The following is a 46,561-nucleotide window of genomic DNA, read 5'->3' as shown; positions in this document are numbered from 1 at the left end:
CTGATGGATCTCCGCGGCGTCGCGACGCCCGGCACGCACGCTCGACGCACGGGGTGGCGCACGCCGATCGCACGCACCGAACGCCGCTCCTTCTCCCACGGAGATCCATCAGAAGGGCCCTAGCCGTAGACCGGGCCGGTGTACTTCTCGCCGGGGCCCTGGCCCGGCTCGTCGGGGACGATCGAGGCCTCGCGGAAAGCCAGCTGGAGCGACTTCAGGCCGTCCCGCAGCGGGGCCGCGTGGAAGGAGCTGACCTCGGTCGCGGAGGCGTCGAGCAGTCCGGCCAGCGCGGTGACCAGCTTGCGGGCCTCGTCGAGGTCCTTGTACTTGTCGCCCTCCTCGGTCAGACCGAGCTTCACCGCGGCCGCGCTCATCAGGTTGACGGCGACCGTCACGATCACCTCGACCGCGGGGACCTCGGCGATGTCGCGGGTCATCTCGTCGAAGTCGGGCTGCTCGGCGGAGCCGGGGCCGGAAAGGGGCGTCTCACTCATGCCCCACACGATAGGCGCAGCCACGCACCGCGCTCACCAGGGCCCGCCTCGCCCCAATTGGCCGTCTCTCCGATTGGCTGCTAGCCTGGTGTGACGACCGGCCGGACAGGTATGCCATACGGATAGCTGACCCGGCCCACAAGTGGAGGCTTCGAACTCCCACCCGACCACCCCCAGGGCGGCGGGTCACCGGTCAGACGGTCCCTTCGCCGTTTCACGGCGACGGCGTTCCGTCCGATAGCGCGCCCCGCGATCCTCGCGGCGGTGTCTCCGGTAGTTCGAGGAGTCCCGCCTGTGATCGTCCGGGGCATTTTTTGTGCTTCGGTGCGGTTAGGTCTTACGACACAGACGTTACGCGGCTGTCCGCCAGACCGTCGCGTGGTGCTACCGAGGAGGATCCATCAGCACCGAGCCCCGCATCAACGACCGGATTCGCGTTCCCGAAGTGCGACTTGTCGGTCCCAGCGGCGAGCAGGTCGGGATTGTTCCGCTTGCCAAGGCCCTGGAGCTTGCCCAGGAGTACGACCTCGACCTCGTCGAGGTGGCTGCGAGCGCACGCCCGCCGGTCTGCAAGCTCATGGACTACGGCAAGTTCAAGTACGAGTCGGCCATGAAGGCCCGTGAGGCGCGCAAGAACCAGGCGCACACGGTCATCAAGGAAATGAAGCTCCGGCCGAAGATCGACCCGCACGACTACGACACCAAAAAGGGTCACGTCGTCCGGTTCCTCAAGCAGGGCGACAAGGTCAAGATCACGATCATGTTCCGTGGTCGCGAGCAGTCCCGGCCCGAGCTGGGCTACCGACTGCTCCAGCGGCTCGCGGAGGACGTCCAGGACCTCGGTTTCGTGGAGTCGAACCCGAAGCAGGACGGCCGGAACATGATCATGGTTCTCGGTCCGCACAAGAAGAAGACCGAGGCGATGGCCGAGGCCCGGCAGGCGCAGGAAGCCCGCAAGGCGGATGCGAAGGCCAACCCCGGTCGGTCGCAGAACCCCGCCGAGGCCGAGGCTGAGGCCGACGTCGAGGTCGAGGCGCCCGCCGAGGAGCACGCCGAGGCGTGATCCCGGGGTACACCCGCCCCAGGGCAGCAGCCGGGGGCGAGCGTCCCAGGATGTAACCGATACAAGAGCGACGTTCCACCGTGCCCGGTTTTCGCGACCGGGCACCGGAGCGCCACCGACGAGGAGATAACGGCGCTATGCCGAAGAACAAGACGCACAGCGGTGCCAGCAAGCGCTTCAAGGTCACCGGCTCCGGCAAGGTGCTGCGTGAGCGCGCCGGCAAGCGCCACCTGCTCGAGCACAAGTCGTCCCGCGTGACGCGTCGCCTGACCGGCAACGCCGAGATGGCCCCGGGTGACACCGCGAAGATCAAGAAGCTTCTCGGCAAGTGACACGAGGGCGCCTCGCCGCGCCCTGAGTCAGTACAACCGGGACCCAGTCGTTTCCGGGCCGCGTGAGTCCAACCGCGGCCCCGCTACAAGGAGTTAACAAGTGGCACGCGTCAAGCGGGCAGTCAACGCCCACAAGAAGCGCCGGGCGATCCTCGAGCAGGCCTCCGGCTACCGCGGTCAGCGTTCGCGCCTGTACCGCAAGGCCAAGGAGCAGGTCACCCACTCGCTGGTCTACAACTACAACGACCGCAAGAAGCGCAAGGGCGACTTCCGTCAGCTGTGGATCCAGCGCATCAACGCCGCTGCCCGCGCCAACGGCATCACCTACAACCGCTTCATCCAGGGTCTGAAGGCCGCGAACGTCGAGGTCGACCGCAAGATCCTGGCCGAGCTCGCGGTCAACGACACGAACGCGTTCGCCGCGCTCGTCGAGGTGGCGCAGAAGGCGCTGCCGTCGGACGTCAACGCCCCCAAGGCGGCGTGACGCTGCGCTGGCTTCGGCCGACGTGACTCAAGGACCCGCAGGCTGAAAAGCTTGCGGGTCCTGCTGTTGGCCCACGGCATTCGTCCGGCTGCGGGCTTGTGGGGGCTGGTCGCGCAGTTCCCCGCGCCCCCGAAGGGGCGCTTCTCCGCCGCGTTTCCTTGAAAGTGACCGACACGATGGCCACCCCCGAGCTGATCTCCCCGCGTTCCGCGCGGGTCTCCGCCGCCCGGCGGCTCGCGAAGCGAAACTTCCGCGGGAAGGACCGGCTGTTTCTCGCCGAGGGGCCGCAGGCCGTCCGGGAGGCGGCCGGACACCGGGTCGGGGACGCACCGACGCTCGTGGAGCTGTTCGCGACCGTCGAGGCCGCCGAGCGGTACGCCGACATCGTGGGCAAGGCCAGGACGGTCGGCGCCCGGATCCACCTCGCCTCCGAGGACGTCGTCGCCGACATCTCCACCACCGTGACGCCCCAGGGCCTCGTCGGGATCTGCCGGTTTCTCGACACCCCCTTCGAGGAGGTCCTCGCCGCCCGCCCCCGGCTCGTCGCCGTCCTCGCCCACGTCCGCGACCCGGGCAACGCCGGGACCGTGCTGCGGTGCGCCGACGCGGCCGGTGCCGAGGCCGTCGTCCTCACCGACGCGTCCGTCGACCTCTACAACCCCAAGGCCGTGCGCGCCTCCGTCGGCTCGCACTTCCACCTGCCGGTCGCCGTCGGCGTCCCCGTCGAGCAGGCCGTGGCCGGGCTCAGGGACATCGGGGTGCGGATCCTCGCGGCCGACGGCGCGGGCACCGACGACCTCGACGACGAACTCGACAAGGGGACCATGGGCGGCCCGACCGCGTGGGTCTTCGGCAACGAGGCGTGGGGCCTCCCGGAGGAGACCCGGGCGCTCGCCGACGCCGTCGTGCGCGTCCCGATCCACGGAAAGGCCGAGAGCCTGAACCTCGCCACCGCCGCCGCCGTATGTCTCTACGCATCGGCCCGTGCACAGCGTGCCCCCGGAGGGTGCCGTTCCGTCACCAGGGGCTAGTAGGGTGACCAGCCCAGGGGGCCTGCTGCGCCGTCTGAGAGGTGGAGTGAGGGGATGAGTGTCGGCACCAGCGACGCGCCGGGTGGCCGGGGTACCGGCCGCGGACCCGCACCCCGGCACGGCGACCTCACCGGGCTCGGCATCGACCCCGACGAACTGCCCGACGGCCTGGTGATCGCCGACGAGCACGGCATCGTCGTCTGCTTCAACGCCGCCGCCGCCCGCATCACCGCCACCGCACCCGCCGACGCCCTCGGCCTGGGCCTGGAGAAGGCCCTGCCGTTGGAGGACCTGGAGGGCAGGCGCTGGTGGCAGCTCACCGACCCCTACGGCGGCCTCGCCATCCGGGCCGGCCAGCCCGAGCGCAACCTGCTGCTGCCCGGCGGCCGGGAGGTGATGGTGTCGGCCCGCTACGTGCGCGCCGAGCCGGCCGGCCCCGTGCGCCGGGTCGTCGTCTCGCTGCGGGACACCGAGGCCCGGCGCCGCACCGAACGCAGCCACGCCGAGCTGATCGCCACCGTCGCCCACGAACTGCGCTCGCCGCTCACCTCCGTCAAGGGGTTCACGGCCACCCTGCTCGCCAAATGGGAACGGTTCACCGACGACCAGAAACGGCTGATGCTGGAGACGGTGGACGCGGACGCCGACCGGGTCACCCGCCTCATCGCCGAGCTGCTGGACATCTCGCGGATCGACAGCGGGCGGCTCGAAGTGCGCCGGCAGCCGGTGGACATGGGCGCGGCCGTCGGACGGCACATCCAGGCGTACGTGGCCGCCGGGCAGCCCGCCGACCGGTTCCTGCTGCGGATCGAGCAGCCGTTGCCCGCCCTCTGGGCCGACCCCGACAAGATCGACCAGGTCCTCAGCAACCTCATCGAAAACGCCGTGCGCCACGGCGAGGGAACTGTCACCATCGACATCACGCCCTCGGCGTCCCCGCGTGAAGGGGAGGACGCCGGTACGTCGGTCACGGTGGGCGACGAGGGTCCAGGCATCCCGGAGGAGTCCATGAACCGCGTCTTCACCCGCTTCTGGCGGGGCAGCAAGCGCGGTGGCACCGGCCTGGGCCTGTACATCGTCAAGGGCATCGTGGAAGCCCACGGGGGCACCATCACCGTCGGACGCGCCCCGAGCGGCGGCGCCGAGTTCCGATTTACGTTGCCCGTGAGCGCGCCGGCGTATCTCACCTGAGATCGGCCGGGCGGCCCGCGGGCGCATCCGTACACCTCCACCCCGTTAGACTCGGCCTTTGGCACCTTTGTGTCCTGCACACGGCCACCGACGGTCACGGGGACCATCCGCCAGTAATCGGAAGCACGGGAAGAGATGTCGGCACCGAACAAGTCGTACGACCCTGTAGAGGTCGAGGCGTTGAAACCGGAAGAGATCGAGCGCATGCGGGACGAGGCGCTCGCCGCCTTCGCCGCCGCGGACTCCCTCGACGCGCTCCAGGAGGCCAAGGTCGCCCACACCGGGGGCACCTCCCCGCTGGCCCTCGCCAACCGCGAGATCGGCGCCCTGCCCCCGCACGCCAAGGCCGCCGCCGGCAAGCTGGTCGGCCAGGCCCGTGGCGCGGTGAACAAGGCCCTCGCCGGCCGTCAGGAGGAGCTGGAGGCCGAGCGCGACACCCGGGTGCTCGTCGAGGAGGCGGTGGACGTCACCCTGCCCCACGACCGCGTCCCGGCCGGCGCCCGGCACCCGCTGACCACGCTCTCGGAGCGCATCGAGGACATCTTCGTGGCCATGGGCTACGAGGTCGCCGAGGGCCCCCAGGTCGAGGCCGAGTGGTTCAACTTCGACGCCCTGAACATCGGCCCGGACCACCCGGCGCGCGGCGAGGCCGACACCTTCTTCGTGCGGACCTCGTCCACCGGCGGCTCCGCCGCCGGCTCGGGCGGCACCGAGTCCGGTGTCGTGCTGCGCACCCACACCTCACCGGTGCAGATCCGCTCGCTGCTCGACCGTGAGCTGCCGGTCTACGTGATCTGCCCGGGCCGGGTCTACCGCACCGACGAGCTGGACGCCACCCACACCCCGGTCTTCCACCAGGTCGAGCTGCTCGCCGTGGACGAGGGCCTGACCATGGCGGACCTCAAGGGCACCCTGGACCACATGGTCCAGTCCCTCTTCGGCGAGGGCATGAAGACCCGGCTGCGGCCGAACTTCTTCCCCTTCACCGAGCCGTCCGCCGAGATGGACATGCTCTGCTACGTCTGCAAGGGCGAGTCCGTCGGCAACCCCGACCGCCCCTGCCGTACCTGCTCCTCCGAGGGCTGGATCGAGCTGGGCGGCTGCGGCATGGTCAACCCGCGGGTGCTCACCGCCTGCGGCGTCGACCCGGAGAGGTACAGCGGCTTCGCCTTCGGGTTCGGCATCGAGCGGATGCTGATGTTCCGCCACAACGTCGAGGACATGCGAGACATGGTCGAGGGTGACGTCCGGTTCACCCGGCCGTTCGGGATGGAGATCTGATGCGGGTCCCGCTTTCTTGGCTGCGGGAGTACGTCGACCTGCCGGCGACTCAGACCGGGCGTGACGTCCAGGCCAAGCTCATTTCGGCAGGCCTCGAGGTGGAGACCGTCGAGCAGCTCGGCGACGGCCTCAAGGGCCCCCTGGTCGTCGGCCAGGTGCTGACCATCGAGGAGCTGGAGGGGTTCAAGAAGCCCATCCGCTTCTGCACCGTCGACGTCGGCTCCGCCAACGGCACCGGTGAACCGCAGGAGATCGTCTGCGGCGCCCGCAACTTCGCCGTCGGCGACAAGGTCGTCGTCGTCCTGCCCGGGGCCGTGCTCCCCGGCGGCTTCTCCATCAGCGCCCGCAAGACCTACGGCAGGACCTCCCACGGCATGATCTGCTCCAGCGACGAGCTGGGCATGGGCGACTGGGGGTCCCCCCGGACGGAGTCTGGGGGAGGCGCCCACGGCATCATCGTGCTGCCGCCGGAGACCGAGGTCGGCAAGGACGCCATCGAGCTGCTCGAACTGGTCGACGAGGTCCTGGACATCGCCGTCACCGCCAACCGCGGCGACTGCCTGTCCATCCGCGGCGTGGCCCGCGAGACCGCCATCGCCTACGGTCTGCCGCTGCGCGACCCGGCCCTGCTCGACGTGCCGGGACCGAACGCCTTCGGCTACCCGGTCCAGGTCTCGGACCCGTTCGGCTGCGACCGCTTCACCGCGCGCACCGTCAGCGGTCTGAGCCCCGAGGCCCGCTCCCCGATCTGGCTCCAGCGCCGCCTGCAGAAGGTCGGCATGCGCCCGATCTCCCTCGCCGTCGACGTCACCAACTACGTGATGATGGAGCTCGGCCAGCCGCTGCACGCCTACGACCGCAACCTGGTCCAGGGCGCCATCGGCGTCCGCCGCGCGGCCGAGGGCGAGAAGATCGTCACCCTCGACGGTGTGGAGCGGAAGCTGTACGCCGAGGACCTGGTCATCACCGACGACCGCGGGCCCATCGGCCTCGCGGGCGTCATGGGCGGCGCCGACACCGAGATCGCCGACCACGATGCCGCCGAGAACGGGGCCGACTCCACCACCGACGTGGTGATCGAGGCGGCCCACTTCGACGCGGTCGCGATCGCCCGCACCGCCCGTCGGCACAAGCTGTCCTCCGAGGCCTCCCGCCGCTTCGAGCGCGGTGTCGACCCGCAGGCCGCGGCCGCCGCCGCGCAGCGCACCGTCGACCTGCTGGTGCTGCTCGCCGGCGGCACCGCCGAGGCCGGGGTCACCGAGGTCATCGCGCCGTCGGCGCCGCACACCATCACCCTCGCGGCGGACCACCCCGACAAGGTCGCGGGTGTCGCGTACGGCCGGGAGACCGTCGTCCGCCGTCTCCAGGAGGTCGGCTGCGACGTCTACGGGCAGGACGAGCTGATCGTCACCGTGCCGTCCTGGCGGCCGGACCTGTACGAGCAGAACGACCTGGCCGAAGAGGTCATCCGGCTGGAGGGCTACGAGAACCTGCCCTCCACGCTGCCCAGGCCGTCGTCCGGCCGGGGCCTGACCGCCCGGCAGCGGCTGCACCGCCGGGTGGGCCGCGCGCTCGCCGGGGCCGGCTTCGTCGAGGCACTGAACTACCCGTTCGTCGGCGAGGGCGTCTTCGACCAGCTCGGCCTGGCCGCCGACGACCCGGCCCGCCGCGTCGTCAAGCTCACCAACCCGCTCAACGACGAGGAGCCCGCGCTCCGTACGTCGCTGCTGCCGGGCCTGCTCGGCGCGCTCCGGCGCAACGACGGGCGCGGGGCGCACGACCTGGCGCTGTTCGAGACCGGCCTGGTCTTCCTGCCCCGCGAGGAGCAGGGCGGCGCCGGGCACCTCCCGGTCGACCGCCGTCCGACCGACGCGGAGATCGCCGCGCTGAACGCCGTGCTGCCCGAGCAGCCGCGCCATGTCGCCGTCGTCCTCGCGGGCGCCCGCGAGCAGGCCGGCTGGTGGGGCAAGGGCCGTCCGGCCGACTGGGCCGACGCGGTCGAGGCGGGGCGCGCGGTGGCGCGTGAGGCCGGGGCCGAGCTGATCGTGCGGGCCGGCCAGTACGGGCCGTGGCATCCCGGCCGGTGCGCCGAGCTGGCGGTCGTCGCCGACGGTGCCGAGCGGGTCGTGGGCCACGCCGGTGAGCTGCACCCGCGGGTCGTGAAGGCGCTGGGGCTGCCGGCCCGCACCTGCGCGATGGAGCTGGACCTGGACGCGGTCGAGCAGGCCGGCGACGGCACCCCGCAGGCGCCGAGCATCTCGACGTTCCCGGTGGCCACGCAGGACGTCGCCCTCGTGGTCGACAAGCCGGTACCGGCGGCGGAGGTCGAGGCGGCGCTGCGCGAGGGCGCGGGTGAACTCCTGGAGGCGATCCGGCTGTTCGACGTGTACGTCAACGACGAGCAGCTCGGCGACGGGAAGAAGTCGCTGGCGTACGCGCTGCGCTTCCGGGCGCCCGACCGCACGCTGACCGTGGACGAGGCGTCGGCTGCGCGGGATGCGGCGGTCGCCCTCGCCGGGGAGCGCACCGGGGCGGTGCTGCGCGGCTAGGCCCCGCTGTCTGCATATATGCGGGTCTCCGGTGAGGGCTCACTCATTTGAGTGAGATCCACCTGGGACATGGCCCTTCGTGGGCATGCCGTCGACAGAATCGGACCGGCCTCTCGGGGTCGGTCCGATTCTGTCTGTCAGGGCCTACATGGGGGCCATCGGCATGATCCGCATCAAGGCTGGGGTTCCCCGCAGCAGGCGGCCCCGGACGCACTCACGGCCCAGGCGCCGTGCCCTCGCCCTGGCGTTGCCCACGGCATGGGGTGCCGTCGCGGTCGGCTACCGGTTCGGGTGCCCGCTGGCCGCGCAGACCGCGCTCGGCGCCCGGATCGTCACCAGCGCGGTGTTCTTCGCGGTCGGCACCGGGCTGATACTCCATGTCCGCCGGACCCTCCTCAGGGAGCTGAGGCAGGCCCGCAAGGTCGCCGGTGCCGCGCAGAGCGTGCTGCTGCGGCCGCTGCCACCGCGCCTCGCCGGGCTGCACGTGGCCGCCGCCCAGCTCTCCGCCGACCGCGGCGCGAGCATCGGCGGCGATCTCTACGAGGCCGTCGCCACCGAACACGGCGTACGGGTCGTGATGGGCGACGTCCGCGGACACGGACTGGCCGCCGTCGCCACGGCCGCGGCCGTCCTCGGCAGCTTCCGCGAGGCCGCCCACGACGAACCCGAACTGGGCCGGGTCCTGGGCCGCCTGGACCGCGCCCTCGCCAGGCACCTGCGCGAACGGGCCAGGACGGAACACCCCTCCAGCGGCCTCGACCCGGACCACCCGGTCGCCGAGGAGTTCGTCACCCTGCTGCTCCTGGAGATCGCGGGAGACGGCGAGGTACGGGCGATCAACTGCGGTCATCCGTGGCCGTACGTGCTGAGCGGCACGCGCGTGGCGCCCGTGTCGTCGGCCGATCCGCTCCCGCCGCTCGGTCCCTTCCCGCTCCCGGCGGACCTGACCGCCCCGTCCTGCGGTCGTCTGCTCCCCGACGAGTCCCTGGTCCTGTACACGGACGGCGCGGAGGACGCGCGCGACGCGAGGGGCCGTTTCTTCTCCCTGCCGGAGGCACTCGCGAAAGCGGTACGGGACCACCCGGTCTCCCCCCAAGCCGTCCTGCGCACGGTCTTCACGGCCGTGCTGCACCACACGAACGGCCGCCCGACCGACGACATCGCCCTCCTGGTGCTCCGCAACGGACGCACGCAGCACCGCGCACCTTCAGGGGCGCGGGGCGATGACTGCCTTCAGCGGCCCCTTCGCTAGGGCCCTTCTGATGGATTTCCGCGGCGTCGCGACGCCCCGCACGCCGATCGCACGCACCGAACGCCGCTCCTTCTCCCACGGAGATCCATCAGAAGGGCCCTGTTCGTCGCCCGAGCCGACGGCCGGGCCACCGCGTTGTTCGAGGGGGAGCCGGTGGCCGGGCCGGCCTCTTGCGAGGCAGTCCAGTCAACCGGACCGACACTCTCCGCGACAGCGCGCGCACGCTGCGGATGCGCGCACTCGGTTCACACCCCGTGTGAACCCGCACCCACTACGCTGACGGCACCAGGCCACCCGGGGGGCATCCATGCAGCCCAACTCACTGCTCGACGCGATCCTGGACGAGGCGGGGATCTCGCACGCCGGTCTCGCCGCCCACGTCAACCAGGCGGGCCGGGCCCGTGGACTCTCGCTACGCTACGAACACACCGCCGTCGCCCGATGGCTGAAGGGGCAGCGGCCCAGGGGGCAGGTGCCCGACCTGATCTGCGAGGTGCTCGCCGGCCGCCTGCACCGCCCGGTCACCCTCGACGACATCGGCCTCGGCGTCTCCGGGGAACCCAGCGCCCCGCACGCCACCTCGCTCTCCGGCTTCGTCGAACGGGCCACCGCCCTGTGGCGCTCCGACGAGCAGCAGCGCCCGCACATACTCGGCGCCCCCGCGGTCACCGGCACACCCGCCGTGATGCCGGTGTGGGAGTGGGAGAACCCCCCGGAGGACGTGGACGTCTCGCGCGGCGGACGGCACCGGGTGACCCACGCGGACCTGGAGATGCTGCGCGCGGCCCGCGCCCACTACGAGCAGATGTACCGCAAGGCCGGCGGAATGGCGACCCGCACCCGGATCGTCGGTTTCCTCAACGCCGAGGCGGCCCCGCTGCTGCGCGGCAGCTACACGGACGCCACCGGACGCCAACTGCACCGGGCGACCGGCGGGTTGGTGGCCATCGCCGGTATCTGCGCGTACGACTCCGACGCCCACGGTCTCGCCCAGCGCTACTTCCACCAGGCCCTGCGCCTGGCCAAGGCCAGTGGAGACCGGGGGCTCGGCGCGTACGTCATCGCGCTGCTCGTCAACCAGTCCCTGTTCATGCGGGAGTTCCGGCAGGCCGTCGCCTTCGCGGAGGCCGCGCTGCGCGCCGCGGGCAAGCACATCACCCCCGCCCTCGCCTCCGACCTCTACGCGATGCAGGCCAAGGCGTACGCCCACCTCGGCGACGGCACGAGCGCGCTGTCCTGCATCCGGCTGGCCGAGACGGCCGCCGATCGCATCCGGCGGGGCCACGAACCCGACGAGACCGGCTATGTCCAGCCGGGCCTGGTCAACGTACAGGTGGCCGAGGCGCTGCTCAGCCTCGGCGAACTCGCCGCCGCCCGGGAGCACGCGGCGGCCGCCGTCGACAACCCGGCCCACGACCGGGGGCGGGTGCACCGGCTCGCCATGCTGAGCACCATCGAACTGCGCCAGGGAAACGCCGACAACGCGGTGGCCACGGCCGTGCTGATGGCCGAGCAGGCCCGCGGGATGGAGTCCCAGAGGCTGCGCGACAGACTGCGCGCGGTACGCGAGCACCTGGTGCGCAGCGGCGGCGCCGGAACCGCCGAGGCCGCCGAACTCATCGACGGCGCACTGCGCGTACCGCTCTAGACGTGCTGTAGGCCGGAGGAGCCCCTGCTGCGATATTGCCACTTACTCGGCGGAAGGTGGCAGAACCATGCAGTGGGCGAAACAGAACGAACAAACTGTGTATGAAAACCGCTGGTTCAGCGTCAATCTCGCAGATGTCGAGCTGCCGGACGGCCGGCACCTCGACCACTTCCTGATACGGCTGCGGCCGGTGGCCGTGGCGACGGTGATCAACGAGGCGGGCGAGGTCCTGCTCCTGTGGCGCCACCGCTTCATCACCGACAGCTGGGGCTGGGAACTCGCGGCGGGAGTCGTGGAGGACGGCGAGGACATCGCCGTCGCGGCCGCCAGGGAACTGGAGGAGGAGACCGGCTGGCGGCCGGGAACCCTGCACCACCTCATGACCGTGGAGCCGTCCAACGGCCTCACCGACGCCCGGCACCACATCTACTGGTCCGACGAGGGCGAGTACGTCGGACACCCCGTGGACGACTTCGAGTCGGACCGCCGGGAGTGGGTCTCCCTCAAGCTCGTCCCGGACCTGATCGCCCGTGGGGAGGTCCCGGCCGCCAACATGGCGGCCGCGTTACTCCTGTTGCATCACATGAGGTTCGCCGACGACCGGTAGGTCAGCGGGCCAGCGCCTGCCAGACCGTGACGACCAGGGCGCCCAGCGCGGTGAGCGCGGCGAGGGAGGGCAACGGCCAGCGGGCGTGTTCCAGCGAGGACAGGCGGGCGTTCAGGTCGTCCAGTTCCTTGGCCGTCTCCTTGGTGCGGTGGCTGAGCAGGTTCAGTCCTCCCTCGACCTGCGCGTAGGCCACATCGAGGCGGCGACGTAACTCTGCGAGTTCTCCTTGGACCACGGGATGCTCTGGTTCGGTGGTCACGGGTCCACTCCCTTGCGTAGTCGAAGTCGTTGTTCCGCATCCCTTTGCATGCGCATGAAGAGTGAACTCGCCTGGTGAGCGCGTGGGGAGAGTGTGCGAAGGGCATATGCGTGCCCGGGGTGCACACGGTGTGTGAAACGCACGGGCCCGGCACCGAAGGAGGTGCCGGGCCCGTGAAGCGTCGCTCGCTGTGACCGACGGGGCGTGCTCAGCCGTACGTGTAGAAGCCCGACCCGGTCTTCCGCCCCAGCCGCCCCGCCTCGACCATGCGCTGGAGCAGCGGGGGAGCGGCGTACAGCGGCTCCTTGTACTCGGCGTACATGCTGTTCGCGATGGACACGATGGTGTCCAGGCCGATCAGGTCGGACAGCCGCAGCGGGCCCATCGGGTGGGCGCAGCCCATCTCCATGCCGTTGTCGATGTCCTCGCGGCCCGCGATGCCGGACTCGAACATCCGGATGGCGGAGAGCAGGTACGGCACCAGCAGCGCGTTGACCACGAACCCGGAGCGGTCCTGGGCGCGGATCGCGTGCTTGCCCAGCACCTTCTCGGCGAACATCTGGGCGCGGCTGAGGGTGCCCTCGGAGGTGGTGAGGGCGGGGATCAGCTCGACCAGCTGCTGCACCGGCGCCGGGTTGAAGAAGTGGATGCCGATCACATGGTCGGGGCGGGAGGTCGCGACCGCCAGCTTGACCAGCGGGATCGAGGAGGTGTTGGAGGCGAGGATCGCGTCCGGGCGGGTCACCACCTGGTCGAGCACCTGGAAGATCTCCGTCTTCACCTGCTCGTTCTCCACGACGGCCTCGATCACCAGGTCACGGTCGGCGAACTCGCCGAGGTCAGTGGTGAAGCTCAGCCGGGCCAGGGTGGCGTCCCGCTCCTCCTCGCTGATCTTGCCGCGCTCGGCGGCCTTGGCCAGGGAGTTGTACAGCCGGGTCCGGCCGATCTCCAGGGCCTCGCCGGTGGTCTCGGCGACCCGCACGTCCAGACCCGCGCGGGCGCACACCTCGGCGATGCCCGCTCCCATCTGGCCGCAGCCCACGACTCCGACCTTCTCGATGTCGGTCACATCGTCCCTTTCGCTGATCTTCGGCCGGCCGGCAGGACCTCCGGATCCGGTGCCTGCTCCGTTCGTGCACGTTACCCGTAAGTATCGATGATCGATCGTCCGGGTGGGGGCATCCTGTGCGCGGAAGCGATCCGTGATCGCGCGGATCCGCAGCGTCGGAAGGTCTCACGATGGCACGAGTGTCCCGCAGGGCGTTCGCGTTGGCGGCGCTGGCCACGCTCACGACGGGGGCACCGGGCGCGGCGGCCGGCGCGGGACGTCCCCGCCGGGCGGCCACCGAGATGCGCGGCATGTGGCTGGCGACCGTCTCCAACCGCGACTGGCCCTCCCGGGCCGGCCTCACGGCCGGGGACCAGCGCCAGGAGCTGACCGCCCTTCTCGACAAGGCGGTCCAGCACCGGCTCAACACCGTGATGGTGCAGGTGAGGCCGACCGCGGACGCCTTCTGGCCCTCGCCGTACGAGCCCTGGTCGCAGTACCTCACCGGCACCCAGGGCAGGGACCCCGGCTGGGACCCGCTGGGTGTGGCCGTCGAGGAGGCGCATGCCCGGGGTCTGCACCTGCACGCCTGGTTCAACCCGTACCGGATCGCCAACCACACCGACCCGGGCAGGCTGGTCCCCTCGCACCCGGCGCGCAAGCACCCGGACTGGGTGGTGCCCTACGGCGGCAAGCTCTACTACAACCCCGGGCTCCCGGCCGTCCGCGCCTTCGTGGAGCAGGCGATCCTGGACGCGGTCGCCAGGTACCCCGTGGACGCGGTCCACTTCGACGACTACTTCTACCCGTACCCGGTGGCCGGCCAGACCTTCGACGACGACGAGGCCTACGACACCCACGGCGGCGACTTCTCCTCCCGGGCGGACTGGCGACGGAACAACATCGACAAGCTGGTGACCGAGACCGCCGCCGGGATCAGGAAGCTGCGACCCGGCACCCGGTTCGGGATCAGCCCGTTCGCGGTGTGGCGCAACGCCGCCACCGACTCCCGCGGCTCGGACACCCGGGCGGGCGTCGAGACGTACGACGACCTGTACGCGGACACCCGGACGTGGGTGCGGAAGAACTGGATCGACTACATCGTCCCGCAGGCGTACTGGCCGATCGGGAACGCCGCAGCCGACTACGCCGAGATCGTCGACTGGTGGGCGGGCGTGGCCGAGGGGTCCGGGACCCGGCTGTACATCGGCGAGGCGCTCTACCAGGCGGGTGCCGCCGGCGCGGCCTCGGCCTGGCAGGACCCGGCCGAGCTGTCCCGGCACCTCACCCTGGCCGACCGGTACCCACAGGTCGGCGGGCACGTGTACTTCGCGGCCCAGGACGTGGCCGCGGACCGGATCGGGGCCCTGTCCCGGGTGGTCGCCGACCACTACCAGCAGCCGGCGAACCCACCGGGCTGACCACCGGACCCCGCGCGGGCCTCGACACCGGCCCCGCACGGGCCTAGAACTAGTGACGGGTCTCCTGGTGCCTGACCTGGCAGTCGGGGCCGGGGGACATGATGGCCTCGTGGCCGTCCTCGAAGCGGACCCGGTAGGGCGGGTTGCCCTCCGGTCCCAGCACCTTGACGACGGTCGAGACCTGGTCGTGCTGTCCGACCACCCTGCCGTGCTGGACAAGCTGGTCGCCCTCGGATGCACGCATCTCCAGGGCCTCCTCACGATCGCGATCGTTGGGTGACGGCGATGCACACGAGCACTGCGGCGGCCGTGAGTGGAGCGGCCACGGTGAGGTGCTCGCCCAGCAGCAGCACCGACCACACCAGTGTGAGCAGGGGCTGGGCCAACTGCAACTGGCTGGCCTTCGGGATCCCGATGGTCGCCATGCCCCGGTACCAGACCATCAGACCGAGGAACTGCGAACCCGCCGCCACCCACAGCACACCGGCGATTGCGTGCACGCTCCAGACGACCGGCTCGTACGACAGCGCGACCGCCGCGGCCGGCACGGTCAGCGGCAGACAGAGCACCAGCGCCCAGCCGATGACCTGCCAGCCCGGCATGACCCGGGCCAGCCGGCCGCCCTCGGTGTAACCGGCCGCGCACACCACCAGCGCCCCGAAGAGGTAACCGTCGGCGGTCGTGAGCGCCCCGCCGCTCTGGGCGACCGTGAACGCCAGCACGGCCGCGGCGCCCGCCAGTGCCGCCGCCCAGAAGGTGCGGGAGGGGCGGACGCCCGTGCGCAGGGCCGAGAAGAGGGCGGTGGTCAGCGGGAGCAGGCCCACCACGACCGCCGCGTGCGAGGTGGTGGAGGTCTCCAGGGCGAGCGTGGTCAGCATCGGGAAGCCCAGCACGACGCCGGCCGCGACCACGGCCAGCCCCGCCCGGTGCCGGCGTTCGGGGAGCCGTACCCGCAGGAACAGCAGGCAGGAGCCCGCCATGACCGCCGCGAGCACGCTGCGCACCGCGACCAGGGCCCAGGGGCCGAAGCCCTCCAGGCCCCAGGCGGTGGCGGGGAAGGTGAGGGAGAAGGCGACGACACCGAGGGCGGCCTGCACGGTGCCCAGCCGGTGGGAGGCGGGAGCGGTGGTCGCGGGACCTGCCGAGGGACCTGCCGAAGGACCGCTGACCGCTATCGAAGTCGGCTCGGTAGCGCTACTCTGTGCTCTCATGCATGAGCGTAGCAGCGTGGTGGAGCTGGCGGAACGGCTCCGACGGGATCTCGACCGCTACTCACCAGGTGGGAAGCTCCCGTCGAGCCGGGCGCTCGTCGAGCGGTTCAGGGTGAGCCCGGTGACCGTCTCGCGGGCGTTGGCCCAGCTGGTCGCGGAGGGGCTGGTCGTCACCCGGCCCGGCGCCGGTGCCTTCAAGGCCCGGCCGCGCGCCACGGCCGAGCCCGTCGGCGACACCTCCTGGCAGGAGGTCGCGCTCAGCGCCGAGGGCGCCCTCGACGTGGTCCCGCGCACGGTGGACGCCTCCGGGGTCACCGTCTGCCTGGCCGCCCCGCCGCCCGGCGTCCTGGAACTCAGCGGCGGCTACCTGCACGCCTCCCTGGAGCCCGAGCGCGCCATGGCGGCGGCCCTCGCCAGGGCCGGCCGACGTCCCGGCGCCTGGGGCCGGCCGCCGCTCGACGGGCTGCCCGAGCTGCGCGAGTGGTTCGCCCGCGACATCGGCGGCGCCGTCACCGCCGCCGAGGTGCTGATCGCGGCCGGCGGTCAGTCCGCGCTCGCCACCGCCCTGCGCGCCCTCGCCCCGCCCGGCGCCCCCGTCCTCGTCGAGTCGCCCACCTACCCCGGCATGCTCGCCATCGCCCGCGCCACCGGCCTGCGCCCGGTCCCCGTCCCGGTCGACCCCGACGGCGTGAAGCCGGAACTGCTCACCGACGCCTTCCGTGCCACCGGCGCCCGGGTCTTCGTCTGCCAGCCCCTCTTCCAGAACCCGACCGGCGCCGTCCTCGCCCCCGACCGCCGCGCCGAGGTGCTGCGCATCGCCCGCGCGGCCGGCGCGTTCGTCGTCGAGGACGACTTCGTACGACGGCTCGTGCACGCGGACGCGGGTCCGCTGCCCCGCCCGCTCGCGGCCGACGACCCGGACGGGGTGGTCGTCCACGTGGGCTCGCTGACGAAGGCGACGTCCCCCAGCTTCCGGGTGGCCGCCCTGGCCGCCCGCGGCCCGGTCCTCGAACGCCTGCGCGCCATCCAGATCGTCGACACCTTCTTCGTGCCCCGGCCGCTCCAGGAGGCCGCCCTCGAACTCGTCGGCTCCCCGGCCTGGCCCCGCCATCTGCGCGCCCTGTCGGCCGAGCTGAAGACCCGCCGGTCCACGCTCACCGGCGCCGTCGCCCAGCACCTCCCCGAACTCGCCCTCCCGCACATCCCGTCCGGCGGCTACCACCTCTGGCTGCGGCTGCCCGAGGGCGTCGACGACACGACCCTGACCGGCGCCGCCCTTCGCGCGGGCGTCGCCATCACCCCCGGCCGCCCCTACTTCAGCGCCGAACCCCCCGCCGCCCACGTCCGGCTGAGCTTCGCGGCGGTCGCCGGGACGGGCGAGCTGACCGAAGGGGTACGGCGGCTGCGCGCCGCCTGCGACGAGGTGCTGCGCCCCGGACCCTGACCGGACCCGGAAATCCGATCGACGCCGCCGCGCCCCAGCCGCGAGGATCCCCGCATGAGTGACGCACCCGGCCTCCCCGAGGGCTACGAGTTCTCCGCCGACACCGACCGGGTGGACGTCGACCGCGTCCACCGCTGGCTGTCCACCGACGCCTACTGGGCGACCGGCCGCCCGCTGGAACAGCAGCGCCGGGCGATGTCGGGGTCCCTCAACTTCGGGGTGTACGACACCGTCACCGGCGAGCAGGTGGCGTACGCGCGCGTGGTGACCGACCACGCGCTGTTCGCCTGGCTCGCCGACGTGTACGTCGACCCGACGGTGCGCGGCAAGGGCGTCGGCACGGCGATGGTCGGGGCGATCCGCGAACACCTGCGGCCGTCCGGGGTGCGCCGGGTGCTGCTGGCCACCCATGACGCCCACGGCGTCTACGCGAAGCTCGGATTCGCCCCGCTCGAACACCCGGACCAGTGGATGGCGTTGTACTACCCGGTACCGGAGTGACATTACGGCCGACTTGTCGGACACCTCCTGACCACTGGGTAACATTTCCCCCACCTCGGCAACCAACCGACCGAACGCTCTTGACCTGCGCACATGGGCGTCACACCATCGCCGCATGTCACTACGGGTCACGTTCGTCGCGGCCGCGCGCAGCTCACCGATGCTCGCCGAGCGTTTCGAGGACGACCGCCCGCTGGACCAGGCGGGCTGGCAGGAGGTGCAGCGCGTCGTCCCCGAGCTGCTGCCGCTGGCGGCGGCCGAGCTGCGCTACTGCTCACCGACCCCACGAAGCCGGGCGACCGGGGAGGGCCTCGGGTACGCCCCGCTGGTCCAGCTCGCCCTGCGCGACTGCGACATGGGCCGCTGGCGCGGGCTGACGCTCGGCGAGGCGATGGCACGGGAGCCGGACCTGGTGGACGCCTGGCTCGCCGACCCGCGTGCCGTCCCGCACGGCGGTGAGTCGCTGCTGGGGTTCATCTCCCGGGTGGGCGGCTGGCTGGACACCCGCCCGGTGGGCGACGGCGGCCGGATCGTCGCCGTCGCCGAACCCTCGGTGATCCGCGCCGCCGTCGTCTACGCCCTCAAGGCCCCGCCCTCGACCTACTGGAACATCGACGTCCGCCCGCTGTCGACGACCACCGTCACGGGCCTCGCCGGCCGCTGGAACCTCCGCTTCGACGCCGTGCCGCCGCAGCCCCCGCGCACGTAGCCCCGCCCGGCGCCGGCGCGCGCGGCCCCGGTCACTCCTCGCGCGTGTAGTCGGTCGTCAGGACCAGGTCCTTCGCGGGACCGCCCACCCGCCACACCGTCCGCCAGCGGTCGGCGTCCCGGACCGTGAACTCGCCCCGGTAGAGGTCGGCCGCGCAGGGGTGGTCGGCGACGTACCGGCCCGACGTCAGGTCCAGGTCGTGGAAGGGCCGCCCGTCGGCGAACCGCACGTCCGCCGTCCCCGGCCGCGCGCCCGGCAGGAACCGCAGCGTCCGCTCGGCGGGCCGCGCCACCCCCTGCCAGGTGAACGTCCCCGACTCCTCGTGCAGCAGCCCGCCCCCGTCCAGCGGCCGGAACACGGTGGTCCCCTCGAACCGCCCCTCGTCCCCGCCCGCCAGGTCCCGCACGGTCCGCTCGACCCGCCACCGCCCGGCCAGATGGGCCAGCACGTCCGGCACCGGCCAGAACCCGTCCACGTCCCTCACCTCCTCGCACCCGGCGAGCACAGCGCACAGCGCACCGCCCCCGCCGTGCCCGCGTCCCTCTCGACCTCGACCCTCTAGAAGGCTGACAGCCTTCTAGGGCCCTAAGCGACGTCGGTGCCGGGCGCGGGCCGCTCCCCGACCGGGAGCAGCCCACGCTCGCCGAACACCTTCTTCGCGACCAGGGTGGCGTTCAGCGCCCGCGGGAAACCGCAGTACCCGGCGGAGTGCAGCAGCGCCTCCACGATCTCCTCCGGGGTGAGGCCCGCGTTGAGGGAGAAGTTGATGTGCACCTCCAGCTGGGGCTCGCAGCCGCCCAGCGCGGTGAGGATGCCCAGCGTCACCAACTGCCGGTCGCGGGGCGGCAGCTGGGGGCGGGAGTAGATCTCCCCGAAGCCCCAGGCGACCACCTGGTGACCCAGCTCGGGACTGGTGTCGGCCAGGGCGTCGAGAACCTGGGGTGCGGCGCCGCCGGCGACCTGGCCCATGACCTCCAGGCCCTGGGCGAAACGCTCTTCACGGGTCGTGCTCTCGCTCATGCCGGTTCTTCCGTTCTCCTCGGCGACGGTCACGACGAGAACGCTAGGAGTTGGAGCGTGCTCCAGGTCAAGCCGGCGCAGCGCTCACCCGGCACCCGCAGCGTGGCGATCCGCCCAGCCCGCGCCCTGGCCCCGGACGGTGTCCGCGGCGGCGAGGAGTTCGCGGAGAACGGTCCGCACCGCCCGGCGCGCCGTGCGTTCGGGGCGGTGGAGGACGTCGATGTGGCGGTGGACCTCGATACCGTCGAGTGCTCTGAGGACGACACCCGGGTGCGGGCGCGACGTCCAGCGGGGCATCAGGGCGATCCCGCCGCCCGCCGCGACCACCTCCGCGACCACCGCGATCTCGTTGACCCGGTGGAGGATCTCGACCCGGCGGCCGGCCGCGGCGGAGATGGCGTCGACGGTCGCCAGGAGCGGGAAACCGTCGTGCACGCTGATCCAGGGCTCGCCGGCGACGTCCTCGGCGGTCAGGGCGGACCGGGCCGCCAGGGGGTGGCCGACGGGCAGGGCGATGTCCAGGGGCTCGCGCAGCAGCGGGGTGACCGTCGCGGTGCGCGGCCAGGGCGGGGCGTGTTCGAGACGGTGGGCGACGACCAGGTCGTGGACGCGGGTCAGGGGCGGGAAGTCGGCCTGCGCCACGTCCTCGTCGTGCAGGGCGAGCCGAGGGGAGTCCGGTGCCCGCAGCCGTCGCAGCAACAGTGGGTAGAAGGCGGCCGCCCCGCTGTGGAAGGCGGCCAGGGACACCGTGCCCGCGGGCTCCTCGACGTACTCCTCGACGGTGTGGCGGGCCCGGGCCAGTGCCGTCTCCACACCGATCGCCGCGTCGGCCAGCGCCTGCCCGGCCGCCGTGAGGACCAGCCGACGCCCCGCGCGCTCGGTGAGCGGGACCGGGATCGAGCGCTGCAACAGGCGCAGCTGCTGCGAGATCGCCGAGGGCGTGACCCGCAGCGCCTCGGCGACCGCCGTGACGCTGCCCAGCTCGCCCAGCTCGCGCAGGACCCGCAACTGCCGCTCGTCCACGACCAGAGTGTAGCCCCGCTAAAAGATTGGTTCACGAACTGGGCATTTACTTCAACATGCAGGTCCGGGGATCGTGAACGGCATGCCGACCAGCCGCCGTACCGATGGGGTGCTGCTGGCCGTCGCCGTCGTCTGGGGCTCCAGCTACCTGACAGCGAAGACGGCCACGGACGCCCTCCCCGTACTGACCGTCCTCCTCCTGCGACATGCCGTCGCCGCGCTCGCCTGCCTCCCCGTGCTGTGCGGACCCGGTTCCCCCAGCCGCGCCGAGAGGTTCTGCGGCGGTCTGCTCGGGCTCACCCAGTCCGCCGTCCTCGTCCTGGAGACCTACGGCGTCGCCCACACCAGCGCCGGGAACGCGGGCCTGATCATCAGCCTCACCCTGGTGCTCACCCCGGTCCTGGATCGCGCGCGGCCGCCGGGGAGGTTCTTCCTCGCCGCCGCTGTCTGCGTAGCCGGGGTCGGGCTGCTCGTGTGCGGCAGCGGGCTGCACGCCCCCGGCGCGGGCGACCTGCTGATGCTGGCGGCGGCGGTGGCCCGGTCGGGGCACGTGGTGCTGGTCGGGCGGGTGACCGCGGGCCGCACCCTGCGTCCGCTGCCGCTGACGGCGGTGCAGAGCGTGGCCGGCGCGGTCCTCTTCCTCGGGCCGGCGGCGTCCGGCCTGCCGGCGCTCGCCAGGACCGGCGCCGTCACCTGGGCGCAGCTCCTCTATCTGGCGCTGGGCTGCGGCCTGTTCGCGTTCCTCGCCCAGACCTGGGCGATCCAGCGCACCTCCGCGACCCGGGCCGGGCTGCTCCTCGGTACCGAGCCGGTGTGGGCCCTGCTGGTCGGCATCGGGTTCGGCGGCGAACGCCTCACCGTGCTCTCCGCGCTGGGAGCCGCACTGATCGTGGTGGGGACGTACTGGGGCAGATCAATCGAACGTGTCCACCGGTCCGCGTCCGCGTACGCGGCTCCCATGAGGGTCGCCGGGGGCCTCTCACGAGGGCGTTAACCTGAAAAACATTTCCCCGAAAGCTTTTGTTTCCTGTGAAGTCGTGAATTCTTTCCCTGTGGCACGTGGTTTCGGAATTGGAGTTGTCATTTCATATGCGAGACACAACCATCACGAACCTCCACCCGTCTAAGTCGGCGAAACAAAGACCAGCGGGGAGTGACGTCCCCGTTATTTCTCTGGGGGCCGCACGGAATGAATCGCACTACCCTGACCGAGCGCGAACAGGGGGTGAAACCGGCAGGAGACATAAAGACGAGGACCGGTCCGGCGCGGCGGCTCGCCGATCGTCCGAGAACGTCCGCCGCCCTGCTCGCGGCCCTCCTCACCACCGTCGCGTTCTGCGCCGCCGACGTAGCGGCCCGCAGCTACCCCTTCGGCCCCCGCACCCGCGACGTCAACGACCTCGGCAACCAGTACGTGCCCTTCCACGCCCACCTCTGGGACCTGCTGCACGGCAGGGCCGACGGCGGGCTCCTCGTCAACTGGCAGTCCGGCTACGGCTCCAGCTTCCTGCCGGACGTCGGCACCTATCTCAGCAGCCCGTTCGCCCTGCTGGTCGCGGTGTTCCCGCGCGACGAGATCGACCTCGCGGTGTACACGATCACCGTGCTGAAGACGGCGACGGCCGGCGCCGCCATGGCCTGGCTGCTGCTCACCCTGCGCCGGGGCCGCTGGTGGGCGGCCGGTCTGCTGGGCGCCTCCTACGCGCTGTGCGGCTGGAGCCTCGCGCTCGCCTCGTACAACCCGATGTGGCTGGACGGTCTGATCGCGCTGCCGCTGCTCTGCCTGGTCGGCGAGTGGCTCATGACCGGCCGGCGCCCGCTGCTCGGCGTGGTGATCGTGGCGCTGGCCTGGATCGCCAACTTCTACACCGCCTACATGGCCACCCTCGGCGCCGCCCTGGTGCTGCTGCTCCGGCTGGTGCTGGCCGAACTGCCCTGGCGGCGCGCCCTGGCCGTGGTGGGCCGGGCCGCGGTGACCGTCGGGCTCGGCATCGGACTGGCCGCGCCGCTGGTGGTCGTCGTGTACTTCGGCACCAAGCACGCCTACCCGGGCCGTGAGGGCCAGTTCGCCCCCGTCAGCACCGAGGACCTGCTCGCCCGGCTGCTGCCGACCACCTACAGCTACGCCTCCCCGGCCCTCTACGTCGGAATCACCGCGCTCGTCCTCGCCCTGGCCCTGCCGTTCCACCGCGCGGTCCCGGTCAAGGTGCGGGCGGGCTGGACCGGGCTCGTGCTCGCGGTCGCCCTCTCCCTTCAATGGGCGCCGACCAGCCTCGCCTGGCACGCCTTCGCCGTCCCGAACGGCAGCTCCTACCGCCAGGCGTTCGTGTGCTGCGCCCTGCTGGTCATCGCCGCCTGGCACGCCCTCGCCGACGGGGCGCCGGACCGGCGGGCCCTCGGCGCGGCGGCCGTGCTGCTGGTCCTGATCGCCGCCGTGGCCGGCCGCAGCCCGCTGATCCACCGGCACCCCCACTTCACCTGGCCGATCGTGGCGCTGGCCGCCGCGGGTGCGCTGGGCGGCCTCGCCCTCCTCGCCCTCGGGAACGGCCGGCCCGCGTTGGTCGGGCTCGCCGCGCTGCTGCTGATCGGCGCGCAGTTCGGCGAGGCCGCCGCCACCTCCGCCGTGGCCACCCACCGGCGCCTCAACGAGATGGACGACTACGCCCCCTGGGGCGACCGCCAGCAGCGGGAGGCGGACGCCGTCGCCCGGGCCGACGCCTGGCCGCGGTACCGCACGGACCCCGGCCGGGAGCAGACGGTCGGCAACGACCCGATGGTGGTCGGCGGCCAGGGCGCCCAGTACTACAGCAGCCTCACCTCCGACGTCCTCAGCCGCACCCTCACCGCGCTCGGCGGCGGCTGGACCTCGCACGCACGCAGCCTGCAGACCCTCGACAACCCGGTCACCGACGCGCTGTTCTCGGTGGGCGCCCGGCTGCACAACCCGCCGGACCCGCACCAGAAGTGGCTGCCCCAGGGCGGCGGCACGACGACCGTCACCCGCCAGGACGTCCCGCCGCTGGTGACCGTCCGGCCGGCCGCGCCCCGGACCACCCCCGCCGCCTTCGGCCCCTCGCCCTACCGCAACCAGGAACTGCTGCTCGGCGCCCGCGTCTACACCCTGCCCCGCACCACCCTCGGCGCCGGCCGGCAGGACGACGAGGTGCGGGGGACGCTGGTGGACGCGGCCGCGACGCTCACCGCGCGCTGCCGGCCCGGGAGCGAGGTCTTCCTGTGGGCGCCGCACTACTCCGGCACCGCCCGGCTGCCCGGTGGCGGCGGACAGCAGCTCTACCGGTCCGACCCCGAGAACACGAAGATCGCCGCGATGCAGCCGCTCGGCACGGTTCCCGCCACCGGGCGGGTCCGGATCGAGCTGCGGCCCGACCTTCCCGGCCGGGTCCCGGCCCGGGGGGCGGTCGGCTGTCTCGACACCGCGCGGCTGCGCGCCGCGGTCCGGCACCTGAGGTCCACGGGCGCGACGGAGATGTCCGTCTCCGACGGCACCGTGCACGCCCGGCTGCCCGCAGGCAGCAGGGGGACCGCCGTGGTGGCCGCCCCGCGCATCGCCGGCTGGCGCTGCTCCGCCGGCGGCCACGAGACGCCGGCGGGCGAGTTCTACGGCCTGATCGCCGTCCCCCTGGACGGCTCCGCCACCAGCCTCACCTGCACCTTCCACCCTCCCGGCCTGCGCCTGGGCGCCGCCGTCGGCGGCGCCTCGCTGCTGGCGCTGCTCCTGATCGGCGCCGTCCCGGCCGTCCGCCGCAGAACCGCCGCCCGCCCCGGCGAGCGCACGGTCACCGCTCACTGACCCGTCCCCAGGGGAGAAGAACCCATGCTGATATCGATCGTCGCGCCCTGCTACAACGAGGAAGACGTCATCGAGCGCTTCCACGAGCAGGTCCAGAAGATCGCCGACGAACTCCTGCCGCTCGGCCACGACATGGAGTTCGTCTACGTCGACGACGGCAGCCGCGACCGCACGCTGACCCTGCTGAGCCGGATCGCCGACGTCGACTCACGCGTCCGGTACGTCTCCTTCAGCCGCAACTTCGGCAAGGAGTCGGCCCTGCTCGCCGGCCTGAAGCACGCCACCGGCGACGCCGTGATCGTCATGGACGCCGACCTCCAGCACCCGCCGGAGCTCATCAAGCGGATGGTGGAGCTGCGCGGCGAGGGCTACGACCAGGCCATCGCCAGGCGGACCCGGCAGGGCGACCGCTTCACCCGCACCCTCACCGCCCGCCTCTACTACCGGCTCATCAACCGGCTGGTCGACGTCGAACTCGTCGACGGCGTGGGCGACTTCCGGCTGATGTCGCGCCGCGTGGTGGACGCGATCGTGAGCCTCACCGAGTACAACCGTTTCTCCAAGGGCCTGTTCGCCTGGGTCGGGTTCCCCAGCACCACCTTCGAGTACGAGAACGCGGTGCGCGAGCACGGCAGCAGTTCCTGGTCGTTCCGCAGCCTGCTCAACTACGGCCTCGACGGGCTGCTCTCCTTCAACAACCGTCCGCTGCGCGCCGCGCTCTACCTCGGCATGACCCTGCTGGCCCTCGCCGGCGCGTACACGGCGTGGATCGTGGGCGCCGCGATGATCAACGGCGTGCAGACGCCCGGCTATGTCACCATCATTACAGCCGTCACCGCCCTGGCCGGCGTCCAGATGATCATGCTCGGGGTCATCGGCGAGTACACCGGCCGGATCTACTACGAGGTCAAGGGGCGCCCGCACTTCCTGGTGAAGGCGACGAACGTGGACCGTACGGAAGACCGCACCCGCGGCACGACGAAGGACCTCATCCCCTGATGCCGAACGCCCTGTCGACCGCCCCGACGACCACCAGACCTCCACGTCCAATATCGGGACAGATCATCACCTTCGCGGCGGTGGGTGTCGTCAACACCGCGACCTACTACGGGCTTTACCTGCTTTTTCTCAGGTATTTGCCATATCTCGCCGCGCACGTTATCGCCTTCTTGCTCAGCATGGTCGGCTCGTTCTTTCTCAATGCTCGATTCACTTACCGGATCCGTCCCACCTGGCGGAAATTCCTGCTCTTCCCGCTGACCAACGCGACGAATTTCGTGATCACCACGGCGGGGGTGTACGTGATCGTCGACGTACTCCACGTGGGAAGCGAGTTCGCGCCGCTGATGGCGTCGGCGGCGGCGATCCCGGTGACGTTCGTGGTGTCGCGGTGGGTCATGCTGCCGAAGGTCGAGGCCGCATAGTCCTGCGCTCTGTTGCATAAACGTGCATCGAACCGTATAGTCATGCCATCCAGAGGAGGATGGACATGGCGGTACGTGCGGCGGTGGCCGGAGCGAGCGGGTACGCGGGCGGAGAGGTCCTGCGGCTGCTCCTCGCGCACCCCGAGGTCGAGATCGGCACCCTGACCGGCAACTCCAACGCGGGCCAGCGCCTGGGCGCGCTCCAGCCGCACCTGCTGCCGCTCGCAGACCGGGTGCTCGCGGAGACGACCCCCGAGGCCCTCGCCGGGCACGACGTCGTCTTCCTCGCGCTCCCGCACGGGCAGTCCGCCGCCGTCGCCGAGCAGCTCGGCCCGGACGTCCTCGTCGTCGACATGGGCGCCGACTTCCGTCTGAAGGACCCGGCCGACTGGGAGCGCTTCTACGGTTCCCCGCACGCCGGCACCTGGCCCTACGGCCTCCCCGAACTGCCGGGTGCCCGCGCCGCGCTGGAGGGGTCCAAGCGCATCGCGGTGCCCGGTTGCTACCCCACCGCCGTCTCCCTCGCCCTCTACCCGGCCTACGCGGCCCGGATCGCCGGGCCCGAGGCGGTGATCGTCGCCGCGTCCGGCACCTCCGGCGCGGGCAAGGCACCCAAGCCGCACCTGCTGGGCAGCGAGGTCATGGGCTCGATGACGCCGTACGGCGTCGGCGGCGGCCACCGGCACACCCCCGAGATGATCCAGAACCTGAGCGCGGCGGCGGGGGAGCGGATCGCCGTCTCCTTCACCCCGACGCTCGCGCCGATGCCCCGCGGCATCCTCGCCACGTGCAGTGCCAAGGCCGTGGCCGGGGTGACCGCCGAGTCCCTGCGCGCGGTCTACGAGAAGGCCTACGCCGACGAGCCCTTCGTCCACCTGCTCCCCGAGGGACAGTGGCCGGCCACCGCGTCCGTCCACGGTTCCAACGCCGTTCAGGTGCAGGTCGCCTTCGACGAGGCCGTCGGCCGCATCATCGCGATCAGTGCCATCGACAACCTGACCAAGGGCACCGCGGGCGGTGCCGTCCAGAGCATGAACCTCGCCCTGGGTCTCGCCGAGACCACCGGGCTGACCACGATCGGAGTTGCGCCGTGAGCGTGACGGCAGCGAAGGGATTCACGGCCGCGGGCATCGCCGCCGGGATCAAGGAGAACGGCAACCCGGACCTGGCCCTCGTGGTCAACACCGGGCCGCGCCGCGCCGCCGCGGGCGTCTTCACCTCCAACCGCGTCAAGGCCGCGCCGGTGCTGTGGTCCGAGCAGGTTCTCAAGAGCGGCCAGGTCTCGGCCGTCGTCCTGAACTCCGGCGGCGCCAACGCCTGTACCGGCCCCAAGGGCTTCCAGGACACCCACGCCACCGCCGAGAAGGTCGCCGAGGTGCTGGGGCGCGGTGCCATCGAGGTCGCGGTCTGTTCCACCGGCCTGATCGGCGTCCTGCTGCCCATGGACAAGCTGCTGCCGGGGGTGGAGACCGCGGCCGCCGCCCTCAGCGAGCACGGCGGCGAGAAGGCCGCCATCGCCATCAAGACCACCGACACCGTGCACAAGACCTCGGTCGTCACCTGGGGGTCCCCCCGGACGGAGTCTGGGGGAGGCTGGACCGTCGGCGGGATGGCCAAGGGCGCCGGCATGCTCGCCCCCGGACTCGCCACCATGCTGGTCGTCCTCACCACGGACGCGGTCGTGGAGAGCGAGGTGCTGGACAGGGCGCTGCGGGCCGCCACCCGGACCACCTTCGACCGCGTCGACTCCGACGGCTGCATGTCCACCAACGACACCGTGCTGCTGCTCGCCTCCGGTGCGGCCGGCGTCACCCCGGAGTACGCGGAGTTCGCCGAGGCCGTCCGGGCCGTCTGCGACGACCTCGGTCAGCAGCTGATCCGGGACGCCGAGGGCGCCAGCAAGGACATCAAGGTGGAAGTGGTCAACGCCGCCTCCGAGGACGACGCCGTCGAGGTGGGCCGGTCCATCGCCCGCAACAACCTCCTCAAGTGCGCCATCCACGGCGAGGACCCCAACTGGGGCCGCGTGCTCTCCGCGATCGGCACGACGAAGGCCGCCTTCGAGCCGGACCGGCTCAACGTCGCCATCAACGGCGTCTGGGTCTGCAAGAACGGCGGCGTGGGCGAGGACCGCGAGAAGGTCGACATGCGCTACCGCGAGGTGCACATCGTCGCCGACCTCGCCGCCGGCACCGAGACCGCCACCATCTGGACCAACGACCTGACCGCCGACTACGTCCACGAGAACAGCGCTTATTCGTCATGAGCACCACGCGTAGGCACACCGCGCTGCCCAAGGCGCAGATCCTCATCGAGGCGCTGCCGTGGCTGGTCCGGCACAACGGCAGGACCGTCGTGATCAAGTTCGGCGGCAACGCCATGATCGACGAGGACCTCAAGGCCGCCTTCGCGCAGGACGTCGTCTTCCTGCACCACGCCGGCCTCAAGCCGGTCGTCGTGCACGGCGGCGGCCCGCAGATCAGCGCCGCCCTCGACAAGCACGGCATCGTCAGCGAGTTCAAGGCCGGCCTCAGGGTCACCACCGAGGACGCCATGGACGTCGTACGGATGGTGCTCGCCGGGCAGGTCCAGCGGGAGCTGGTCAACCTGCTCAACCAGCACGGGCCGCTCGCCGTCGGACTCACCGGCGAGGACGCCCACACCATCACCGCCACCAAGCACACGCCCGAGATCGACGGCGAACGCGTCGACATCGGGCGGGTCGGCGAGATCACCGCGATCGACACGGGCGCGATCGAGGCACTGCTCGCCGACGGCCGGATCCCGGTCGTCTCCTCCATCGCCCGCTCCCAGGACGACGGGCATGTCTACAACGTCAATGCTGATACGGCGGCTGCGGCACTCGCTGCTGCGCTGGGCGCCGAAACCCTCATGGTCCTCACCGACGTGGAGGGCCTCTACGAGGACTGGCCGAACTCCGACGAGGTGATCAGCCGCCTCACCGCTTCCCAACTGGAGAAGCTGCTGCCGGACCTGAGCTCCGGCATGGTGCCGAAGATGGAGGGCTGCCTGCACGCCGTACGCAACGGCGTGACCACCGCCCGCGTCATCGACGGCCGGGTCCAGCACTCGATCCTGCTGGAGATCTTCACGGACGAAGGCATCGGCACGATGGTCGTGCCGGACGCGGAGGGGGAGTCATGAGCAACCAGGAACTGACCGCGCGGTGGCAGGGCACGCTCATGAACAACTACGGCACCCCGCGGCTGCCCCTGGTGCGCGGCGAGGGCGTCAAGGTCTGGGACACCGAGGGACGGCAGTACCACGACTTCGTCGGCGGCATCGCCACCAACGCGCTCGGCCACGCCCACCCCGCGGTCGTCGAGGCCGTCAGCAGGCAGATCGCGTCCCTCGGCCACATCTCCAACTTCTTCATGGCCGAGCCCACCGTCGCCCTCGCCGAACGGCTGATCCAGCTCTTCGGCCGGGACGGCAGGGTCTTCTTCTGCAACTCCGGCGCCGAGGCCAACGAGGCCGCCTTCAAGATCGGCCGGCTGACCGGGCGGACCCACATGGTCGCCACCGACGGCGGCTTCCACGGCCGGACCATGGGCGCCCTCGCGCTCACCGGACAGCCCACCAAGCAGGACCCGTTCCGCCCGCTGCCCGGCGACGTCACCCACGTGCCCTACGGCGACGCACAGGCGCTGGCGGCCGCGGTCACCGAGGAGACCGCCCTCGTCGTCATCGAACCCGTCCAGGGCGAGAACGGCGTGGTCGTCCCCCCGGCCGGCTACCTCAAGGCGGCCCGCGCGATCACCGCCGCCACCGGCGCCCTGCTCGTCCTCGACGAGGTGCAGACCGGCATCGGCCGTACCGGCACCTGGTTCGAGTACCAGGCCCACGAGGGCGTGCTGCCCGACGTCGTCACCCTCGCCAAGCAGCTCGGCGGCGGACTGCCGCTGGGCGCGACCGTGGCCTTCGGCCGCGCCGCCGACCTGCTCCAGCCCGGCCACCACGGCACCACCTTCGGCGGCAACCCGGTCGCCTGCGCCGCCGGGCTCGCCGTCCTCGACACCATCGAGAACGAGGGGCTGCTGGAGAACGTCAAGCGGCAGAGCGGCAGGTTGCGCGACGGAATCGAGGGTCTGGGCCACGGGTTGATCGATTATGTCCGGGGGGCGGGTCTCCTCCTGGGTATCGTGCTCACCGAGCCGCGCGCAGCGCAGGTGCAGCAGGCGGCTCAGGAGGCCGGGTTCCTGGTGAACGCGCCCGCTCCCGACGTCGTACGGCTGATGCCGCCGCTGAACCTCCGCGACGCCGAGGCGGACGCGCTGCTCGGGGCCCTGCCCGGCATCCTCGACGCAGCGAGCGGGGACGGACGATCCGGAGAATGAGACGACGATGAGCCAGGCGCAGGAGTTCGACCAGTCGGGCGGCACGGGGGCCGCGGTGCCGCAGACCCGGACCGCCCGGCACCGCCGGATCGTGGACATCCTCAACCGGCAGCCGGTGCGCTCGCAGAGCCAGCTCGCCAAGCTGCTGGCCGACGACGGGCTCACCGTCACCCAGGCGACGCTCTCCCGGGACCTCGACGAGCTGAACGCGGTGAAGATCCGCAACACCGACGGCGAGCTCATCTACGCGGTGCCCAGCGAGGGCGGTTTCCGCACCCCCCGCGCCCCGCTGGGGGAGTCGGCCAAGGAGGAGCGGATGCGCCGCCTCTCCCAGGAACTGCTGATCTCCGCCGAGGCGTCGGCGAACCTGGTCGTGCTGCGCACCCCGCCCGGCGCGGCCCAGTTCCTCGCCTCGGCGATCGACCAGGCCGAGCTGCACGACATCCTGGGCACCATCGCGGGCGACGACACCCTGCTGCTCATCAGCCGTGAGCCGACCGGCGGCCAGGCCCTCGCGGACCACCTGCTGCGCCTGGCCCAGAACGGCCACTGACCCGCGTGCGGGGCCCGGCCCGCCGACGGACAATGAGTATGTGATCTTCCGCGGCGAGCGGCCGGGCGGGCGGGCAATCCCTTGGCGTCCGTCCAACGTATACAGAGGTGTGACGGGCTTCCGGTTCCCCGTCGGCCGCCTCCCGGACGAGGCTCTGCTGTCCGGACTGGCGACCGGCGACCCGGAGCTCGCGGTGATCTTCGTACGGAGGTTCCAGCAGCGGGTCTTCGGCGTCGCCATGGCCGTCACCGGGGACCAGCAGCTCGCCGAGGACATCGCCCAGCAGACTTTCGAGCGTGCCTGGCGGCACGCCCAGATCTACGACCCGCGCCGTGGCTCGGTCACCACCTGGCTGACGACCATCGCGCACAACCTCGCCGTCGACGCCGTCCGCGCCCGCCGGACGGAGCCGATGGCACCCGAGGACCTCGACCCCCTCCTGGAGGCCGTCACCGAGACCCCCGAACGGTGGGCGCTGGCCGACGAGGCCTCCACCCAGCTCCGGGCCGCCCTCGGCCGGCTGCCCAGGGAACAGGCCAGGGCCCTGATGCTGGCAGGCATCTACGGCATGACGGCCCAGCAGGTCGCCGACGCGGAGCAGATCCCGCTGGGCACCGCCAAGACCCGGATCAGGACGGCGATGGCAAGGCTCCGCACCGCACTCACGGCTCCGGAGGGAGGCGGCGATGACCGGTGACGCACCCTGCGAGAAGCTGCGGGAGGACGGCGCCGAGCTGGCCCTGGGCGTGCTGCCCGGCCGTGAGCGGGCCGAGGCCCTCGCCCACCTCGACGGGTGTGCGGACTGCCGCGAATACGTTCGCCAACTGACCGGGATCGGCGACCGGTTGATCGGCCTGCTGCCGGAGAGCGAGCCACCGCCCGGCTTCGAGTCCCGGGTGGCGCGCAGCCTCGCCGAGATGGCGACCGGGCCGGAAGGGGACCGGCAGCGCCTGCGCGGCCGCGCCCGGCGGGCCCGGCTGCGACTGGCCACGGCCGCCGCCGCCCTCGCCGTCGCGGTCGGATTCGCCGGCTGGGGGATCGGCACCGTCGTCGAGGAGGCCACCGCCCCGCCACCGGCCGCCGTCGAGTCCGAACCCGTCCTGGTCGGGGACATGATTCCGACCGGCGGCGGGCAGCCGGTCGGCGAGGTCTACGCCCATCCCGGCAGCCCCGCCTGGATGTTCGTGTCCGTCGCCCTCGAAGGACCCGCGCGCCCCGGCCGGGTCACCTGCCTCCTCGCCCGCGCCGACGGTACGACCACCCGGGTCGGCGACTTCCCGCTGCGCCACGGACGCGCCGACTGGGGCGTGGCGGTCCCCGTCGACCTCGCCAGGTACTCCGGCGCCCGCCTGACCTCCGCCGACGGGACCGTCCTCGCCACCGCCCAGTTGCACCGGGGCAAGGTGGTGACACCGCTGACGTGACTCACCGGCCGCGGGCCGGTGACGGCAGGACCGCCTCCAGCTCGGCGGCCAGCTCGGCGACCCCGGGACGGCTCGCCGGATCCGTCCGCAGGCACCCGTCGACGGCCGCCGCGAGAGCGCGGGGCAGCCGCCGCAGCGAGGAGACCGGCGCCGGCCGCGGCGGGCACCGCGGCCCGCTCCCGCCGGGCTCCGGCACACCGGTTCCGCAGGCCGCCTCGTGGAGGACGACGCCGATGCCCCACACGTCGGCGGCGGGCGTCAGGATCCCGTCCCGCAGCTGTTCGGGAGCGCGGTAGCCGCGGGTGCCGAGACCCGCGGGCGCGGGCCCGGGGGGCCGGGCCACGCTCAGGTCGAGCACCTTGACGTGACCGCGCTCCACCACCACGTTGGCCGGCTTGAGATCCAGGTGCAGCAGGCCCCGCCCGTGCAGATAGTGCACCGCCGAGCACAACTGCACCCCGAGCAGCGCCACATCGGCGGCGGACGGCCGCCGCCGCAGCCGGTGCAGCAGATGGGAGAGCGTCTCACCGGTCAGCGTCTCCAGGACGACGAGCGGCTCGGGGGAGCCGAAGACGTCGTAACCGCGGACCAGATGCGGATGACTGAGGTCCCGCAGGCGGCGGCCCTCCCGCAGCAGCCGCGCGCCCAGCCCCCGCTCGCCCCGCCGGTCGGGACGCACCACCTTGATCACGCACCGGCAGTACCGCTCCGCGCTCCAGGCGTCGTGGACGTCCAGCCACCCGGTCCGGGTGAGATGGGCCAGCACCTCGTACCCCGGGACCGGTTCCGTGCCCGGCGCCAGCGGTGGCGCCCCGCCCGCGAAGCTCATGACAGCACCGCTCCCGCGTGCAGCCGGTGCAGCCGGGCGTACGGCCCCTCGCGCCCGAGCAGCTCCGCGTGCGCCCCGTCCTCCACGACCCGGCCGTGGTCGAGCACCACGATCCGGGTGGCGTCGCGGACGGTCAGCAGGTTGTGGGAGATGACCACGGTCGTCCGCCCGGCCATCAGCCGCCGCAGCGGCTCCATGATCCGCCGCCCCGACCCGGCGTCGAGCCCCGCGGTCGGCTCGTCCAGCAGCAGCACCGGAGCGTTGCGGATCATCGCCCGGGCGATCGCCAGCCGCTGGCACTGGCCCCCGGAGAGCGTCCGGCCGCGCTGGCCCACGAGGGTGTCGTAGCCCTGCGGGAGCCGCTCGACGAACTCGTGCGCGTCCGCCGCCCGGGCCGCCGTGACGATCTCCGCGTCGGTGGCCGCGGGCCTGCCGTAGGCGATGTTCTCCCGCACGGTGCCGTGGAAGACGAGCGTCTCCTGGAGCACCACCGCCACGCTCTCCCGCACGTCGGCGAGGCTCAGCTCGCGCAGGTCGGCACCGTCGAGGCGGACCGCGCCCCGGTCCGGGTCGTAGAACCGCAACTGGAGCTTCGCGACCGTGGACTTGCCCGCCCCGCTCGCCCCGACCAGTGCCAGCGTCTCCCCGGGCGCCACCCGGAAGGACACGTCCGCCAGCGCGTGGGCCGCCGTACCGGGATAGCGGAACCACACCCCGTCGAACTCGACGGCGCCGTGCGCCCGTCCGATCCGCCGGGGGTGCGGTGCCTCGGCCACCTGGGGCCGCTGGTCGAGGAGTTCGATGATCCGTTCCGCCGAGGCGGAGGCCGCGTAGAAGGTGGTGCCGAGTCCGGACAGGCCGTGGACCGGGCCGTAGAGCTTGCCGATCAGGGCGAGGAACACCAGCAGCCCGCCGAGCGTGAGCTGGCCCTGGGCCAGCTTCCAGGTGCCGAGACCCAGCACCACGAGGCCGCCCGACACCTCGATGATCTCCACGACGGGGCGGTAGACCGCGCGGATCCGTGCCGAGGCCATCGCCGCCCGGAACCTGCCGACGCTCTCCTGCTCGAACCGGCTCGCCTCCCAGCCCTGCCGGTTGTACGCCTGCACCAGCGCGACGTTGCCCAGTGACTCCTCGGCGACCGCGCTGAGCGAACCCGAGCGCCGTCTGCGTTCCCGTGACGCGTCCTTGATGAGCCGGGAGAAGTGCCGGGCGCAGCCCCAGAAGAGCGGCACGACCGCGAGCGAGAGCAGGGTCAGGTCCCAGCGCAGGTAGAACAGCAGACCGACGAAGACCGCGAGCCGGATCACGTAGTACAGGGCGTCGGCGACACCCGAGAGCAGAAAGGTCTCCACCGCGTCGACGTCACCCGTGATCCGGGACAGCACGTCCCCGAGCCTGCGACGCTCGAAGAAGCCGAGCGACAGCCCCTGGACATGCCGGAAGACGTCGGAGCGCAGCGCGAGCAGGAAGCGTTCGCCGACCCAGGTGGACGTCACGTCGTCGGCGAAGCGGAGCATGCCGGAGCAGATGACGAGGGCGAGGAAGGCCGGCGCGATCCACAGGAAGGGCCGCAGGTCGCGGGGGACGAGCACGTCGTCGATGACGAGCTTGAAGAGCCAGAGTTCGGCCGCGTCGACGGCGGGAGCGGTCAGGCTCAGCAGGACGACGGGCACCAGCCAGTGGCGGCCGCCGCGGGTGTACGGCCAGAACCGCCGGAACACCTCGCGCGGGGCGACCGCGGGCGCGGCCGCGACCACGCCCTCGGAGGGGACGGCGGGTGACAGCAGACGCCGCAGGACATGCGCCATGGCGGGAGTTCCTCGTGAGCAGGCGGCGGCGCGGACCGGCTGCCCCGGTAGCCGGTCCGCTCACCCTTCCCGCTGCGGTCAGTAGCCGTTGTGGCCGTGCCGGTCGCCGCCGCCGCCATGGCGGTCGCCGCCGAAGTCGCCGTGTTCGTCGCCGTGCCGGTCGCCGTGCCGGTCGCCGCCGAAGTCGCCGTGTTCGTCGCCGTGGCCGGACGAGCCGTGGTCGTGGTGGCGGTGCATCGCCGGCAACAGATTGCTGAAGATGGCCATGGTGTTCCTCCCGAAACTTGCTTCATAGGGGATACGGGGGAGGAAGGGATATGGATGGCGATCCGCGGGACAAAAGTGAAAAAAGCTCGCTCGGCGACACCCGGCGCTGCTCCGACACCCGGCGCTGCTCTGTGCGCTCGGTGCTGCCTCGTCCCCTCAGCCGAGCCGCGCCGCGAGTCCCCCGGTGCACCGCACCTCGTCACCGGCCGTGATCAGCAGCCCCTCCACGTCCGGCAGCGACTCCAGGAAGGCCAGCCCGGCCCGCGACCCCATCGCGAACGCCGCCGTGGCCCAGCAGTCCACCCACGTCAGTCGCGGGCCCACCACCGTCACCGCCACCAGGTCCGTCACCGCCGACCTGCCCGTCCGCGGATCGACGATGTGGGCGCCCCGCTCCGCCGTGCCCGAGGTCGCGACCGACAACTCGGTCACGCCCGCCGCGGAGATGACCGCCGCCAGCCCGCCGGGCCGCAGCGGGTCCGCGATGCCCACCCGCCACGCCCGCGTGGGCTCCGGCGCGCCGAACATCTGCACGTCGCCGCCGCCGTTGACGCTGACGCCGCTGACCCCGGCCACCCTTGCGAGCGCCCGGGCCGCCCGCTCCGCCGACCAGCCCTTGACGATGCCGGTGGGATCGAGCGGGCCCCGGTAGCGCGTGCTGAACCAGCCGTCGCTCACCCGCTCCGCCTCGGCCGCCAGTGCCAGCACCTCGGCGACCTCGGGATCGCACTGCGCGACGTCGATCTCCGCCCGCGCCAGCCGGGACACCTGGCTGCTGTCGCGGTAGGTGCTGAACACCTCGTCGACCCGGTGCAGCCCGGCCACCGCCTCGTCCAGGGCGGCCCGTACCGCTTCCGGATCCCCGCCGCGGACGTCGAAGGAGAAGACGGTCCCCATGACCTCCTCCGCGTGCCGCACCGCGGCGGGCGCCTCCGCGGGCTCCGCCACCGCCTCAGCCACCTGCCTGGTCCAGCGCCGACTGCAGCGACTGCTTGTAGCCGGTGCTGGTGTAGGTGGCGCCGGAGACGGAGTCGATGTTCGCGTTGCCGGCCGCCACCGCCTCCTTGTTGAGCTGCGGCACGGCCAGCGCCGTCTTCTGGTCGCTGAGACCGCCCTTGGGGGCCTGGACGGCCTCCGCCTTGGTGATCTTCCCGCCCGCGACGGTGATCCGGACCTGGACGGCCCCGTACTGGGTCTGCGCGACCTGCCCGGTCACCGTCTTCGCCTGCGCCTGCGCGGACCCCGACGAAGAGGACCCCGACGAAGAGGACCCCGAAGAGGAACCCGAGGACGAGCCGGAGGACGACGACGAGGAGGCCGCCTGCTTCACCTTGTCCAGCGCCGACTGCAGCGACTGCTTGTACCCGGTGCTCGTGTACGTCGCCCCGGACACGGAGTCGATGTTCGCGCTCTGCGCCGCCACCGCCTCCTTGTTGAGCTGCGGCACCGACAACGCGGTCTTCTGGTCGCTGGTGCCGCCCTTGGGTGCCTGGATCGCCTGGGCCTGGGTGATCTTGCCGTTGGCCACGGTCAGCCGGACCTGCACGACCCCGTACTGCGTCTGGGTCGCGGCCCCGTCCACGGTCGTGGCGCCGGCGGCTCCGGTGCCGCCCTGCGGCGACTCCTGCCCGGCCGCCGCGGCCGACGGCGCCGCGCCCGCCGCGGACGCGGCCGCCGGGTCCGACGACGGCTTCAGCGACAGCAGCAGCACGACACCGGACACGGTCGCCGCGGTGGCCAGCACCACACGCCTGATGGGGTGACTCTTCCTCATCGTTCCCGAACTCCTGATTCCCTGGATTCCCGTGTGGTCCCGTCGCTCACATCTCGAACGACTCGTGATGGATGCGGCGGGCGGGGACCCCCGCGCCGCGCAGTGCTTCGTACACGCCCTGCGCGAACCCGGGCGGGCCGCACATGAAGACGTCGTGGTCGTCGATGTCCGGGATCTTCCGCTGGAGGTTCTCCGCGGAGATGTCGGGACGCTCGCCCTGCGGACTGTTGACCGCGTACATCAGCCGGGCCCCGCGCTCCTCGGCGATCTTCGCCAGTTCGTCCCACAGGGCCAGGTCCTGCGTGGTGTTGGCCCGGTAGAGCAGGGTCAGGTCGCCCGCGGCGCCGGGCAGGGTCTCGAACAGCGCCCGCATGGGCGTGATCCCGACGCCGCCCGCCACCAGCAGGACCTTGCCGCGACTGCGCCGGGACGCGGTCATCGCCCCGTACGGCCCTTCGGCCCACACCTTGGTTCCGGGCCGCAGTTCGCGCAGCCGCGCGCTGTGGTCGCCGATCGCCTTGACGGTGATCCGCAGCATGTCGGGGCGGGGGGCCGCCGACAGGGAGTACGGGTGCGAGCTGAACCGCATCCCGGGCGCCAGGAACCGCCAGCGGAAGAACTGGCCGGCCTCCGCGCCCATCCGGTGCAGCTTGCGCCCGCCGATCAGCACCGACACGATGCCCGGCGTCTCCTCGATGACCGCCTCGACCCGCATCCGGTGCCGCAGGTTGAGCCGGATCGGGGTGAGGATCCGGTACCAGACGACCAGCAGGGTGACGGCGCCGTAGAGGCCGTACCAGAAGGTCTTGGCGGCCGGGGTGAGGGCGAAGTCGTTGCCGGTGGTGATCTGGTGCCAGAACGTCAGGAACACCGCGCCGTAGGTGAGCACGTGCACGTGGTACCAGGTGTCGTACGGCAGCCTGCGCCGGACCGGGCCGATCGAGGTCAGGCCGATGACGACGAAGAGACCGGTGCCGATGGCGGCCTTGCCCATGTCGGGCAGCTGGTTGATGGAGTCGATCGTCTGCTGGACGATGTCGTTCAGCGTCTTGCCCGCCTGGAGCGCGTAGCCCCACATGATGAGGAAGACGTGCGCGAAGACCAGGCAGAGCGTGTAGCGGCCGCTCATCGCGTGCCAGCGGGCGACGCGGTCGGAGCCGACCCGCCGCTCCAGCGCCGGCACCCGGGCCATCTGCAGCACGACCAGTGCCATCAGGTAGCCGGCCAGCAGACCGGTGATGCGGCCCGCGTTGAGTATCTTGCCGTTGGTGTCGGCGATGGACGGGGTGTTGTGCCACCACAGCCAGAGCACGGCCGCCGCGCCCGCCCACACGGCGAGCAGCAGCGGTACGGCCGGGGAGCGGCGCGGGCGGATGCGGCGCATCGTCTGGCGGCGGGCGGCACGTCCGCCTGCGAGTGTGGTGGTCACGGTTCCTCCGTGGGGAATTGACCCTTGGCCCACAGGTACGTGCCGTAGCGCCTGATTGTTCAGAGTCCCGCGGAGTCGAGTGCGGACTGGAGTGACTGCTGGTAACCCTCGCTGGTGTAGGTGGCCCCGGAGACGGTGTCGATGCTCGCGCTCTGCGCCGCCAGCGCCTCGCTGCGCAACTGCGGCAGGGCGTAGCTGTTGATCTGCTGGTCGCGCGGGTTGTCCTGCGGGTACTGGACGGCCGTCACGTCGGTGATCTTGCCGCTCCTGACGGTCACCCGGACCTGGACGGGCCCCCAGCGGGTCTGCACGGTGTTCCCGGTGACGGTCTTGGTGCCGGTACTGGCGCTCCCGGACTTGCCCGACTTGCCGGAACCGGAACCGGAAGCGGTGCCGGAGCCGGCAGTCGCACCCGGTGTGGCGCTCGCGCTGCTGGACGGCGCCGGAGCCGCCGAGTCCGTGATCACCGTCGGGCCGGTGTGCGGCTTCAGCGCCAGCAGCAGCACGATCCCGGAGACGGTCGTGGCACTCGCCAGCATGACCCGGCGCAGCGGGCGGTTCTTGTTCAGTGCGTGCACGGCAGCGGCCTCACAGCTCGAAGGACTCGTGGTGGATACGGCGGTCGGGCACCCCGGCGGCCCGCAGCGCCGTGTACATCTCCTGGGCGAAGCCGTGCGGACCGCAGAGGTAGACGTCGTGCGCGGCGAGGCCGGGGAAGCCGGCGCGCAGCGCCTCCGGCGTCAGGGCGGGGCGTTCGCCCCGCGGGCCGTTGAGGGCGTAGAGCACCCGGGCCCCCCGCCACCGCGCGATCGCCTCCAGCTCGCCGCCCAGCGCCAGGTCCTCCGCCGTGCGGGCCCGGTAGAGCAGGGTGACCTCGCCGGGCAGCGTCTCGAACAGCGCCCGCAGCGGGGTGACGCCGACACCGGCCGCGATCAGCAGGGAGCGCCGGGCGGTGGCCCGGTCGGCGGTGAGGGAGCCGTACGGACCCTCCGCCCACACCCGGGTGCCGGGCCGCAGCAGCGGCACGGCCGCGCTGTGGTCGCCGAGCGCCTTGACGGTGATCCGCAGCAGGTCGCCGCGCGGCGGCGCGGACAGCGAGTAGGGCGTCGACGTCCAGCCCATGCCGTCCCCGCCGAAGAAGCGCCAGCGGAAGAACTGCCCTGCCTGCGCGCCCAGTTCGTCGATCCGCCGCCCTCGGATCACGACCGAGTACACGCCGGGCGCCTCCTGCTGCACGGACTCCACCCGCAACCGGTGCCGGAGATTGAGCCGGACCGGCGCCAGCACCCGGAACCACAGCACCAGGGCCGCGGCCCCCAGGTACAGCGCGTACCAGAAGGCGGTGGCGACCGGCTTGCCGTTCAGGTCGTTGCCGAGCGCCAGCTGGTGGCCGAAGGCGAGGAAGACGGCCGCGTACGTCAGCAGGTGGACGTAGTACCAGAACTCGTAGCTGGTACGACGGCGCACCGCACGCGCCGAGGTGATGCCGACCGCGAAGAGGATCGCCGTGCCGGCGGTCGCCTTGAGCATCTCCGGATAGTGCAGGACGACGTCGACCGCCTCGCGGACGACCCCGGCGTGGTCCTGGGCCGCGTACCCGGTGAGGATCAGTACGACATGCGCGACCAGCAGGCACACCGTGTACCGGCCGGCCATCGCGTGCCAGCGGGCCACCCGGTCCGACCCGACCCGGACCTCCAGCAGCGGCACCCGGGCCATCAGCGCCACCAGCACCGCGCAGGCGTACCCGCACAGCAGTCCGGCGATCCGCCCGGCCCCCGTCAGCCAGCCCGCGGCACCGACGATCGACCCGGTGTCGGACCACCACAGCGCGAGCACGGCCGCCGCCCCGGCCCACAGCACGGTGAGCACCGCGACGGCGGGGGAGCGGCGCGTGGCCACGGCGTGCGCGGCCGGGGCCGTGCGCCGTTCGTCCACGGTCGTCATGAGAGGCGTCCTTTCTCCGGTCAGGACGCCCACTGTGCAGCGCGAACCTCTGAGGGACCTCTGAGCGGGCCCCGTCCCGGCCCACTCAGAGGAAACTCACAGCACCCGCGGGCACTGCTCGGCGCCCGGAGGAGAGATGCTGGTGGACGCGATGAACACCACCCGTTCCGGGCGCCCCGCCCTCACCCGACCCGACGGCACCCCGCTGCGCGTCCTCGTCGTCGACGACGACCCCGACCTCGCGGAGGTGCTCACCGGCGCCCTGCGCTATGAGGGCTGGCAGGTCCGCGCCGCGGGCGACGGCGCGAGCGCGCTGACCGCGGCGCAGGAGCTGATGCCGGACGCGGTGGTCCTCGACGTGATGCTCCCGGACACCGACGGCTTCGCCGTGCTGCGCTCGCTGCACCAGGTCAAGCCGGACGTCTGTGTGCTCTTCCTCACCGCCCGGGACGCCGTCGAGGACCGGATCGCCGGTATCACCGCGGGCGGTGACGACTACGTCACCAAGCCGTTCAGCCTGGAGGAGGTCGTCGCCCGGCTGCGCGGCCTGCTGCGCCGTGCCGGCATGGCCCGCCAGCAGGAGGACGGGCCCCGGCTCACGGTCGGCGACCTCACCATGGACGAGGAGGCCCGCGAGGTCACCCGGGCCGGTGAACTGATCGAGCTGTCCCCGACCGAGTTCGAACTCCTCCGCTTCCTGATGCGCAACCCGCGCCGCGTGCTCAGCAAGGCCCAGATCCTCGACCGGGTCTGGTCCTACGACTTCGGCGGCCGGGCCCATGTCGTCGAGCTGTACATCTCCTACCTGCGCAAGAAGGTGGACGCGGGCCGCGATCCCATGATCCACACGGTGCGCGGCGCGGGCTACGTCCTCAAACCGGTGACCAGGTGAACCCCTTGCGACGGCTACGGCACCTGCCCCGCCCCCGCTTCCCCCGCACCCTGCGGGCCCGCCTCACCGCGGGCCTGGTGGTGCTGCTGGCTGTGAGCTGCGCGGCCGTCGGCGTCGCCGCGGTGGTCGAGCTGAACGGCTTCCTCACCGGCCGCGTCGACCAGCAGCTGCAGCAGAGCGGGCCGAGCTTCCCGCAGTCCCTCGAACACGGCAGGATCAAACCCAGCGACCGGGACGGCGACGAGCACGGCGACACCCGCCGCCAGGCCGCCGGCACCTTCGGCGCGCGCCTGGTGAACGGCCGGATCACCAACGCGGCCCTGATCCCCGCCGACGACGATCCGGACCTGACCGTCGGTCTCACCGCACGCGACCGCACGGCTCTGGCCGAGGTGCCGGCGAACGGCAGGGGACACACCGTCCGCCTGCGCTCGATCGGCGACTACCGGATCGTGGCCTGGACCGGCCTCGACGGCGACGTCCTGATGACCGGTCTGCCCCTGGAGCCGGTGCACGCGACCGTGCACCGCCTGGAACTGGTCGCCGCGGTGGTCTTCGGCCTCGCCCTGGTCGTGGCCGGGGTGGCCGGCGCCCTCTGGGTCCGCTGGTCCCTGCGCCCCCTGAGCCGGGTCGCGGCCACCGCCACCAGGGTCAGCGAGCTGCCCCTCGCCAGCGGCGAGGTGGCACTGCCGCCCCGGGCGCCCGAGTCCGACCCCCGCGGCGAGGTCGGCCGGGTGGCCACCGCCTTCAACCGCATGCTCGGTCACGTCGAGGACGCCCTCACCAAACGCCACGCGAGCGAGGAGCGTCTGCGGACCTTCGCCGCCGACGCCAGCCACGAACTGCGCACCCCGGTCGCCTCGGTCCGCGGCCACGCGGAACTCGCCCTGTTCCATCCCGGCCCGGTGCCGCCCGAGATCACCCGGGCCCTGGAACGCATCGCCGCCGAGTCCGCGCGCATGGGCGAGATGGTCGACGACCTTCTCCTGCTGGCCCGCCTGGACGCGGGCCGTCCCCTCGAACGCACCCCGGTGGACCTCACCCGACTGGTCCTGGACGCGGTGACGGACGCCCGCGCCGCCGGCCCGGACCACCGATGGTCCCTGGACCTTCCGGAGGACCCGGTCACGGTCCCGGGCGACACCCACCGCCTCCACCAGGTGCTGGCCAACCTGCTGGCCAACGCGCGCCTGCACACACCGGCCGGTACGAAGGTGACGGTGACCCTGGAGACGGACGGCGGACGGGCCGTCCTGCACGTCCACGACGACGGTCCCGGCATCCCGGCCGACGTCCAGCCGGGCGTCTTCGAACGCTTCACCAGGGCGGAACACCGCCGCCGCCAGGACGCGACAGGGGCAGGAGCGGGCCTGGGGCTGTCGATCGTGGCGGCGGTGGTGGAGGCGCACGCGGGAACGGTGACCCTGCGGAGCCGTCCGGGTGCGACCACGTTCACGGTGGAACTGCCTGCGACCCCTGCCCCCCAGGGGCGCAGGGCGGTCAGTACCGAGTGAGCGCCGTGTCCCCGGTCGCGGTCCCCACAGCGATGTGCGGCCCCTTCCGCGGGTCGACCCACTGAAGGATCCGCCGCATCGCGTCCCGGGGCACCGACACACATCCGGCGGTCGCCCCCGCCCCGTTGACGTGGAGGAAGATTCCGGCCCCCCGGCCCCGCACCGGCTTCCGGTAGTTGAACCCGATCACCAGCGCGTAGGCGTACGGCGTCGGGTACGACGACAACCGCTCCGACTCCGCGGCCCGGCAGTCGCCCGGCAAGGGCTCCACCCAGCGGTTGTAGGAGGCCGAGTCGTCGTCCTGGCACCACCAGGAGTCCGCGCTCACCCGCCGGTACGCGACCGACGTCCCGGTCGGCGCCGCCCGTAGTCCGAAGCCGAACGGGAGGTCGTACAGCCCGGTGGGGGTCGTGTTCGTGCCCTGCTTCCGTGCGGCCCCCTCGACCAGGCCGTTCGCCCCGAACCGGGCGGCGGCGGAGCCCTCCTTCACCCACGCGCCGCCCCGGCGCTCCCACCAGGTCAGGGTCCCGGAGGTCGCACCCGGCGCGGACGCCTCGGCGGTGATCAGCTGGCTGCCGCCGCCCGTGTCGGCCAGCAGGGCGGGCAGTGGCGAGGGGTCCCCGGTCCCCGGAGCCGCGCCGAGCAGCAGCAGGGAGGCGGAGACGAGGGCGTGGAGGCGGCCGGGGCGCATGGCTCAGACCGTAGGCGCGGGCGGCGGCGTGGGCAGCCCGGGTGGGCCGTCCGGGCGCACCGCGGCGCCGGGGACCGTCCGTCGCCTGACACGTCACCGTGGCCGCCCCGGCCGGCGCTGTACGCGGGGCGGCCACGGCTGCCTGTCACGTCACTTGGTGAGCGTGCAGGCGGCCAGGGAGTCGAGGCCGGTGGGCTTGGCGGCGGTACGGCCGATCGAGATGGCGATCCGGTCGATGGTCGACTTCCGCTTGTCCGCCAGCGGGCCGAGGATCGCGTTCTGCACGAAGTTCGGGCCGCCCTGGCCGACCGTGCTCCGGAGCCGGTTGTTGGCCTCCTGGATCTGCGTCTGGAGGAGCGCGAGGTTGCGGGTGACCTCCGCCTGCGCGGTGGCGGGGACCGCCGGCAGCTTCGAGGCGACGTCCGGGCAGCTGATCGTGCCCACCGCGCTGTTGCCGGTGTTCTTCCCGGCGTTGCCGGTCGACTGCTGCTGGTTGGCCGCCGTGCCGGGCGCGGCGGACGCCGCGGTCGAGCCCGTCGCGGTGCCGGTGCCGGTGCCGGTGTTCGTGTTCGTGCCGCCCGCGTTCAGGGCGCAGGGCGCCAGCGCGTCCAGACCGGCCGGCTTGGCGGCCGTGCGGCCGATCGCCGTCGCGATCCTGTTGACCGTCGCGACGCGCTTGTCCTTGAGGGGACCGAGGATCGCGTTGTTCACGAAGTTGGGCCCGCCCTGGCCCACGGTGTCGACCAGCCGCTTGTTGGCCTCCTGGATCTGCGTCTGGAGGAGCGCGAGGTTGCGGTCGACCTCGGCCTTCGCGGTGGCGGGGACCGCCGGCAGCTTGGAGGCGACGTCCGGGCAGGTGATCGTGCCGGGCGAGGCCGCGAAGGTGCGGGCATTGCTGGTGTCGCTGCTCTTGTCCGGCGTTCCGGCCAGGGCCGAACCGGCGATGACCGCACCGGACAGCGCCACCGCGGCGGCGCCGCCGATGAACGCGACACGACGCTTGTTGTACTTGGGGAGAGCCCTGGACATGCGGATGCCTCACTTGGGTCAGAGGTGGGTTTACCAACGCGGCGCCGGCGTTCAGGCATGGGTACGGGTAAGCGGTTTCGTTTGTTCAAAGCTTTCTGAGAATCCGTCCGCGATCCCAGTGGATTGACGAATCATGCATAGCTCTGCATACTCATGCATAGCAAGCGGATGTACGGGAGGAGGGACCCATGACCGAGCGCGTCGTACTCGCCTACTCGGGCGGGCTGGACACCTCCGTCGCCATCGGCTGGATCGCCGAGGAGACGAACGCCGAGGTCATCGCCGTCGCGGTGGACGTCGGCCAGGGTGGCGAGAACCTGGACGTCATCCGCAAGCGGGCCCTCGCCTGCGGGGCGGTCGAGGCCGAGGTCGCCGACGCCAGGGACGAGTTCGCCGAGGAGTACTGCCTCCCGGCGATCAAGGCCAACGCCCTCTACATGGACCGCTACCCGCTGGTCTCCGCGCTCTCCCGGCCGGCGATCGTCAAGCACCTGGTCGCCGCCGCCCGCAAGCACGGCGCCACCACGGTCGCCCACGGCTGCACCGGCAAGGGCAACGACCAGGTCCGCTTCGAGGCCGGCATCGTCGCCCTCGCCCCCGACCTCACCTGCATCGCCCCGGTCCGCGACTACGCGATGACCCGGGACAGGGCCATCGCCTTCTGCGAGGCGAAGAACCTGCCGATCGCGACCACCAAGAAGTCCCCGTACTCCATCGACCAGAACGTCTTCGGGCGCGCCGTGGAGACGGGCTTCCTGGAGGACATCTGGAACGGCCCGATCGAGGACATCTACGAGTACACCCGGAACCCGGCCACCCCGCGCGAGGCCGACGAGGTGGTCGTCACCTTCGACGCGGGCGTCCCGGTCGCCGTCGACGGCAGGGCGGTCACCGTGCTCCAGGCGATCCAGGAACTCAACGAGCGCGCGGGCGCCCAGGGCGTCGGCCGCATCGACATGGTCGAGGACCGCCTCGTCGGCATCAAGTCCCGCGAGGTGTACGAGGCTCCGGGCGCGATCGCGCTGATCACCGCCCACCAGGAGCTGGAGAACGTCACCGTCGAGCGCGAACTCGCCCGGTACAAGCGGCAGGTGGAACAGCGCTGGGGCGAACTCGTCTACGACGGCCAGTGGTTCTCCCCGCTCAAGCGCGCCCTGGACGGGTTCGTCAACGAGGCGAACCAGCATGTCACCGGCGACATCCGGATGACCCTGAACGGCGGCCGCGCGGTCGTCACCGGCCGCCGTTCCGAGTCCTCCCTCTACGACTTCAACCTCGCCACCTACGACACCGGCGACACCTTCGACCAGGCCGCGGCCAAGGGCTTCATCGACATCTACAGCCTGTCGTCGAAGATCGCGGCCAAGCGAGACCAGGCATAGCCAGGCATGGATCCGCAAGGATCCGGGCCACCCGTCAACCCTCTCTAGGAGCAACGCAAGTGAGCAGCAACAGCGGTGACGTACGGCTCTGGGGCGGCCGTTTCGCCGACGGTCCCGCCGAGGCCCTGGCGAAGCTGTCCGCGTCCGTCCACTTCGACTGGCGGCTCGCGCCCTACGACATCGCCGGTTCCCGCGCCCACGCCCGGGTGCTGCACAAGGCGGGCCTGCTCACCGAGGACGAGCTCCAGCGCATGATCGCGGGCCTGGACCAGCTGGAGGCCGACGTCGCCGCCGGCTCCTTCGTGGGCACGATCGCCGACGAGGACGTCCACACCGCCCTGGAGCGGGGCCTCCTGGAGCGCCTCGGCCCGGACCTCGGCGGCAAGCTGCGCGCCGGCCGCTCCCGCAACGACCAGGTGGCGACCCTCTTCCGGATGTACCTCCGGGACCACGCCCGGGTGATCGGCGGTCTGATCGCCGACCTCCAGGACGCCCTGATCGGGCTCGCCGAGGCCCACCCGGACGTGGCGATGCCCGGCCGCACCCACCTCCAGCACGCCCAGCCGGTCCTCTTCGCCCACCATGTGCTGGCCCACGTCCAGTCCCTGTCCCGGGACGCGGAGCGGCTGCGCCAGTGGGACGAGCGCACGGCGGTCTCCCCGTACGGGTCCGGCGCGCTCGCCGGTTCCTCCCTGGGCCTGGACCCGGAGGCGGTGGCGGCCGACCTCGGCTTCGAGCACGGCAGCGTCGGCAACTCCATCGACGGCACGGCCTCCCGCGACTTCGTGGCGGAGTTCGCCTTCATCACCGCGATGATCGGCGTGAACCTCTCCCGGATCGCCGAGGAGGTCATCATCT

The 46,561-nt window shown here is 72.2% G+C and carries 47 protein-coding genes (1 of these 47 only partly in view); 29 read left to right on the top strand and 18 right to left on the bottom strand.

What is annotated here, in order from left to right; all coding sequences use genetic code 11:
• Positions 1-119: 119 nt before the first annotated feature.
• The gene (locus AB0958_RS17230; protein WP_366891246.1) at positions 120-494 is read right to left on the bottom strand and encodes a DUF1844 domain-containing protein; all 375 of its coding nucleotides are present in this window, start codon (positions 492-494) and stop codon (positions 120-122) included.
• A gap of 400 nt (positions 495-894) precedes the next feature.
• Here AB0958_RS17230 and infC point away from each other — a divergent pair, with 400 nt between their 5' ends.
• The 10 genes from infC to AB0958_RS17180 all read left to right on the top strand — a co-directional run bounded on the left by infC (position 895) and on the right by AB0958_RS17180 (position 11,932).
• On the top strand, positions 895-1,557 hold the full coding sequence (infC, locus tag AB0958_RS17225; RefSeq protein WP_366891253.1) for a translation initiation factor IF-3: 663 nt from the start codon (positions 895-897) through the stop codon (positions 1,555-1,557).
• A gap of 137 nt (positions 1,558-1,694) precedes the next feature.
• Complete coding sequence (gene rpmI, locus AB0958_RS17220) at positions 1,695-1,889, top strand: 50S ribosomal protein L35 (protein ID WP_046726698.1); 195 nt, start codon at positions 1,695-1,697, stop codon at positions 1,887-1,889.
• 100 nt (positions 1,890-1,989) lie between these two features.
• Positions 1,990-2,373 carry a 50S ribosomal protein L20 gene (rplT, locus tag AB0958_RS17215; RefSeq protein WP_132889174.1) on the top strand — a complete coding sequence of 128 codons (384 nt, stop codon included), beginning with the start codon at positions 1,990-1,992 and terminating at the stop codon, positions 2,371-2,373.
• Between the two features lie 176 nt (positions 2,374-2,549).
• Positions 2,550-3,404 (top strand): RNA methyltransferase, encoded by an 855-nt coding sequence (locus AB0958_RS17210; protein WP_366891252.1) that lies wholly within the window; start codon positions 2,550-2,552, stop codon positions 3,402-3,404.
• A gap of 54 nt (positions 3,405-3,458) precedes the next feature.
• The gene (locus tag AB0958_RS17205; RefSeq protein ID WP_366891245.1) at positions 3,459-4,595 is read left to right on the top strand and encodes an ATP-binding protein; all 1,137 of its coding nucleotides are present in this window, start codon (positions 3,459-3,461) and stop codon (positions 4,593-4,595) included.
• A 135-nt stretch (positions 4,596-4,730) separates the two neighbouring features.
• Complete coding sequence (gene pheS, locus AB0958_RS17200; protein ID WP_366891244.1) at positions 4,731-5,876, top strand: phenylalanine--tRNA ligase subunit alpha; 1,146 nt, start codon at positions 4,731-4,733, stop codon at positions 5,874-5,876.
• Entirely contained in the window at positions 5,876-8,425 is a 2,550-nt protein-coding gene (gene pheT, locus AB0958_RS17195; RefSeq protein ID WP_366891243.1) for a phenylalanine--tRNA ligase subunit beta, read from the top strand. The genes pheS and pheT overlap by 1 nt, the downstream gene beginning before the upstream one ends.
• Positions 8,426-8,588: 163 nt before the next feature.
• Positions 8,589-9,677 (top strand): PP2C family protein-serine/threonine phosphatase, encoded by a 1,089-nt coding sequence (locus tag AB0958_RS17190; protein WP_366891242.1) that lies wholly within the window; start codon positions 8,589-8,591, stop codon positions 9,675-9,677.
• 307 nt (positions 9,678-9,984) lie between these two features.
• Positions 9,985-11,325, top strand: coding sequence for a transcriptional regulator (locus AB0958_RS17185; RefSeq protein ID WP_366891241.1), 1,341 nt, complete (start codon positions 9,985-9,987; stop codon positions 11,323-11,325).
• Between the two features lie 67 nt (positions 11,326-11,392).
• Positions 11,393-11,932 (top strand): NUDIX hydrolase, encoded by a 540-nt coding sequence (locus tag AB0958_RS17180; RefSeq protein WP_366891240.1) that lies wholly within the window; start codon positions 11,393-11,395, stop codon positions 11,930-11,932.
• Between the two features lies 1 nt (position 11,933).
• Here the strand turns inward: AB0958_RS17180 and AB0958_RS17175 are convergent, their stop codons facing one another.
• Positions 11,934-12,191, bottom strand: a complete 258-nt coding sequence (locus tag AB0958_RS17175; protein WP_366891239.1) for a hypothetical protein — start codon at positions 12,189-12,191, stop codon at positions 11,934-11,936.
• A gap of 208 nt (positions 12,192-12,399) precedes the next feature.
• A complete protein-coding gene (locus tag AB0958_RS17170) occupies positions 12,400-13,260 on the bottom strand; it encodes a 3-hydroxybutyryl-CoA dehydrogenase (RefSeq protein WP_366891238.1) in 861 nt (286 codons plus the stop codon).
• Between the two features lie 170 nt (positions 13,261-13,430).
• Between AB0958_RS17170 and AB0958_RS17165 the strand changes: the two genes are divergently transcribed.
• On the top strand, positions 13,431-14,660 hold the full coding sequence (locus tag AB0958_RS17165; RefSeq protein WP_366891237.1) for a family 10 glycosylhydrolase: 1,230 nt from the start codon (positions 13,431-13,433) through the stop codon (positions 14,658-14,660).
• 49 nt (positions 14,661-14,709) lie between these two features.
• Here AB0958_RS17165 and AB0958_RS17160 read toward each other — a convergent pair whose 3' ends face one another.
• Both AB0958_RS17160 and AB0958_RS17155 read right to left on the bottom strand, forming a co-directional pair.
• Positions 14,710-14,904, bottom strand: coding sequence for a DUF1918 domain-containing protein (locus tag AB0958_RS17160; protein ID WP_366891236.1), 195 nt, complete (start codon positions 14,902-14,904; stop codon positions 14,710-14,712).
• 13 nt (positions 14,905-14,917) lie between these two features.
• Positions 14,918-15,871, bottom strand: coding sequence for a DMT family transporter (locus tag AB0958_RS17155; RefSeq protein ID WP_366891235.1), 954 nt, complete (start codon positions 15,869-15,871; stop codon positions 14,918-14,920).
• Between AB0958_RS17155 and AB0958_RS17150 the strand changes: the two genes are divergently transcribed.
• The 3 genes from AB0958_RS17150 (at position 15,870) to AB0958_RS17140 (ending at position 18,525) form a co-directional block, all read left to right on the top strand.
• Complete coding sequence (locus tag AB0958_RS17150) at positions 15,870-17,315, top strand: PLP-dependent aminotransferase family protein (RefSeq protein ID WP_366891234.1); 1,446 nt, start codon at positions 15,870-15,872, stop codon at positions 17,313-17,315. The genes AB0958_RS17155 and AB0958_RS17150 overlap by 2 nt on opposite strands.
• 54 nt (positions 17,316-17,369) lie before the next feature.
• Positions 17,370-17,816, top strand: coding sequence for a GNAT family N-acetyltransferase (locus AB0958_RS17145; protein WP_366891233.1), 447 nt, complete (start codon positions 17,370-17,372; stop codon positions 17,814-17,816).
• Positions 17,817-17,931: 115 nt separating this feature from the next.
• Complete coding sequence (locus AB0958_RS17140; protein ID WP_366891232.1) at positions 17,932-18,525, top strand: histidine phosphatase family protein; 594 nt, start codon at positions 17,932-17,934, stop codon at positions 18,523-18,525.
• A 31-nt stretch (positions 18,526-18,556) separates the two neighbouring features.
• Here AB0958_RS17140 and AB0958_RS17135 read toward each other — a convergent pair whose 3' ends face one another.
• The 3 genes from AB0958_RS17135 to AB0958_RS17125 all read right to left on the bottom strand — a co-directional run bounded on the left by AB0958_RS17135 (position 18,557) and on the right by AB0958_RS17125 (position 20,568).
• Positions 18,557-19,000: a DUF6314 family protein gene (locus AB0958_RS17135; protein ID WP_366891231.1), complete on the bottom strand. Its 444-nt coding sequence runs from the start codon at positions 18,998-19,000 to the stop codon at positions 18,557-18,559.
• Between the two features lie 110 nt (positions 19,001-19,110).
• Positions 19,111-19,545, bottom strand: coding sequence for a carboxymuconolactone decarboxylase family protein (locus AB0958_RS17130; RefSeq protein ID WP_366891251.1), 435 nt, complete (start codon positions 19,543-19,545; stop codon positions 19,111-19,113).
• 84 nt (positions 19,546-19,629) lie between these two features.
• Positions 19,630-20,568 (bottom strand): LysR family transcriptional regulator, encoded by a 939-nt coding sequence (locus AB0958_RS17125; RefSeq protein WP_366891230.1) that lies wholly within the window; start codon positions 20,566-20,568, stop codon positions 19,630-19,632.
• Positions 20,569-20,650: 82 nt separating this feature from the next.
• Here AB0958_RS17125 and AB0958_RS17120 point away from each other — a divergent pair, with 82 nt between their 5' ends.
• The 11 genes from AB0958_RS17120 to AB0958_RS17070 all read left to right on the top strand — a co-directional run bounded on the left by AB0958_RS17120 (position 20,651) and on the right by AB0958_RS17070 (position 32,138).
• Positions 20,651-21,562, top strand: a complete 912-nt coding sequence (locus AB0958_RS17120; RefSeq protein ID WP_366891229.1) for an EamA family transporter — start codon at positions 20,651-20,653, stop codon at positions 21,560-21,562.
• Positions 21,563-21,757: 195 nt separating this feature from the next.
• Complete coding sequence (locus AB0958_RS17115; protein WP_366891228.1) at positions 21,758-24,379, top strand: YfhO family protein; 2,622 nt, start codon at positions 21,758-21,760, stop codon at positions 24,377-24,379.
• 24 nt (positions 24,380-24,403) lie between these two features.
• Positions 24,404-25,378 carry a glycosyltransferase family 2 protein gene (locus AB0958_RS17110; RefSeq protein ID WP_366891227.1) on the top strand — a complete coding sequence of 325 codons (975 nt, stop codon included), beginning with the start codon at positions 24,404-24,406 and terminating at the stop codon, positions 25,376-25,378.
• Positions 25,378-25,803: a GtrA family protein gene (locus tag AB0958_RS17105; RefSeq protein ID WP_366891226.1), complete on the top strand. Its 426-nt coding sequence runs from the start codon at positions 25,378-25,380 to the stop codon at positions 25,801-25,803. Before AB0958_RS17110 ends, AB0958_RS17105 begins: the two co-directional genes overlap by 1 nt.
• 65 nt (positions 25,804-25,868) lie before the next feature.
• Positions 25,869-26,897, top strand: coding sequence for an N-acetyl-gamma-glutamyl-phosphate reductase (gene argC, locus AB0958_RS17100; protein ID WP_366891225.1), 1,029 nt, complete (start codon positions 25,869-25,871; stop codon positions 26,895-26,897).
• The gene (gene argJ, locus AB0958_RS17095) at positions 26,894-28,069 is read left to right on the top strand and encodes a bifunctional glutamate N-acetyltransferase/amino-acid acetyltransferase ArgJ (protein WP_366891224.1); all 1,176 of its coding nucleotides are present in this window, start codon (positions 26,894-26,896) and stop codon (positions 28,067-28,069) included. Before argC ends, argJ begins: the two co-directional genes overlap by 4 nt.
• Positions 28,066-28,968, top strand: coding sequence for an acetylglutamate kinase (gene argB, locus AB0958_RS17090; RefSeq protein ID WP_366891223.1), 903 nt, complete (start codon positions 28,066-28,068; stop codon positions 28,966-28,968). The genes argJ and argB overlap by 4 nt, the downstream gene beginning before the upstream one ends.
• Positions 28,965-30,161 carry an acetylornithine transaminase gene (locus tag AB0958_RS17085; RefSeq protein WP_366891222.1) on the top strand — a complete coding sequence of 399 codons (1,197 nt, stop codon included), beginning with the start codon at positions 28,965-28,967 and terminating at the stop codon, positions 30,159-30,161. The genes argB and AB0958_RS17085 overlap by 4 nt, the downstream gene beginning before the upstream one ends.
• A gap of 7 nt (positions 30,162-30,168) precedes the next feature.
• Positions 30,169-30,714 (top strand): arginine repressor, encoded by a 546-nt coding sequence (locus AB0958_RS17080; protein WP_123978432.1) that lies wholly within the window; start codon positions 30,169-30,171, stop codon positions 30,712-30,714.
• 109 nt (positions 30,715-30,823) lie between these two features.
• The gene (locus AB0958_RS17075; protein WP_366891221.1) at positions 30,824-31,411 is read left to right on the top strand and encodes an RNA polymerase sigma factor; all 588 of its coding nucleotides are present in this window, start codon (positions 30,824-30,826) and stop codon (positions 31,409-31,411) included.
• Positions 31,401-32,138 (top strand): zf-HC2 domain-containing protein, encoded by a 738-nt coding sequence (locus AB0958_RS17070; protein WP_366891220.1) that lies wholly within the window; start codon positions 31,401-31,403, stop codon positions 32,136-32,138. The genes AB0958_RS17075 and AB0958_RS17070 overlap by 11 nt, the downstream gene beginning before the upstream one ends.
• A 1-nt stretch (position 32,139) precedes the next feature.
• Here AB0958_RS17070 and AB0958_RS17065 read toward each other — a convergent pair whose 3' ends face one another.
• The 8 genes from AB0958_RS17065 to AB0958_RS17030 form a co-directional block, all read right to left on the bottom strand.
• Positions 32,140-32,967, bottom strand: a complete 828-nt coding sequence (locus AB0958_RS17065; protein ID WP_366891219.1) for a serine/threonine-protein kinase — start codon at positions 32,965-32,967, stop codon at positions 32,140-32,142.
• The gene (locus AB0958_RS17060; RefSeq protein WP_366891218.1) at positions 32,964-34,778 is read right to left on the bottom strand and encodes an ABC transporter ATP-binding protein; all 1,815 of its coding nucleotides are present in this window, start codon (positions 34,776-34,778) and stop codon (positions 32,964-32,966) included. The genes AB0958_RS17065 and AB0958_RS17060 overlap by 4 nt, the downstream gene beginning before the upstream one ends.
• Before the next feature lie 78 nt (positions 34,779-34,856).
• A complete protein-coding gene (locus AB0958_RS17055) occupies positions 34,857-35,045 on the bottom strand; it encodes a hypothetical protein (protein WP_366891217.1) in 189 nt (62 codons plus the stop codon).
• Between the two features lie 156 nt (positions 35,046-35,201).
• Positions 35,202-35,942, bottom strand: coding sequence for an FAD:protein FMN transferase (locus AB0958_RS17050; protein ID WP_366891250.1), 741 nt, complete (start codon positions 35,940-35,942; stop codon positions 35,202-35,204).
• A gap of 55 nt (positions 35,943-35,997) precedes the next feature.
• Positions 35,998-36,819: an FMN-binding protein gene (locus AB0958_RS17045; protein WP_366891216.1), complete on the bottom strand. Its 822-nt coding sequence runs from the start codon at positions 36,817-36,819 to the stop codon at positions 35,998-36,000.
• A 46-nt stretch (positions 36,820-36,865) separates the two neighbouring features.
• Complete coding sequence (locus tag AB0958_RS17040) at positions 36,866-38,248, bottom strand: ferredoxin reductase family protein (protein WP_366891215.1); 1,383 nt, start codon at positions 38,246-38,248, stop codon at positions 36,866-36,868.
• A gap of 59 nt (positions 38,249-38,307) precedes the next feature.
• A complete protein-coding gene (locus AB0958_RS17035) occupies positions 38,308-38,826 on the bottom strand; it encodes an FMN-binding protein (RefSeq protein WP_366891214.1) in 519 nt (172 codons plus the stop codon).
• A gap of 10 nt (positions 38,827-38,836) precedes the next feature.
• Positions 38,837-40,195, bottom strand: coding sequence for a ferric reductase-like transmembrane domain-containing protein (locus AB0958_RS17030; RefSeq protein ID WP_366891213.1), 1,359 nt, complete (start codon positions 40,193-40,195; stop codon positions 38,837-38,839).
• Between the two features lie 151 nt (positions 40,196-40,346).
• On the opposite strand from AB0958_RS17030, the gene AB0958_RS17025 reads away from it, so the two are divergent.
• Positions 40,347-41,087, top strand: a complete 741-nt coding sequence (locus AB0958_RS17025) for a response regulator transcription factor (RefSeq protein WP_366891249.1) — start codon at positions 40,347-40,349, stop codon at positions 41,085-41,087.
• 5 nt (positions 41,088-41,092) lie between these two features.
• Positions 41,093-42,601 (top strand): HAMP domain-containing sensor histidine kinase, encoded by a 1,509-nt coding sequence (locus AB0958_RS17020; protein WP_366891212.1) that lies wholly within the window; start codon positions 41,093-41,095, stop codon positions 42,599-42,601.
• Here the strand turns inward: AB0958_RS17020 and AB0958_RS17015 are convergent.
• Positions 42,588-43,292, bottom strand: a complete 705-nt coding sequence (locus tag AB0958_RS17015) for a L,D-transpeptidase family protein (protein ID WP_366891211.1) — start codon at positions 43,290-43,292, stop codon at positions 42,588-42,590. The two genes, AB0958_RS17020 and AB0958_RS17015, sit on opposite strands and share 14 nt — an antisense overlap.
• Before the next feature lie 150 nt (positions 43,293-43,442).
• A complete protein-coding gene (locus AB0958_RS17010; RefSeq protein WP_366891210.1) occupies positions 43,443-44,321 on the bottom strand; it encodes a hypothetical protein in 879 nt (292 codons plus the stop codon).
• Between the two features lie 188 nt (positions 44,322-44,509).
• Here AB0958_RS17010 and AB0958_RS17005 point away from each other — a divergent pair, with 188 nt between their 5' ends.
• Together AB0958_RS17005 and argH are read left to right on the top strand one after the other, a co-directional pair.
• On the top strand, positions 44,510-45,703 hold the full coding sequence (locus AB0958_RS17005) for an argininosuccinate synthase (RefSeq protein WP_366891209.1): 1,194 nt from the start codon (positions 44,510-44,512) through the stop codon (positions 45,701-45,703).
• A gap of 59 nt (positions 45,704-45,762) precedes the next feature.
• A protein-coding gene (argH, locus tag AB0958_RS17000; RefSeq protein ID WP_366891208.1) for an argininosuccinate lyase crosses the window boundary here: on the top strand, positions 45,763-46,561 show its 5' portion. 635 nt of this gene lie beyond the right edge of the window; the window shows 799 of its 1,434 coding nt (coding positions 1-799); it begins with the start codon at positions 45,763-45,765; the stop codon falls past the right edge of the window.

The sequence above is a fragment of the Streptomyces sp. NPDC006655 genome, assembly GCF_040703965.1.
GTDB lineage: Bacteria > Actinomycetota > Actinomycetes > Streptomycetales > Streptomycetaceae > Streptomyces.
Note: the sequence above shows the minus strand (reverse complement) of the source record. Positions and strands in the feature narration are given on the sequence as shown.

Bases quoted from the DNA above. Each gene is read 5' to 3' on its own strand.
- AB0958_RS17130 (WP_366891251.1), bottom strand. From the start codon at position 19,545: ATGAGCGAGAGCACGACCCGTGAAGAGCGTTTCGCCCAGGGCCTGGAG.
- AB0958_RS17190 (WP_366891242.1), top strand. From the start codon at position 8,589: ATGATCCGCATCAAGGCTGGGGTTCCCCGCAGCAGGCGGCCCCGGACG.
- AB0958_RS17110 (WP_366891227.1), top strand. From the start codon at position 24,404: ATGCTGATATCGATCGTCGCGCCCTGCTACAACGAGGAAGACGTCATC.
- pheS (WP_366891244.1), top strand. From the start codon at position 4,731: ATGTCGGCACCGAACAAGTCGTACGACCCTGTAGAGGTCGAGGCGTTG.
- AB0958_RS17140 (WP_366891232.1), top strand. From the start codon at position 17,932: ATGTCACTACGGGTCACGTTCGTCGCGGCCGCGCGCAGCTCACCGATG.
- AB0958_RS17230 (WP_366891246.1), bottom strand. From the start codon at position 494: ATGAGTGAGACGCCCCTTTCCGGCCCCGGCTCCGCCGAGCAGCCCGAC.
- AB0958_RS17085 (WP_366891222.1), top strand. From the start codon at position 28,965: ATGAGCAACCAGGAACTGACCGCGCGGTGGCAGGGCACGCTCATGAAC.
- AB0958_RS17180 (WP_366891240.1), top strand. From the start codon at position 11,393: ATGCAGTGGGCGAAACAGAACGAACAAACTGTGTATGAAAACCGCTGG.
- AB0958_RS17120 (WP_366891229.1), top strand. From the start codon at position 20,651: ATGCCGACCAGCCGCCGTACCGATGGGGTGCTGCTGGCCGTCGCCGTC.
- AB0958_RS17005 (WP_366891209.1), top strand. From the start codon at position 44,510: ATGACCGAGCGCGTCGTACTCGCCTACTCGGGCGGGCTGGACACCTCC.
- argB (WP_366891223.1), top strand. From the start codon at position 28,066: ATGAGCACCACGCGTAGGCACACCGCGCTGCCCAAGGCGCAGATCCTC.
- AB0958_RS17205 (WP_366891245.1), top strand. From the start codon at position 3,459: ATGAGTGTCGGCACCAGCGACGCGCCGGGTGGCCGGGGTACCGGCCGC.
- AB0958_RS17065 (WP_366891219.1), bottom strand. From the start codon at position 32,967: ATGAGCTTCGCGGGCGGGGCGCCACCGCTGGCGCCGGGCACGGAACCG.
- pheT (WP_366891243.1), top strand. From the start codon at position 5,876: ATGCGGGTCCCGCTTTCTTGGCTGCGGGAGTACGTCGACCTGCCGGCG.
- AB0958_RS17060 (WP_366891218.1), bottom strand. From the start codon at position 34,778: ATGGCGCATGTCCTGCGGCGTCTGCTGTCACCCGCCGTCCCCTCCGAG.
- AB0958_RS17160 (WP_366891236.1), bottom strand. From the start codon at position 14,904: ATGCGTGCATCCGAGGGCGACCAGCTTGTCCAGCACGGCAGGGTGGTC.
- AB0958_RS17010 (WP_366891210.1), bottom strand. From the start codon at position 44,321: ATGTCCAGGGCTCTCCCCAAGTACAACAAGCGTCGTGTCGCGTTCATC.
- argC (WP_366891225.1), top strand. From the start codon at position 25,869: ATGGCGGTACGTGCGGCGGTGGCCGGAGCGAGCGGGTACGCGGGCGGA.
- AB0958_RS17015 (WP_366891211.1), bottom strand. From the start codon at position 43,292: ATGCGCCCCGGCCGCCTCCACGCCCTCGTCTCCGCCTCCCTGCTGCTG.
- AB0958_RS17030 (WP_366891213.1), bottom strand. From the start codon at position 40,195: ATGACGACCGTGGACGAACGGCGCACGGCCCCGGCCGCGCACGCCGTG.
- AB0958_RS17115 (WP_366891228.1), top strand. From the start codon at position 21,758: ATGAATCGCACTACCCTGACCGAGCGCGAACAGGGGGTGAAACCGGCA.
- AB0958_RS17025 (WP_366891249.1), top strand. From the start codon at position 40,347: ATGAACACCACCCGTTCCGGGCGCCCCGCCCTCACCCGACCCGACGGC.
- AB0958_RS17145 (WP_366891233.1), top strand. From the start codon at position 17,370: ATGAGTGACGCACCCGGCCTCCCCGAGGGCTACGAGTTCTCCGCCGAC.
- AB0958_RS17150 (WP_366891234.1), top strand. From the start codon at position 15,870: ATGCATGAGCGTAGCAGCGTGGTGGAGCTGGCGGAACGGCTCCGACGG.
- AB0958_RS17185 (WP_366891241.1), top strand. From the start codon at position 9,985: ATGCAGCCCAACTCACTGCTCGACGCGATCCTGGACGAGGCGGGGATC.
- AB0958_RS17070 (WP_366891220.1), top strand. From the start codon at position 31,401: ATGACCGGTGACGCACCCTGCGAGAAGCTGCGGGAGGACGGCGCCGAG.
- AB0958_RS17105 (WP_366891226.1), top strand. From the start codon at position 25,378: ATGCCGAACGCCCTGTCGACCGCCCCGACGACCACCAGACCTCCACGT.
- AB0958_RS17055 (WP_366891217.1), bottom strand. From the start codon at position 35,045: ATGGCCATCTTCAGCAATCTGTTGCCGGCGATGCACCGCCACCACGAC.
- AB0958_RS17165 (WP_366891237.1), top strand. From the start codon at position 13,431: ATGGCACGAGTGTCCCGCAGGGCGTTCGCGTTGGCGGCGCTGGCCACG.
- rpmI (WP_046726698.1), top strand. From the start codon at position 1,695: ATGCCGAAGAACAAGACGCACAGCGGTGCCAGCAAGCGCTTCAAGGTC.
- AB0958_RS17050 (WP_366891250.1), bottom strand. From the start codon at position 35,942: ATGGGGACCGTCTTCTCCTTCGACGTCCGCGGCGGGGATCCGGAAGCG.
- AB0958_RS17080 (WP_123978432.1), top strand. From the start codon at position 30,169: ATGAGCCAGGCGCAGGAGTTCGACCAGTCGGGCGGCACGGGGGCCGCG.
- AB0958_RS17045 (WP_366891216.1), bottom strand. From the start codon at position 36,819: ATGAGGAAGAGTCACCCCATCAGGCGTGTGGTGCTGGCCACCGCGGCG.
- AB0958_RS17155 (WP_366891235.1), bottom strand. From the start codon at position 15,871: ATGAGAGCACAGAGTAGCGCTACCGAGCCGACTTCGATAGCGGTCAGC.
- AB0958_RS17210 (WP_366891252.1), top strand. From the start codon at position 2,550: ATGGCCACCCCCGAGCTGATCTCCCCGCGTTCCGCGCGGGTCTCCGCC.